Genomic DNA, 52,777 nt, shown 5'->3' on the forward strand with positions numbered 1-52,777 from the left:
GGGCGCCACAATCTGCTGATCCCGGAGGATTTCGGCGGCCGCTGGCAAGCGTGAAGCCAGCGCAATAACGACAATCGAGCGGAGTTTTTGCTGTCCAAGCCTCCCGTATGCGCGCAACCTTGAGTTGTTTGATTTGGCATCGGGAGGTTTTGATGCGGACGTTTTTAGCAACCTGCGCAATTGGTGCGGCAGCGATGGCGGCACCAGCGGCGGCACAGACGGTTTATGTCAATCAGGGCAGCGACTGGACACCCGGCCTGCGCCAGCAGTTCTATACCCAGGACCAGGGCGCACGGATCATGCCGATTTCCTGGATGCGGGCGCTGACCCTGCCGGATGGCGAGGCTTTCCTGCATGATGCGCTGGCCCGCTATGGCTATCTGCCGCTGGCAGGGCGGCAGGAGGCAGACCTGCCCGCAGGCTTCACCACCAACGGCAGCGGTGCGGATATGGCGGTGGGGATGACCTGTTCCGCCTGCCACACCCGCCAGATCGAGGTCAGCGGCACCGCCTATAGGATCGACGGCGGCCCCGGCATTGTCGATTTCCAAAGCTTCCTGAAGGATCTGGACGACGCGGTTCTGGCGGTTCTGGCGGATGAGGACGCCTTTGATGCCTTTGCGGACAAGGTGCTGGGCAGCAGCGCTTCGGTGTCTGAACGCAGCGCGCTTAAGACGGAGGTCGAGGTCTGGAGCAACCGCTTCCACACTCTGATCGACCGTTCGCTGCCGGACCCGGCATGGGGGCCAGCGCGGCTGGACGCGGTGTCGATGATCTTCAACCGCCTGTCGGGGCTGGATATCGGCGAAGCCTCCGATGATTACCTGATTCCGGAAAACATCGCCGTGGCCGATGCCCCCACCCGCTATCCGTTCCTGTGGAACGCGGCGCGGCAGGACTTCACCCAATGGCCGGGGTTCTCGGCCAATGGCAATGACCTGCTGGGCCTGTCGCGCAATCTGGGCGAGGTTTATGGCGTCTTTGCCGACTTCCGACCGCAGCCGCAGTCCGGGCTGCTGTTCAACCGCGACTACATCTCGCAGAATTCCGCGAATTGGAACGGGCTGAAGGAACTGGAGGAATGGATCTGGGACATTGGCGCGCCGCAATGGCCCTGGGCTCTGGATCACGATCTGGCGACGCAGGGTGAGGCGGTTTTCAACCGCACCGCGGCAGAGGGCGGCTGTGTGTCCTGCCACGGCAAGAAGAAGGGCAAATTCCGCTCGATCTTCCACACCACATGGGAAACACCGATCCTGGATGCGGGCACTGACACGCGGGAATGCGGGGTGCTGACCCGGATGGTGAAGACCGGCGTGCTGGACGGCGCGTCGATCCCGCTGACCGGCACTACTTTGGGTGCTGAGGCCAAGGCGTTCGACGTGCTGGCAGTGTCGGTCGTCGGCGCCATCGTGCAGCATTCGCTGGGCGCCTTTGGCGAGGATTTCGTCAAGACCGCCAGGGCCGCCGAGGCAACGCCGGGCAACGCCGACGACCGCCAGGCGCTGTCGCAGTTCGAGGACCTGCGCAAGGCCTTTCCGACGGGCGACAACGCAGGGATGCTGAAGTCCGCGGCGGAGCCGGGCTGCAAATACGAGGCGCGGGTGCTGGACGGGATCTGGGCCGCTGCGCCCTACCTGCACAACGGATCGGTGCCGACGCTGCGCGATCTGCTGACTGCGCCTGAAGACCGGCCTGCATCGTTCAAACCCGGCCCGAACTACGATATCGAGGCGGTGGGCATGGCAGCGGAGCAGACCGCCTTTGACCATGTGATCGAGACCACGGGCTGCGATCAGCTTGATTCGGGCAACAGCCGCTGCGGCCACGACTACGGCACCGGCCTGCCTGAGGCGGACAAAAAGGCGCTGCTGGAGTACCTGAAGTCGATCTAAGTCCGGAAAATGCTGCCGCAGCCCTGCCTGCAAGGGCTGCGGCGGCACGAAACCCCTTTCCAAACTGGCTGAACGGGTCTATAGGCACGGCTTCACGCGGGGTGACAGCCTTGGAGGCACCCCGGCAGACATATTGGAGAATTAAGATGGCAAAAGAGATTCCTGATCTCGTAGCCCAGGAACGTGCGGGGACGGGCAAGGGCGCCGCTCGCGCTGCGCGCCGCGCAGGCATGGTTCCGGGTGTGGTTTATGGCGGCGACGTGGATCCGGTTGCGATCCAGATCCCGTTCAACGAACTGCTGAAAAAGCTGAAAGCCGGCCAGTTCAAGTCCACCCTGTGGAACCTGAAAGTGGAAGGCCACGACGACGTGCGCGTGATCTGCCGCGACGTTCAGCGCGATGTGGTGAAGGACCTGCCGACCCACCTCGACCTGATGCGCCTGCGCCGCACTTCGAAGATCAACCTGTTCATCCCGGTTGAGTTCATCAACGAAGACCAGGCTCCCGGCATCAAGAAGGGCGGCATGCTGAACGTGACCCGTCCCGAGGTTGAGCTGGTTGTGACCGCCGGCGATATCCCCGAGAAGCTGGTTGTCGACATGGCTGGCCTGAACATCGGCGACGTTGTCACCATCTCGTCGATCGAGCTGCCGAACGGCACCAAGCCGACCATCGACCGTGACTTCGTGATTGCAAACATCGCGTCGCCCGGCGGCCTGTCCTCCTCCGATGACGAAGAAGGTGAAGGCGAAGAAGGCGAAGCAGTGGAAGCAGCTGCTGAAGAATAAGACCCGTGCCCCTTGGGCAACGGTTTCACGGGCTCCCAATCGGGGGCCCGTTTTCTTTTGCGCGGCAGGCCGTGTTCCGGTGATTGACTTTTGCCCGCGCCGCTGTCCCATTTCCGCCTGAGGATCGGGAGGAACGGGCATGGCGGATTACGATATTGCCGTCGCAGGCGCTGGGGCCGTGGGGATGAGCTGCGCACTGTGGGCACAGATGCGCGGCCACAGGGTGCTGCTGATCGACCCGGAGGATCCGGGATCGGGCACCAGTTACGGCAATGCCTGCACGCTGGCGACCTATGCCTGCCTGCCGGTGAATGACCCCTCGGTGCTGACTTCGCTGCCCGGCCTGATGTTCTCCAAGGACAGCCCGTTGTCGCTGTCCTATGCCCATGCGCTGCGCAATCCGGGCTGGATGCTGTCTTTTCTTGCTAACTGCCGCCCCGGCCCGTCAAAGCGGATTTCGGGCCATCTGGCGGATCTGCTGTCGCACGCCGATGCCGGGATCAATCCGCTGATCGAGGCCGCGGGCGCAGAAGATCTGGTGGTAGAGCGCGGCCAGCTTTCGGTCTGGTCAACGGAGAGTGCGGCCAAGGCCGCAAGCAACGGGCTGGAGCGCCGCCGCGCCTTGGGGGTTCCATGGCGGGAGGTGGGTCCGGAAGAAGCGCTGGAGATGGAGCCGGGGCTGCGTCTGCCGGTCAAGCGCGCAGTGCATTTCCATGCTGCCCGCAGCCTGCGTGACCCGCTGGAGTTCATCACCCGGATGCACCGGGCCTTCACAGAGCTGGGCGGCACCACCCTGCGCGCCGGGGCTGAAGCGGTCAGGGCTTCGGACACGGGTGTGGAAGTGCAGGCCGGCGGCCAGAGCCTCACCGCGGGCCATGCTGTGATAGCCAGCGGCGCGTTTTCCAAGCGGATCGCGGGGGCAGGCACGCGGAAGCTGCCCTTGGGCACAGAGCGCGGCTATCATGTGATGTTTGATGGCGAGGCGCATAGGGTGACTCGGCCCGTGGGCTGGGGCGAGGCCGGGTTTTATGCTGTTCCCCATGCACAAGGCCTGCGGCTGACCGGCACGGTGGAGATCGCGGCGCTGGATGCGCCCATGAACAAGCGCCGGCTGGCCTATATTGCCCGCAAGGGCGCGGAGATGCTGGGTCAGCTGCCCGCGCCCAGCAGCGAGTGGCTGGGATGCCGCCCGACAATGCCGGATTCGCTGCCGGTCATTGGCCGCAGCCCGCAGTCGGACCGGGTGCTGTACGCCTTTGGCCACCAGCACATCGGGCTGACCCTGGGCGGCATTACCGGGCGGTTGATCACCGATCTGGCGGAAGGCCGCCAGCCGAATGTCGATCTGGCGCCTTTTGCGGCAGACCGCAGGTTCGCCTGACGCCGCGCGGCTCTGGATTCCGCAGCCCAAATAGGGCATCACTCGGTTTCCTTGAAACGCAGATTGAGCTCCGCCCATGAAACTCTTTGTCGGCCTCGGCAATCCCGGCCCGAAATATGAGCGCAACCGCCATAATATCGGCTTTATGGCGCTGGACCAGATTGCCGGCGATCACGGGTTTTCGCCATGGAAATCCAAGTTCCAGGCGCTGATCTGCGAGGGCAATTTGGGCGGCGAAAAGGTGCTGCTTTTGAAGCCGCAGACCTTCATGAACCTCTCCGGCCAGTCGGTGGGGGAGGCGATGCGGTTTTACAAGCTGACGCCTGCAGATGTGGTGGTGCTGCATGATGAGCTGGATCTGGCGCCGGGCAAGGCACGGATGAAACAGGGCGGCGGCCATGCCGGCCACAACGGGTTGCGGTCGATCCATTCGCATATCGGCGCCGATTACGCGCGGGTGCGGCTGGGGATCGGCCATCCGGGCCACAAGGATGCGGTGGCGGGCTATGTTCTGCGCGATTTCCCCAAGGCGGATGAGGGCTGGCTGGATGATTTGATGCGCGGCATTTCGGATGGCGCGGCTGAACTGGCGCGCGGCGATGGCGGCAAGTTCATGAATGCCGTTGCCCTGCGCGTCGCACCGCCGCGCAGTTCCACCAGCAAGCCCAAGGCGGAGGCGAAGCAGCCCGCCAAGGAGGAGGTGGCGCCGGATACCCGCTCGCCGCTGGAAAAACTGATGGACAAGTTCAAGTAAGCCCAGGCTGAAAACAGAAAGAGACAGGCAGATGGTGAAACTGATTATCGACACCGATCCGGGCATCGACGATGCCATGGCGATCTTCTATGCCGCCGCGGCTCCGGACATCGACCTCTTGGGGGTGACCACGATCTTCGGCAATGTGACCACTGCGACCGCCACCCGGAACGCGCTGCGCCTGCTGGAAGCGGCAGAGCTGGACGTGCCGGTGGCGGCTGGTGCGGCCACTCCCCTGGTGCTGCCGCCGTTCAAGCCTTCGGCCTATGTGCATGGCGAGGAAGGGTTTGGCGACATCCCGGCGGCAGAGCCCAAGGGCAAACCGCTGGAGGAAGACGCCGCGGATTTCCTCTGCCGCATGGCGCGCGAGCACAAGGGCGAGCTGGTGGTCTGCCCGATCGGCCCGCTGACCAATATCGCGCTGGCGATGCAGCGGGATGCGGAGTTCATCAGGAACGTGAAGTCCATCGTGGTGATGGGCGGCTCGCTGGAAGAGGGCGGCAATATCACGCCCCACGCCGAGGCCAACATCTACCATGACCCGCATGCGGCGGACGTGGTTTGCCAGGGTGGCTCCAAGGTGGTGTTCGTGGGGCTGGATGTCACCCACCGCATCCTGTGCCTTGCGGAGGATTTCGAGGCGATTGCCGCCAAGTCGCCGGAGCTGGGCGGCATGCTGCAGGAGATGTCCTATTTCTACCTGAAGTTCTATCAGGAGGTCGCGGGCAAGAACGGCTGTTCGCTGCATGACCCGGCGGCGGTGATTGCCTGCACCAACCCGGAACTGTTCGGGATACGCGATGTGGCGCTGCAGGTGTCCTGCGAGGGCGAAACCTCCGGTGCAACGCTGGCTGCGCCGGACAGCGGGCGGGCGCCGGTCAAGGTCTGTATGACGGTGGAGGCTGAGGCGGTGAAATCGCTGTTCCTGAAACGGCTGGCGCTGCTGCCTTAACCCCGCGGCCCTGAAACTGCATGGCGGCCAGCAGGCCGTCAGGCATACCGCTTGGCCCCGGCGACGCAGAGCACCACAAAGGCCGTGGCGCCCAGCATGGCGGGGGCCACCGGCTCTGACAGCAGCCAGGCTGCCAGGATCAGGCCCAGGAACGGCTGCAAGAGCTGCAGCTGTCCCACGCCCGCGGTGCCGCCAAGCGCCAGGCCGCGGTACCAGAACACAAATCCGATCAGCATCGAGAACATCGAGACATAGCCCAGGCTGATCCAGACCGGCAGGCTGAGCCCCGCAAGTGTTTCGGGCCGGGCGGCCAGTGCAGTCAGCGCCATTACCGGCAGCGCCAGTGCCAGCGCCCAGGAAATCACCTGCCAGCCGCCCAGCCGCCGCGACAGCTGTGCCCCCTCGGCATAGCCCAGACCGCAAAAGGTAATGGCCGCCAGCATCAGCGCATCGCCTGTCAGCGACACCTCCGCATTCTGCGACAGCGCAAAACCCGCTACGGCCAGGCTGCCGAGGATGGAAAACAGCCAGAACAGCGGGCCGGGCCGCTCTCCGCCGCGCAGCACGCCGAAAATGGCGGTCGCCAGCGGCAGCAGGCCGATGAAGACGGTCGAATGCGCGGCTGTGATATGCTGCAGCGCCATCGCGGTCAGCAGCGGAAAGCCGATCACCACACCGCCCGCAACCACTGCCAGCGGCAGCAGGTCCTGACGGCGCGGCACCGGCTGGCGCAGCAGGAGGAGCAGCGCGGCCCCGGCCAGTGCGGCGATGACAGCCCGGGCTGACGTCAGGAACACCGGTTCCAGCATCCCCACCGCAACGCGGGTTGCAGGCAGCGATCCGCTGAAGATCACAACACCCAACAGCCCGCTGCCCCAGCCTGAAAATGATGCCTGCATTGTCTGTCTCCCTTGTTTCAGGTCTTTCTAAGACTGCAGGCGTGCCATAGACAGATACGGAGCCATACAGTTTTTTAAAACTGTACTGGTGCATGGAGCAATACAGTGAGGTATCCCATGGCACAGCCCTCCCGCCGTGCGCTGGTCATCAATGACATCCGGCGGCGCATCACATCGCGGGCGCTGGTCGCAGGCGACAAGCTGCCCTCGGTCCGGGGCTGTGCGGCCAAGCTGGGCGTGTCGCCTTCCACCGTGGCAGAGGCCTATGATGTGCTGGCCGCCGAGGGAGTGATCCGGGCCAGGCGCGGGGCTGGGTTTTATGTCGCCGCCAAGCCGCAGCCCTTTGCGGTGTCAGAAACCGGGCCGCAGCTGGCGCGCGAGGTGGATCCCCTGTGGGTGGCGCGGCAGTCGCTGGACGCCGGCACGGAAGCGCCCAAGCCCGGCTGCGGCTGGCTGCCGGAGGACTGGATGCCGGTGGCCTCCCTGCGCCGGGCGATGCGGGCACTGGCTGCGGCGCCGGAGGCGGTTCTGACCGACTACGGCAGTTCCAAGGGGGCGGCCGGGCTGCGGCGCCATATCAGCCGGCAGCTGTTCGACCAGGGGCTGGCCTGCCCGCCGGATCAGGTGCTGCTGACCGGTTCAGGCTCGCAGGCGCTGGATCTGGTCTGCCGGATGCTGCTGCGCCCGGGCGACACGGTGCTGGTCGATGATCCCTGCTACTTCAATTTCCAAGCGCTGCTGCGGGCGCATCAGATCCGCATCATCGGGGTGCCCTACACGCCGGACGGCCCGGATCTGGAACGTTTCGAGGCGGCGCTGGGGGAACATAACCCACGGCTCTACTTGACCAATTCAGCGCTGCACAATCCGACCGGGGCCACGATCACTGCGCCGGTGGCGCACCGGGTGCTGGCACTGGCCGCGCAGCATGATCTGATCATTGTCGAAGATGACATCTTTGCTGCCTTCGAACAGGAGATGTCCCCGCGGCTGGCCACGCTGGACGGGCTGGAGCGGGTGGTGCGGACCGGCAGTTTTTCAAAGACGCTCTCGGCCTCGCTGCGCTGCGGCTATATCGCGGCCCGCGGCAGCTGGATCGAGGTGCTGACCGACCTGCAGGTCGCGGTGAATTTCAGCGGCCCCAGCCCGATGGTGGCGGAACTGCTGCACACAGTGCTGACGGATGGCAGCTGCCGCAAGCATCTGGAGGCCCTGCGCCACCGGCTGAGCCGCTGCCGGGCAGAGGCGCAGGTGCGGTTGGCGGAGCTCGGGATCCGGCCCTGGGTGCAGCCGCGCGGCGGCTTCTACTTGTGGTGCGAGCTGCCGGGCGGGATGGACGCGGCGGTGCTTGCGCGCGCCGCGCTGCAGGAAGGGTTGGTTCTGGCACCGGGCAATGTGTTCAGCGTGTCGCAGGGCATGGCGCCGTTCATGCGCTTCAACGTGAGCCAGATGCTGGACGGCGCCTGCTGGCAGGCCCTGGCGCGGCTGCTGGAAACCGGGGCCGGTTCGGCGAGTGGTGGAGTGGGGGCCTGACCAAAGCCTTTTTTTATAAGCCTGGAGCTTGCTGGAAAGGTTTTCCGTCAGCCCTGGGTGAACAGCTGGTAACCCGGATGGGCAACGGCGCAGAGGCTGGTGATCGGTGCCTCGCCGATCCACGTGGTGCGTTCCATGACAAACAGTGCGTCGCCGGGCGTGCTCTGGAGGACTTCGCTGTCTATGGGAGTGCCAGGGCGGGCATAGAGGCGCAGGTCGCAGCGGCTGTAGGGGCGGTTGCGGACCAGCCATTCATTTGCGCTTTCGCGGGTCAGGTCGACTGATGTGATCTCCGGCACGGTTTCCAGGCAGATCCAGCGGTCCTCGAAAATGTAGGGGCGGCTGTCGGCCAGGTGCAGCGCCTCGACGCGCAGCATCGGCCGGGCCTCCGGCAGGGCGAAGTTGGCCATGATGGCCGGGCTGGAGGGCTGCACGGATTGCCGGATCAGCTGATAGCCGTAGGTGCTGCCCTTCTGTTCAACCTCAAGCCGGGTGATCGGAATGTTGAGCGTTGCCCGCGTCACCGGATCGCGCCGCACCATGGTGCCGCCCTTGCGGCGCCGTTCCACTAGCCCGCTTTGGGCGAGGTCGCGCATCGCCCGGTGCACGGTGGAGCGGGCGCAGCCGAAGCTGGCGGCAAACTCCTCGTCCCGCGGCAGCTTGTCCCCCGGCCCGTAGGTGGAGTTCAGGATCATCTCCCGGATGCTGTCCCGGATGCTCACCCAGGAATGCCGCTGCTTGTCCGTCATCGTCCTCCCCAGGCCAAACGGGAAAATGCGCTCCGCCGCTCCATATTGCATTCTGCGCGGAAAGGCGACGTGGAACCGCGCAACCGTGATTGACAATAATATGTAGCTACATATTAATGTAAAGCGCGTACAAAAAATCGAGTCTGCGCTGCCGCCACCGGCCTGCCGCAGATGCACCGACAGACGGAGGACTGGAGACATGGAAAGACGCGCGTTTTTGAAAGCCGGCGCAATGGGCGCGGCAGCGGCGACGCTGGCCAGCCCGGCCATTGCCCAGGGCAAGATGCAGTGGAAGATGGTCACGGCCTGGCCCAAGAACCTGCCCGGGCCGGGTGTGGCAGCGCAGATGCTGGCCGACCGGATCACCACCCTGTCGGGCGGCCGGATCGAGGTGAAGCTGTTTGCGGCAGGCGAGCTGGTGCCGGGCCGCGGCGTGTTCGACGCTGTGTCCGAAGGCACGGCTGAACTGTACCATGCGGTCCCGGCCTATTGGGGCTCCAAATCCAAGGGCATCCTGCTGTTCGGCTCGCAACCCTTTGGCCTGCGCGCGGATGAGCAGTTCGGCTGGCTGTTCCTCGGCGGCGGTCAGGCGCTGTATGACGAAATGTACGGCCGTTTCGGCATCAAACCGTTCCTGTGCGGAAACTCCGGCCCGCAGTGGGGCGGCTGGTTCAAGACCGAGATCAATTCCGCCGAAGACCTGAAGGGGCTGAAGTTCCGCACCACGGGCCTCGCGTCGGAGATGGCCTCGAAACTTGGAATGGCGGCAGAGGCCACCAGCGGCCCGGCGATGTTCCAGGGCCTGCAGACCGGTGCGCTGGACGCGGGTGAGTTCATCGGCCCCTGGACCGACAGCGCGCTTGGCTATTATCAGGTGGCCAAGAACTACTACTGGCCCGGCGTGGGCGAGCCGTCCTCGGCTGAGGAATGCGGCGTCAATGCCAATGTCTTTGCCGAACTGCCCGATGACCTGAAACAGGTCGTGTCGCTGGCTTGCGAGAGCCTCTACAACCCGGTCTGGACCGAATACACCACCAAGCACGCGCTGGCGCTGAAGAAGATGGTGGATGAGGATGGCGTGCAGGTGAAAATGTTCCCTGAGGACGTGATCGCCGCAATGGGCGCTGCCGCCAAGGAAGTGATTGCAGAGCTGCAGGAGGACGAGGATGAGCTGGTGCGCCGCATCACCGAAAGCTTCCTGGCCTACCGTGACAGCGTTGGCGGCTACATGAGCTATGCCGACAATGGCCAGATGAACGCCCGTGCCTCGGTGATGGGTTATTAAGACTGCAAGAACAGCCGGCGCCCGCAGCAGCGGGCGCCGGTTTTTTGATGGGGAGAGAGCAGGATGCAACGGGTTGCAGATGCGCTGGACGGTGTGAACCGGGGGCTGGCGCATGTGGTGCGCTGGCTGGCGCTGGTCATGGTGCTGGCGCAGTTCGCCATTGTGGTCGGGCGTTATGTGTTCGGGGTGAACTCGATCGCCGCACAGGAGAGTGTTCTCTATTTGCATGCCACCCTGTTCATGCTGGCTGCGGGGTATACGCTGCTGGTCGACAAGCACGTGCGGGTAGATGTGTTTTACGCGGGCCTAAGCCGCCGGGCGCAGCGCCGCATCGACATCTTTGGCCACCTGTTCCTGCTGCTGCCCTCGATGGCGGCGCTGCTCTACTGGTCCTGGCCGTCGGTACGAAATTCCTGGTCCATTCTTGAAGGTCCTTTGGCCGTTGGCGGCATCGAGGCTGTGTTCCTGCTGAAATCGCTGATCCCGGCTTTCTGCGTGCTGGTGATGCTGCAGTCCTTGGCGCTGCTGATCCGCCTGTTTTCCGAAAGGGGCGACGGATGACCGCCTATCTTGACCTGATCATGTTCGCCGCGCTGATGGCGGCGATCCTCATGGGGTTCCCGGTCGCCTTCTCCATTGCCGGTGTGGCGGTCCTGTTTGCCTACCTCGGCTGGATGCTGGGGGTGATGGACATCTCCCTGCTGGGGGCGCTGGGCCAGCGGGCCTTTGGCCTCCTGAGCAACGAGGTGCTGATCGCCATTCCGCTGTTCGTGCTGATGGGGGCAATCCTGGAGAAAAGCCGCATTGCGGAAGAGCTCTTGGACACCATGGGGCGGCTGTTCGGCCAGCTGAAGGGGGGCTTGGGCATTTCCGTTGTACTGGTGGGGGCGCTGCTGGCGGCCTCGACCGGGATTGTCGGTGCGACCGTTGTGGCGATGGGGATGATTGCCCTGCCTGCCATGCTGCGTGCGGGCTACGATCCGCGGGTGGCCTCGGGCATCGTGTGCACCGCAGGCACGCTGGGCCAGATCATTCCGCCCTCGACGCTTTTGATCATCCTGGCCGATGTGATGTCGAACGCCTACCAGCAGGCCCAGTATGAACAGGGCAAATTTTCGGTCGAGGCGCTGTCGGTGGGCCAGTTCTTTGCCGCGGCGCTGGTGCCCGGCCTGGTGCTGGTGGTGCTGTATCTTCTGTACATCCTGATCCGCGGCCTGTTGCGGCCGCAGGACATGCCGTCAGCGCCGGCCGGAGTGGCCCGCCCGACCGGCGGCGACGTTGTGCGCGCGGTGGTGCCGCCGGTGCTGCTGATCTTTGCCGTGCTCGGCGCCATTCTGGGGGGCGTTGCCACCCCGACAGAAGCGGCATCGGTGGGCGGCATCGGTGCCCTGCTGATGGCGGGCGCAAGGGCAGGCGGCCCGGCCCGGCTGATCCTGGTCGGCGCGGCGGCCCTGATCCTGCTGGGGATCCTGTCTGGTGTGCACCCGGTGCGGCTGCAGCGCAGCGACCTGGGCAGCAGCGATCTGGCGGCGGGCGTTTTTTATGCGCTGCTGGCGGGGGCAGGGGGTATTGCCATCCTGGCTGCCCTGCGCAGCGGGCTGCAGAAGCGCATCCTGCATGACGCCGTGACCTCAACCGCCACGATGACGGCGATGATTTTTGCGACCATCCTGGCGGCGGGCATGTTCTCGCTGGTGTTCATCGGCCTGGGCGGCGAGGAGAGGGTGGCGCATTTCCTGGGCAACATGCCCGGCGGTCCGACCGGCGCGCTGCTGTTCTGCATGCTGTTCATCTTTGTGCTGGGCTTCTTCCTCGACTTCGTCGAGATCTCGGTGATCGTGCTGCCTCTGGTGACGCCGGCCCTGATCCTGATGGGCCATGACCCGGTGTGGCTGGGCATTCTGATTGCGATCAACCTGCAGACCAGTTTCCTGACGCCGCCGTTCGGCTTTTCGCTGTTCTACCTGCGCGGTGCCGCGCCCAAGGAGGTCACCACCCGCCAGATTTACCAGGGGGTAGTGCCGTTCATCGGGCTGCAGGCGCTGGGCGTTCTGCTGGTCTGGCTGATCCCCGGCCTTGCCACCTGGCTGCCGACAGCAATTTTCTGACAGGCGAATCGGATTGAAGGCAGGGCGGCCGCGCGGAGACTAACCCGCGCGCCGCCCGCAGCATTCGCGCTGCGGCAGCATGCACTACTGCGGAGTCGCGGGGGAGGCCTGCCCTTGCTGGCCAAGGCAGGTTTCCATTTCCGCCTGCATGTTTTCGATGGCGCTGCACAGCTGTGCGGTGAACGCCTTGGAGGTCAGTGACTGCGTGGCGTAGCCCGGTGTCAGAATCGACACGCCGGTTCCGATTCGCGGGCGGAACCGGCGAAACACCAGATCCTCTGTGGTCTGGCGCTGCTGCAGGCAGCTGTAGGCGGTGATCATGTCGCAGATCATGTAGCAGATGCCTGCCGCAACAAATTGCAGGCCGGGTGCCCAGGTGCGCAGCTCCAGCCGCTTGCGGAACCGGCAGCCGCTCCGGTGAAACGCGGCCTCAGTCCGGACTGTCAGCGGGTGCTGATCGAACAGCACCGCTATCGGTTTGCCGTCCAGATCCTGCGGGGTGATTTCCTCGGCTGCCGCAAGCGGGTCGCTGGCGGGGACGACGCAGACGCATTCCAGATCGAAATCCATCTGCCGGACAGAGGGGCGCGGGGCAGGGGTCTCGGCAAAGCCGATGTCGAATTGCTGCGACGCGATCAGGTCCTCGATCACGTCCGAGGAGCGCATGATCAGTGCCGCCTCAAGCTCATCCTTGCCCTGCAGAAAATCCGTTAGAATCCGCGGCATGAACAGCCCGGCCGCCGCTGGATGGCAGGCGACGCGCAGCTTGCCCGCCTCATGGCTGCGGATCTTGCTCACCGTGCGCTCAACCCGCTCGATGCGCTCCAGCACAGTCTCGCATTCCTCCAGAAAGAACCGGGCTTCCGGCGTCGGGATCAGCTTGCCCTGCTCACGCACGAACAGGCTGAAGCCCAGCTCGCCCTCCAGCGTGGAGATCATCGTGCTGACGGCGGGCTGGGTGCGTCCGACGGTGCGCGCGGCCTGGGAGATGGAGCCGCTGCGCATGACCTCGCGGAAGGTGAAGATCTGGCGGATCGAGAAGTTCATGGCACGGGTATCAAGGTAGTTTATGGAGTCACAGATATTTTGAAATTGATCTTATGCCCTTTGTCCAGCCAAATCCGCCAAACCCGGTACGGGGACGCCGGAAGGAGGACAGATGGACACATTTGCAAAATACCTGCTGACAGGGCTGATCTGTCTGGTGGCGCTGGCGCAGTTCGTGCAGGTGGTCACCCGCTACCTGCTGCAGATCCCGGTGATGGGGCTGGAGGAGACCATGCTCTATCCCACCGTCTGGCTCTATTTGCTGGGGGCGGTGAATGCCTCGCGCGAGGACACCCACATCCGCGCCAACGTGCTGGAGATCGCCATCAAGACAGAGCGCGGACATACCGTGCTGGCGATCATCGGCGAAGTCATCAGCCTGACTGTCGGCCTGTGGCTGCTGAGCTGGGCTTGGGAGTACACCCAGTACGCCTGGCGGGTCTGGAAGGAGAGCCCGACGCTCTACCTGCCGACGTTCTACTCCGAAGTGGCGCTCGTGGCCGGGCTGGCCCTGATGATGCTCTACACCGCGGTGCACCTGCTGCGCCATATCAATGCCCTGCGCGCCGGAGCCGCAAAATGATTGAAATCGCACTCCTTGCCATTGCCGTTCTGGTTCTGACCCTGACCCTTGGCGTGCCACTGCCCTACTGTTTCGGCGCTGCCCTGATGATCATGTATTTCCTGGGCGACGTGACCATGAAGGGCATGATGCTGTGGGGGTCCCAGCAGTTGGGCAACCCGGTGCTGCTGGCCATTCCGCTGTTCGTTCTGGCGGGTACCATCATGTCGGCCAGCGGCATCGCCGCCTCGCTGCTGAACTTCGTCAATGCCTTCATCGGCCATATCCGCGGCGGCCTGGGCGTGGTGGCGGCGGTCAGCTGCGCCATCATCGGCGCGATCTCCGGCTCTGGTCTGACCGGCATCGCCGCCATCGGCCCGCTGCTGATCCCGGAGATGGAAAAGCGCGGCTACCCGCGGGAATACGCCACTGCGCTGATCGCCAATTCCTCCATTCTGGGCCTGCTGATCCCGCCGTCGGTCACCATGATCGTCTACGGCTGGGTCACCGACACCTCGATCCTCGCCTGTTTCCTGGCAACCCTGGGGCCGGGCCTGCTGATCATGTTCAATTTCTCGGCCATGAACCTGTGGATGAGCCGCAAGTTCGACCTGGTGCTGGATGACGCGCCCAGCTTCTCGGAGCTGGCAGGCGATGTGGCGAAGAAAGGCTTCAACGCAACCCCGGCGCTGCTGATGCCGGTGATCATCCTGGGCGGGATCTACGGCGGCATCATGACCCCGACTGAAGCCGCCGCGCTGTCGGTGATCTATGCGCTACCGGTCGGCTTCTTCATCTACAAGGGCCTCAAGTGGAACAGTTTCCTGGAGGCCGGCAAAGAGGCGGCAACCGCCGTCGGCGCGATCATGGTGATGATCCTGTTCTCGATGATCCTGAGCCAGATGTTCGTCTATGAAGCAATCCCGCAGAAGATGGTCAGCGCGATCTTCGAGATCACCGAGAACAAGGTGCTGCTGCTGATCTTCATCAACATCCTGCTGTTCCTGGTCGGCATGGTCGTGAACGATGTCACCGCCATCATCCTGATAGCGCCGCTCTTGCTGCCGCTTATGCAGGCGATCGGCGTCACCCCGGTGCAGTTTGCCGCGATCATGGGCGTCAATACCGCGATGGGCGGCGTCACCCCGCCCTATGCCTCGATCCTCTACCTCGGCGCGCGGATCGGCAACGTGAAGGTCACCAAGGTGATCCCGCCCGCGATGGTTCTGATCCTGACAGGCTATGTGCCGGTGGTCTTCCTGACCTCGCTGTGGCCCGACCTGTCGCTCTTTCTGCCGCGTTTCTTCGGCTACTGACCCCACCCCTGACAAACACCTGACACCCTACGGAGGAGACTTCCCATGAAACACTTTTTGACCGGCACCGCTGCTGCTGCCCTGATGTCGCTGGCGGGCCTGGCCTCGGCCGCCGACCTCAAGATGAGCCACGTGCGCCCGCAGGACACCACCATCGACAAGGAGCTGCGCGCCTTTGCAGCCCAGGTGGACGAGGCCACTGGCGGCGATGTTTCGATCAACATCTTCCCGGCCTCTGCGCTGGGCGATTACACCACCGTGCAGGAGCGCATCAGCGTTGGCGCCATCGACATGGCGACCCAGCCGGCCGCTGCTGCCGCTGACCGCCGGATGCAGATCAGCTCCTTTCCCTATCTGGCCAACAACTGGGATGAGGCACGCAAAATCTATGGCCCCGGCGGCGCGGTGCGCGACGTGATGGCAGAGCTTTATGCCAAGCAGGACATCACCATGCTGGCAGCCTACCCGGTCTATTTCGGCGGCATTGCGCTGAACACCGATGCGGTCAACCCGGGCGACCCGTCCCAGTCCAACGGCATCAAAGTGCGGGTGCCCGGCATCAAGAGCTTCCAGCTGACCGGCGAGGCGCTTGGCTACATCCCGTCGCCGATCCCGTTTTCCGAGGCGTTCACCGCGATCCAGACCGGCGTGGTTGACGGCGTGATCGGTTCCGGCGCCGAAGGCTATTACGCGTCCTTCCGCGATGTGACCAAGGCTTATGTGCCCGCCAACACCCACTTTGAGGTCTGGTACATGATCATCTCCAACGGCTCGCTGGCTGAGCTGGACGCCGAAGATCAGGAGGCACTGAAAGCCGCCGCCGCCGATTTCGAGGCGCAGCGCTGGACCGTTGCCGAAGAGGACCAGGGCAAGTGGGAACAGCGCCTGGCCGATGAGCTGGGGGCCAAGGTGGTCGATCTGAGCGGCGATGAACTGGCCGCAATGGCTGCCAAGGTGCGCGAGGACGTCTGGCCGGTGGTTCTGGAAGACGTTGGCGCCGACTGGGGCCAAGGCATTCTTGACCAGATCGGCAAGTAATCCCGTATCAAGGACAGGGGCGGCCGTGCGCCGCCCCGCAACCAACCTTTGGGAAACGGCAGTATGGAAGCAGAGTATGCAGTGATCGGCGGCGGCGTTGTCGGCCTGTCTGTAGCCTGGGGGCTGCTCAGGCGCGGCAAGCGCGTCACGGTGCTGGATGGCGATGACGGCTCGTTCCGGGCCAGCCGCGGCAACTTCGGCCTGGTCTGGGTGCAGTCCAAGGGCATGAAACAGCCGCGCTACGCCAGCTGGAGTCAGCAGTCCGCTGCAGCTTGGGCCGGATTTGCCGCCGAGCTGGAAGACGGTACCGGCCGCTCTGTCGGGCTGCGGCAGAACGGCGGCTATGACCTGCATTTCTCCGAGGAAACACTGTATGCCACCGTCGCGCAGTATGATGCGCTGAAGGACAAGCTGGGCGGCAACTACCCGTTCGAGGTTCTGGGCCGCAATGCGCTGAGCCGGGAGGAGCCGCAAATCGGCCCCAAGGTGGCAGGCGCGATCCTGCATCACCAGGACGGCCACGCAAACCCGCTGCGGCTGCTGGTCTCGCTGGCACAGGACGTGCGGCGGCTGGGCGGCACGGTTCTGAACGGCAAGACCGTCACCGGCGTTTCCAAACCGGAGGCCTTCAAGGTTCAGTGCAGCGACGGCACCGTGGTCACTGCCGGAAAGGTTGTGCTGTCCGCCGGCCTCGGCGCGATGGAGCTTGGCCCCAAGCTGGGCTTCAAGGCGCCGGTGCGGCCGCAGCGCGGCCAGGTGCTGATCACCGAGAAGCTGCCGAAGATGATCAACCGTCCCTCGCTGATTGCCCGCCAGGTGGATGAGGGCGGCATCCAGATCGGTGCGACCAACGAGGAGGTCGGGCTGGATGACGGAGTGACGCAGCCGGGGTTGTCCGGGCTCGCCGCCGAGGCCATCGCGGCCTATCCGGCGCTGGCCCGCGCGCAGCTGGTGCGCAGCTGGGGCGCGTTGCGCATCCTGTCACCCGACGGGCTGCCGATCTATCAGGAAAGCCCTGAACTGCCCGGCGCCTACCTCGTCACTTGCCACAGCGGCATCACCCTGGCCGCGGCCCACGCGCTGTTCTTGCCCGACTGGCTCGAAGGCACTGCGGCCGCCCCTGATCTGGAGGTGTTCAGTGAAGACCGTTTCCCCGTTTCTTGAGCTGGCGGACGACGCTCCCCGCGTGCGGGTCTGGTTCGACGGCCAGCCGCTGGACCTGCCCGCAGGCGCCAACCTGGCCGCCGCGCTGCTGGCCGCCGGTGTGCAGGTGTTTCGCCACACGCCGGTCTCCGGCGCGGCGCGGGCACCGTTCTGCATGATGGGCGCCTGCTTCGAATGCCTGGTGGAGACCGGCGGCCGGGTGCAGCAGGCCTGTATGCTGGAAGTGGAGGACGGCATGCGGATCGCCCGCCCGTATGATGCGGAGGCAAATGATGCAGCGCTGTGATCTGGCCATCATCGGCGCCGGCCCGGCGGGCATGGCCGCCGCTGCCGAGGCCGCGCAAAAGGGCCTGAGCGTCACCCTGCTGGACGAACAGAACCGCCCCGGCGGGCAGATCTACCGCGAGGTGGACCGCGCCGCCGGCCCGCGGGGTGCTATTCTTGGTCAGGAGTACCTTCATGGTATGACCCTGACAGAAAACCTTTGCCAGCCGGGGATCAACCACCTCTCCGGTGCCGTTGTATGGGCCATCGAGGACGGGTTCCGCATCTCCTTTACCCAAAAAGGCCGGGCAGGGCAGGTGGACGCGGAACGGATAATCCTGGCCACCGGCGCTCTGGAGCGTACGATGCCCGTTCCCGGCTGGACATTGCCCGGGGTGATGACTGCAGGTGCCGCGCAGATTCTGCTGAAGCAATCCGGCGTGCTGCCGCGCCGCGCCGTTCTGGCCGGGTGCGGGCCGCTGCTGTATCTGATCGCAGCACAGATGGTGCGCGCCGGTACGCCGCCGCTGGCATTGGTCGAAACCCAGACCGCGGCCAGCCCGCTGGCAGCAGCCCGCCACCTGCCTGGTGCACTGCGCGGCTGGCGCTATCTCGCCAAGGGCCTGAAGATGCTGGCGGAGATCAAGCGCGCCGGCGTGCCGCGCTATACCGGTGCCACCGGCATCGCGGTAGCGGGCAGCACCCATGCCGAGGCGGTGACCTTCCGCATCAAGGGACAGGAGCATCGCATCGCGTGCGATACTGTCCTGCTGCATCACGGGGTGGTGCCGAACACCCAGGCCGCGCGCTCAATCAATGTGCCGCATGTCTGGTCTGAAGCGCAGCAGTGTTTTGTGCCCGAAACCGGCGCCTGGGGCGAAACCGGCAAGGACGGTGTTTTGATCGCCGGGGACGGTGCCGGTATCAGCGGCGCCATGGCGGCTGAATTCGCCGGGCGGATCGCGGCGCTGAAAGCGGCAGAGGAACTGGGCCGGATCACCGCGCCGGAGCGCGACCGTCTGGCCGCACCTTTGTTCAGCCAGCACAGCCGGGAAACCGCTGTGCGGCCGTTTCTTGATGCGGCCTACCCGCCCTATGCAGATGCTCTGCAGCCCGCGGACAGCACCATCGTCTGCCGCTGCGAGGAGGTCACTGCGGGTGACATCCGCAGCTATGCCAGGCTTGGCTGCCTGGGGCCGAACCAGGCCAAGGCCTTCGGCCGGGCCGGCATGGGGCCGTGCCAGGGGCGTTATTGCGGGCTGACCGTAACCGCACTGCTGGCTGAGGCCAACGGACAGACGCCGGAGGAGACCGGCTACTACCGGATCCGGCCGCCGATCAAGCCCGTGACGCTGGGTGAACTGGCCGCGATGGAGGATCCCTCCGCCAATGCCGCTGAATAGGAGAACAAGATGATCGAACGGATCGACACCGGCACCCGCATGAGCAAGATCGTGAAGCACAACGGCGTGGCCTATTTGTGCGGCCAGGTCGGCGATGGCGCTGACGTGGCCGCGCAGACCCGCGACTGCCTGTCCCGCGTCGAGGCGCTGCTGGAGAAGGCCGGCTCCTCGCCGCAGCAGATCCTGCAGGCGATTGTATGGCTTGCCGACATTAAGGACTTTGCTGAGATGAACGCGGTCTGGGATGCCTGGGTGCCAGAAGGTCACGCCCCGGCCCGCGCTTGCGGCGAGGCAAGGCTGGCGCGGCCGGAGCTGAAGGTGGAAATCATCGTGACCGCGGCCTGCTGACAGGCACGCCGGAAGGTTTCAACCGGGAGGTCTAAAGGGACTGTGAGACCTGGCGGGCCAGCTCTGCCAGCGCCACTGCCAGGGCATCGGCAGTGGCGGACGGGCCGGTGCCGTTGACGGGCGTGGTGATATCGAACCGCTTCACGAATTCGCGCACAGTGCCCTCTGGCGAGGAAACCGCGAATTGGCCGGACAGCTCAAACTGGCCATCGGCGCGGGCATAAACCTGGTCCACACGCACATCCAGACGCGCATCCGGGCCGCTGTTCAGCGGCCAGGGTTCGATGGCTGCGGCAGCGCCGGTGCGCTCGTTCAATCCGCGGGCCAGGGCGGCGGTCATGCCGCGGGCCGGATCATCTGCCCATTGCGCGCCACCCAGCGCATAAAGCGCGCCGCCTTCGCCCTCCGCAACGATGTCCGACGCCGCAGCGTAGGACGGCAGCGAGACCAGCCGCACCTCAATCGAACGGGACCGCAGGTTGGCGACGGTTTCGCCGGGGGCAGAGGAAATCAGATAGCGGGGATCGTTGCCCCCGGCGCAGGCCGCCAGCAGGGTAATGGGAAGCAGAAATTTCAGGGCGTTTATCATCTTATCTTCCAAACAGCAGGGAATTCGGATCGCGTTCGATTTTGCGTGCCAGCTGGGACACCGCACGGGCGGCGGTCTTGATCTCGCGCAGCGCGTCCAGAGTTTCGGAGTTGAAGCTGGAGCGGGAGCCATAGGAGGCGATCAGCGCCTCGGACTGGGCCACCAGGCGCTCCAGCCGGGCTGACAGCGCGGGCAGCCCCTCGGCGGCAGCTGCCACCGCGTCGGCGGCACCGCGGGCAGAGGCCATGGTGGCATTGGCATTCTCCACCAGCCCGCCCTGGCGCATTTCCTCCAGCGTGGCCTGCATTTCCTCCAGCGCAGCGGTCAGGGCCGGGGGCAGGGCGCGGGCGCCTTCGGTGCCGATCACCGCATCGGCACTGTCCATCAGCTGGCTGGCGGAGCGGATCAGCTCTTCGGCCTCCAGCGAATTGGCCTTGGCGGCCAGCGCGCGGAAGTCGGCGACCAGCGCGGGCAATTCTTCGGAGGCTGCGGCAAGGCTGGCCGCGGCCTGGCTGCCCTGATCCAGCGCGGCCGACAGTTTGGTTGCTGCCTTGCTCTGCTGCAGCTCTGTCAGCATGGCCCGCAGGTCTGTGACCGCGGCGTGCAATTCACCCGGCAGGGCGCGGGTGCCGGGGTCCGTGACCAAGGCGCGGGCGTCCTCCAGCAGGGCGACGGCTGCTGCCGGGGTCTGGCGGGTGCTGTCGGCAGAGGCCAGATTTTCGATGCTGGCAAGGGTTGCGATGACCTGCGCCATCAGTTCTTCGACCGGCAGCGCGTTGATGCGCTCCAGCACGCCTTCGGCGGTTGCAGTGAAATCCGGCAGATCAGAGGGGGCGCTGGGCAATAGCGGAAACGGTTCTGCGGTACGGGCAAACACCGCGGGCTCCGCGTCCTCCAGCGTCGCCAGTTCGACAATCAGCYCCGAACTGAACAGGCTGGCAGAGGCCAGGCGCGCGCGCAGGCCGCCGGCCACCGCCTGTTCAAGGAAATCAAGCGCCTCTGCCTCGCCCGCACCGCGCGGCAGCCCCATCAGCGCAGGCTCCAGCAGCAGCTTGGCGATCAGCCGCACCTCTGCCTCTTCGCTGCCGCTTTCGATGGCTGCGCTCAGACTGCTGACCTCGCCCACCTTGACCCCGCGCAGCTGTACCTCTGCACCGCTGGCAAGGCCCGCCACAGACTCGTCAAAGGCGACGGCGACGGCAACCCCGCCTGACAGGGTGCGGGCAAAGGCTGTGCGGCGGGCCGCGGCCTCGTCGGTATGGATGTCAAAGACGGTGCCGGGGCCAACAGCCTGGCCGCCGTCAAAGACGGAGTCGAACTCGATACCGCCGGCCACCAGGGAGGCGATGCTGTCCACGTCCAGCGACAGACCGCTGGGGCCGATCGAGACCGAGAAACCGGAGCTGTCCCAGAACCGGGTGGCAGAATTGATGCGCCGGTCATGCGGCGCCTCGATAAAGGCATCGACGACGATGCTGTCGCCGCTGACTGTCAGGCGCGGGGTTTCCAGGCGCCCGACCTCGATACCGCGGAACAGCACCGGAGCGCCCTCTGAGATCATCCGCCCGTCATCGGTGCGCAGGGTGATCCGCCGGCCGCCGCGGCCGGGCTGTTCCAGCGGCGGGCCGTCAGCGCCTTGGAATGCGGTTTGCGCCGTGCCCAGTTCCTGATCCCAGCTGCCCTCGATGTAGACGCCGGACAGTACTGTGCTGAGCCCTGATATGCCGCGCGCTGACACCTCCGGCCGGACCACCCAGAAGGTGGCATCCGAATCCAGATAGGGGGCGATGTCCTTGTCGATGCGGGCCTGGACGGACACCTTGCTCAGATCATCGGCAAAGCCGACCTTCTCCACCCGGCCGATCACCACGTCGCGGTAGCGCACCGTTGTTTCATTGGCCGCAACGCCAGAGGCATTTTCAAAGGAAATGGTGATCAGCACGCCACGCTCGGAATAGGCCTTCCAGGCCACCCCGAGGGAAACAGCCAGCGCTGCCAGCGGCACCAGCCAGACCAATGACAGGTTGCGCCAGGGCGAAGGGCGCCGGGCCGTGATGTTCATCGGGGCGGGATCAGGCGTGGTCATTCAAATTCTCACTTTCCGCGTTCCAGATCAGGCGCGGATCAAAACTCTGGGCGGCCAGCATGGTGAAGGCAACCGATATTGCAAAACTGACCGCCGCCATGCCGGGGGCGATGGCAGCGGCGAAATCAAGCTGGACGAGGGCGGTCAGGATTGCCACCACAAAGACATCAATCATCGACCACCGCCCGATAAATTCGACGACCTCATAAAGCACCAGCCGGCCATGGCTGCCAAGGGCTGCCGGTCTGCGGACTGACACCGCCAGATAGGCGATGGCCAGGAACTTGGCCACCGGGATCACGATACTGGCGAAGAAAACGATCAAAGCAACGCCATAGGAGCCGTGGCTGAACAGTTCGGCAATGCCGCCGATCAGCGTGTTCTCAGAGCTGCGGCCAAAGGTGGTGGTGCGCAGCATCGGGTAGACATTGGCGGGCACATAGGCGATCAGCCCCGCCGCCAGCCAGGCCCAGACGCGCTGTAGGCTGGCGGGGCCGGCAGCCGCCAGCGGGCTGCCGCAGCAAGTGCAGGCCCGGGCATCGCCCGGGTTGGCGGTCCCGCAGGCGCGGCAGCCGGCCAGCCCGGCGGCGGCGGCGGTCAGGAAGCGCTGCGGCTTTTCAGGGTTTTCCATACGGTCAGCCTGCAAATTGCGTTATCGGTCAGAATGGTAACCACCAGGAGCGCGGCAAAAGCCCAGAAGGCCGGCCCCAGCCCGACCCGCGCCAGGCCGGAGACTTTGACCAGGGCCACCGCCACGCCGATGATGAAGATCTCGGCCATCGCCCAGGGTTTCAGCCGCTCTGCCCAGCGGTAGGCCGCGGCGGCATGCGGCGCCGGGCGCCAGCCCAGGGCCATCGGTGCCAGAGTGTAGATCAGCGCGCTATAACGTGCCGCGGGCAAGAGCACGATCAGCAGGCCGGTCGCCAGCGACAGGGGCGCCATCGGCCCGCGGGAAAAGGCCAGCACAGCGTCCAGCACCGACGCCTGATGCGACAGGCCCTGTGCCCGCAGCTCCAGAAACGGGAACCCGGCTGCGGCGGCCAGCAGAACCAGCGCGGTCAGCGACAGCATGGCGATCTGTGTCATGGCGCCCGACTTGGGCGCCGCCAGCACCGTGCCGCAGCGGGCGCAGCGGGCAACCGTATGGGGCTTCACGTCCTGGTCGCGGTTCAGCACGTCACAGGTCGGGCAGGCAATGAGCTGATCTGTATGCATGTCTCCGGTGTCCGTTCCCGCCGTCTGCCCAGATGCTGCATGTTCAAGCTGCAGCTGGTGCTCATGATCACGAAAATGAGGGCGATATCAATCCGGACATGACGCGTTTCGCGGCCGCGCCGGGCCCGAACTGCGGCGGCAGAGCGGCGGCCTTCCCCTTTGCGGCCACCCAGGCCCGCAGGTGCTGGTGTCAGGCTGCGAGAGATATTTTGCAAGGGAGTTGCAAGGTTTGCAACACCTTCAGCCATTGTTCGCCGCTACAATCAATTGCGCCCTAAGGAGAGCAGGTATGGAAATAGATTGGCTGGAGGATTTCCTGGCTCTTTCCTCAGCAGGAATCTTTGCTAAGGCCGCCAGCGCCAGAAACATCAGCCAGTCTGCATTTACACGCAGGATCAAAAACCTGGAGCATTGGGCGGGGGCGGTCCTGTTTGACAGAAGCGTGCACCCGGTGGTTCTGACGGCAGCCGGAGAGGCTTTCCGGCCTACAGCCTATGAGACCATGAATGCGCTTCGCCTGGCCCGGCAGGATCTGAAGCAGCTCGCGCGTCGCGAGGGGGATGTGATCAGCATTTCCGCGCTGCACACACTCGCGATTTCCTTTATCCCGGCGTGGCTGAAAACCATTTCCGCTGCCATTGGTCCGATCAACACCAAGTTTGCGGTTGAGAATTTCTCGGACTGTGTCGAGACGCTTATGGCCGGAACAACGGATTTCATGCTGTGTTATGATCATCCGTCCATTGCCACAATGTCCAAAGATGACCGCTACCCGTCAATCAGGATCGCGGATGACAGGCTTGTGGCCGTGTCCGGCGCTGACAACTCCGGCAAGGCGCTCTACCGCTTCGACCAGCAAGGAAAGCTGCCGTTCCTGGCCTATTCCCCGGAAAGCTTTCTGGGGCGGCTGAGCGAGATCTGCATCATGCGGGCAGGGCTGGCAGAAAAACTGGAGATCCGCAGCGAAAACTCGGTCGCTGAGGCGCAGAAAGCAGCCTGCGCGGAAGGATTGGGAGTGGCCTGGCTGCCCAGGATGACAATCCTGCCAATGCTTGATGAGGGCAAGCTTGTGCGCATCAGCGACGACGCTTCTGAGCGCCGCATGTCCATCAAGCTGTACCGCTCGATTGAAAGGAGCCGCCCGTCCGTGGAGCGGTTTTGGACTCTGGCGGAAAGCGCCGCCTCATCAGCGCGGTAAACTCTGTTGCGGTTTTCAGATGTTCTGGGCCAGCATCCAGAAGCGTTCCAGTTCAGCTCTGGAACGTTCGATTGACCGGTAAAGCTTTATGTCAATGACGAGTTCGAATTCCGGCCGGCTGATTTTGTGCAGTGTTCCGTCTTTCAGCTCCCGCTCCGCGGCCCCTTCGGGCAGGAAAGCAATTCCCAGCCCGGCGAGACAGGCGGATTTGAGCGCTTCAGCAACCGAATTCTCGTAGATGGGGTCCACCTTGCCGCTTAAATTTCCCCGTTCCAGGCAAACCTGGGACACCCGGCCCAGAAAGGTGTCGGGGGAATAGGATAAAAGCGGCACCGGGTCATCGCCCTCCAAGCTGTATTTGGCGCGCCCGTCAGCATCGGCACTGCTGACGGCTATGATCCGGTCTTTGGCAATCGTCGAGGACGGGTACCGGTTTTCATCAGAAATCGTGGGGACGGCAGGATGGTGGTAGCACAGCATGAAGTCTGCGCTTCCGCACAGTATTGCCTCCGCGCAGCCAGAGAAGTTTTCCGCAACCAGCCTGGACTTGATGGGACCAAGGTGGCTGGACATGCGCATGAGCCACGCCGGAAAGAAGGAAATGGCCAGGGTATGAAGCGCGACGAAGTCCAGCACTGATGCTTCCTGGCGGGACAGGCCGCGTATATCGCTTTTGGATTGCTTCAGCGCCGCAACTGTGTCGATGGCGGTTTGCTTGAAAGCCCTGCCTGCCGCGGTGAGCTCAACAGGGTGCACGCTCCTGTCAAACAACGGAGTCCCTGTCCAGTTTTCCAGGTTTTTGATCCGTCGCGTAAAGGCTGACTGGCTTATGTTCCGCGCGTCCGCGGCGCGGGCAAACACACCCGCAGCTGAAAGGGCCAAAAAGTCTTCCAGCCAGTCGATCTCCACCTGTCTTCTCCATCTGAAAGGGATCCCCGAACGGTAGGATCGGGTTGCAAAGTTTGCAACATCCTTGCGCGGGTTGTCATGGGTGCATGGGGTGGGCAGCAGTAAGTTCCGGCCTGCACGATAACGGTCTCCCGGCTTCGCGTTTTCTGATGCCGGCTGCGAGACCGCAGAAAAAGGTCACAGATGATGAGCAACTACCGAACAGAGTCAGACAGTCTTGGCCCGATGAAGATCCCGCTGGCCGCCGCGTGGGGCAGTCAGACCCAGCGGGCGCTGGACAACTTCCCGATTACAGGGGTGCCAATCAGCCATTATCCGGAATTGATCGTTGGCCTGGCTTCCGTCAAAAAGGCTTGTGCGCTGGCGAACCGGGATCTTGGTGCATTGCCTGCCGGGAAGGCGGCAGCCATTGTCGGCATCTGCGATGAGATCATCGGCGGCCGCCATCACGAGCAGTTTGTTGTTGATGTCATGCAAGGCGGAGCTGGCACATCGACCAATATGAATGCCAACGAGGTGATTGCAAATCTCGGGCTGAAAAAGCTCGGTACGGATTTTGGCGCCTACGGCCGGCTTCACCCGAATGATGACGTGAACCGCTCGCAATCCACAAACGATGTTTATCCCACCGCAATCCGGCTGGCTGTCCTCTCGCGGATCACCCCCCTTATTGAGGCAATGCATGGGCTGACCAATTCATTCGGCAACAAGGCATCCGAGTTTCAGCATATTATGAAAGTCGGGCGCACGCAGCTTCAGGATGCCGTGCCGATGCCGCTTGGTGCCGAGTTCCGGGGGTATGCCACGACAATCAACGAGGATGCAGACCGGCTCTGCGACCTTTCCCGTCTTCTGACAGAAGTGAACCTTGGCGGCACAGCAATTGGCACCGGCATCAATGCACCTGCGCACTTCGGCGAAGCAGCTGTTTCGCACCTGCGCGAAATAACGGGGGAGCCGCTTCAACTGGCCCCGGATCTGGTCGAGGCCTCCTCTGATCTGGGTGCCTTTGTGATGTTTTCCAGCACGCTCAAGCGGGTTGCCATCAAACTGTCCAAGATTTGCAACGATTTGCGCCTCATGTCCTCGGGGCCGCGGGCAGGGATTGGCGAAATCATTTTGCCTGCAGTCCAGGCGGGGTCGTCGATTATGCCTGGTAAGGTGAACCCGGTCATTCCAGAAGTGGTCAATCAAGTTTGCTACCAGGCGATCGGCAATGATCTGACGGTCACGATGGCCGCCGAGGCAGGCCAGTTTCAGCTCAACGCGATGGAACCTGTCATTATCCATAAGGTGCTGGAAACAATGGGATCTCTGACCAGCGCAATGAACGTGCTGCGGACCCGGTGCGTGGATGGTATCGTCGCAGATGAGGAGAGATGCCAGTTTTTGCTGAGCAATAGTCTTGTGCAAGTAACTGCGCTCGCCCCCGTAATCGGCTATGAAGCGGCGACCAAACTTGCAAAATATGCGCAGGCAAACGGTCTGAGTCTGCAATCCGCTGCACTGCCGGCATTGCCGGAAGAATTGGCCGAGACAGCCCTGAAACATCTTCAGGGCAGTATACCGGAGAACGCCTGATGAACAGAAACCAGTCTCTCCGCCTGGGAATTGTCGGAGGCCTGGGCGCCCTCGCCGGGGCCGACCTGCTGAACAGAATTGTGCAGATGACTCCGGTCAGGTCGGAGGAAGATCACCGGGAGCTGATATTCCATCAGAAACCCTTGCGCGAACCTGTCTCCCCTCAGGAGCCGGCCTACATCCCCACACACCGGAAGCTCTACGTTTTTGATACGCTGTCACGCATGGAGCGGGATGGATGCGACGCGGCTCTGCTTCCTTGTTTTGTCACGCATAGTTTCCTGCATGAGCTGGAAGATGAGCTGGAGCTGAAGCTGATCAGCTTGACCGGCGCAATCACAGCTGCCGTTGCGAAGCTGAAGCCCCAACCTGAGAAAATTGGCGTCATAGCAACGCCTTTTGTCAGGGAAAACGGCCTGTTCGAGAACCTGTTCGGCGAGGATGTGCAGGTTGTCTATCCTGCCGCGGACTTAGAAAGCGCCGTGATGGAGGCTGTCTATGGCGGCAACGGCTTCAAAACAGGCAACCGCAGGGAGGAGGTGCTGCAACCAATCAACGCAGCCCTTGCCAGCCTTTCGGAGCAGGGGGCGTCGGTTTTTGTGCCCGGGCTGTCCGAGTTGCCCCTGCTGCTTGATCAGCTTGACCTGCCAGACGGGATGACAGCCATCGACACGGCGGCCGTTTATGCGGAACATGCGCTGAAGGAGACGCAACCAGGCCGCCGGCGCCGGTTCAAGGTCGGCGTGGTTGGCGGTGTCGGACCTGCCGCGACGGTGGATTTCCTTTCTAAACTGGTCAAGGGCACAGAGGCCGCCTGCGATCAGGACCACATCAAGGTGCTGGTCGAACAAAACCCGCAAATCCCTGACCGGACTGAAAACCTGGTGGGATCAGGAACCGATCCGACAGTCGCCCTCTATTCCACCTGCAAGAAGCTGGAACGCGGCGGGGCCGATATTCTGGTCATCCCCTGCAATACCGCCCACGCCTATGTCGACCGTATTCAGCGCCATCTCGGCATACCGATCATTAGCATTCTGTCAGCAGCCACTGACTACATCAGGGAAAGCTCTCCCGGGACGCGCACGGTCGGGATTCTCGGCACCGATGGAACAATCCGAAGCGGCCTGTATCAGCAGGCGCTTGAGGAGGCTGGTCTTTGCCATATCGTTCCCGATGAGCAGCATCAAGACTTGGTCATGGAGTGCATATACGGCCCGGCCGGCGTCAAGGCTGGGCATACCGAAGGTCTCTGCAAGGAGCAGGTAACCCGGGCGTTTTCCCACCTGGTCGCGCGCGGCGCCGAAGCGGTCATTCTCGGCTGCACGGAACTCCCTATCCTTGTGACGGCAGGCGCCGGCGATCTGGGGGCGCTGGCCGTTGATCCAACCGATGTGCTGGCCCGTAAATGCGTTCAGCTGGCAAAGGACTAGCGTCCTGACCCTGGCTGACAGCGATTTCTTCCCGGAAGCTGAAAGGGCGTTGCAATCTTTGCAACGCCCTTTCCATGTTTGCGCGACGCTGCCCGCCACCGAACTGGTACCATGCTGCGACTGCCGGCAGCCCGATCCGGTTGGCTGCCTTGGAAAGGGAGGTCCTTATGGCGAATACCAGTCAAAAAACAGGGTTTTTGGCACCTTGGAGAAACATGCTTTTGTGGAAGCAAATCGTGATCGCACTTGTCCTTGGGGTGATTACAGGCGTTCTGCTGAACGCAACCGGCAACCAGGCAATTGCCGGCATGATCAAGAACATCGGGACCTTGTTCCTGTCGCTTATCAAAATGCTGATTGTCCCGCTGATTTTCGTGTCGCTCGTATGCGGCATGACATCCGTCAGCGACATGGCGCGCATGGGGCGAATTGGCCTGAAGTCGATCGTTTTCTATCTGGGCAGCACCGCATTTGCGATCACGATCGGCCTGGCTTTGGGATTGCTGATGCAACCAGGCGCGGGCATCGACCTGAGCGCCGCCGCCGCAATGGAGCCCAAGACGTCGCCGCCCTTCATTCAGCAGCTCATCGGGATCGTTCCGAAGAACCCGGTTGCTGCCGCCGCAGACGGAAACGTTCTGCAGATCATCTTTTTCGCAATCATGTTCGGCCTGGCCATCAACCTGGTTGGCGAGGCAGGCAAGCCGGTGCGGGAGTTCTTTGAGGCCCTGAATTCAGTTGTTCTCAAGCTGACGGAGATTGTGATCAGTTTCGCGCCCTACGGCGTGTTTGCGCTGATGGCCTGGGTCGCCGGAACCTACGGGCTTGATCTTCTGCTGCCGCTGGGAACCGTCATTGCCGCACTCTATATCGGCTGCGTCCTGCATGCGCTGATCGTTTATGGCGGTCTTGTTTCGGTTTTCGCCCGCCTGAACCCGGTCCGCTTCTTCCAGGGCATCATCGAGCCGCAGATCGTGGCCTTCACGAGCACGTCTTCTTCGGGGACACTTCCTGTCACCATGACTGCTGTGCAGCAGAACCTTGGTGTGAACCGGTCAGTTGCAAGCTTCACGCTGCCGCTTGGCGCGACGATCAACATGGATGGAACCGCAATGTACCAGGGTGTTGCTGCTCTTTTTGTGGCGCAGGCCTTTGGAATGGAACTGGGCATGGCGGAATACGCCACAATCATTCTGACATCGACGCTTGCCTCCATCGGCACCGCCGGTGTTCCCGGGGCCGGGCTGGTCATGCTGTCGCTGGTCCTGACCTCCGTCGGTCTGCCTCTGGAAGGTGTTGCCATCATTGCAGGCATTGATCGCATTCTCGACATGGCCCGCACCGCGCTCAATGTCACGGGCGACGCAGCCTGCACGGTGCTTATTGCGAAGTCCGAAGATCAAATTGATCTGGAGGCGTATGACACTCCCCATGTGCTGAAAACGCCCGGCGTTTCGCGGGCGTAACATTGCAAGCACATCACTGCGGCCGCACCGGAAGGTGCGGCCGGTATGCGGGCAGGCTAAAGCCCCTTAAACCCTTCCTCGCTGCGCCCGCCTGTTCGGACTTAGACGGAAACCGGAACGAGTTCAGCAGCAAGCTCCCGTACAAGGCCGCTGACCGCCTCTCGCGCTTGGTCCTGAGATTTCTTCCCGCGCAGTTTGCGGGCAAGCGCTGAGCCACGGGTTGAGGTTTCCTGCGCCAGCAGCAGAACGGCAATTTCCCGCAGCTGATGCATGGCGAAGTCAGCCTCGTCCTGCCCCAGCAGCATTGCAAGCTCATCCGGTGCCGTGCAGCCCGCCAGCAGGCGCTTCAGCGCAGGTCCACTCTTTGATGCCTCGGCCCAGGCAATGCAGATGTCGGTCATGCCTGCCATCTCTGAGAGAAAAACCTCAACAGGCATGCATGCTGTCTGTCTGGAATAACCGGCCTGCCGCTCGACATGGAGCTCCCGCTGCTCCGGGTCATAGGACATCTCAAGCCCATCGAGCGACACGTTCGATGCAATGGGATTTCCGAAGCGCTTGCGCAGGCTGAGCGCTTCCGCAAAGAGTACCAGCTGCAAAAGGCCGGCCTGCGGCAGATCGCAGGAAATACGCTGGATGCCGCTGCGGCCGGCGTGCTTGTAGTTCAGCGCAAGCCGGGCACCGCCGTCCTCCCTTGCCTCCATTGAAAATATCTTTGCAGCCATGGCGCGGGTTATATGGAAGACTGCCGGACCTTCAAGCAGCGGCTGGTGAGGTCCCGCGAGGTTAGGCGGTCATGCGCCTAGGCTGAGGCAATTTTCGCAAGGGGCGTATCTGCAATGTGAGCACCCCTGGCCACTCCGGATTCTTTCAGGCTGCGCGGATACGCGATGTCCGGTGAGGGGAGGCTCGATGCAAAAGATGACTCGGAAGAAGAAGGCAGCCGGCGTTCACGTCGAACCTCTCTAATGGGTTTGCCGTGATCCCGAATAACCCATTGAAAAGACATGGAAAATCTTTTTCGTGGCGGAGACGATGGGATTCGAACCCACGAGACGGTTTCCCGCCTACTCCCTTAGCAGGGGAGCGCCTTCGACCACTCGGCCACGTCTCCGCTGACCCGTATATGTGCCGCAACCCAGAGAAACAAGGCGTTTTTTCAATTTTCTTCCAGCCCCTGCAAAACATGGAATTTCGGCCTGCTTCCCGGAGCTTTTGCAGAACTGCACCCGGCCCTATTGAGATTTGGCCGCCCGTCCGGCAGGCGGCCGCGGGCGCATCCTGGAACCATCTCTCCGCTCTGCGTCGGACACCCGGGAACTCCCCCTCTCTGCTGGCTGCCGGCCGCTTGACCCTTTGGCGGAAATCCTGAGTGTCCGGCACAACTTTTAAGGTTTTTTTGGCGTTGTTGCACAAATCGTTTGAGGGATTCACTGTATGAATCCAGCATGATAGCTGGGTGGTATGAGCAGTTGGGCGTCCACGAAGTACAAGACCACGAACTGGTCGGCTTACAATGAATCATTGCGGCAGCGTGGATCGCTGACGATCTGGTTTGATCCAGGCATGGAGTGGAAGCCTCCGCTAACCGGGAAGCGTGGGAGGCATCCGAGTTTCAGCGATGCAGCGATCCAGACGTGCCTGACAATGAAGGTGCTGTTCGGAATGCCGTTGAGGCAGACCACGGGGTTCATGCAGAGCCTGCTGCAGCTGGTCGGGCTTGATTGGACAATGCCGGACTTCAGCACGCTCTGTCGTCGCCAGCGAACATTGAACGTAGCCATCCCCTATCGTGGCGGCGCGGGCCCGTTGAACCTGCTGATCGACAGCACCGGCATCAAGTCCGAGGGGGAAGGCGAATGGAATGCCCGCAAGCATGGTGGCCCCAAACGCCGCATCTGGCGTAAGATACATATCGGGATCGACGAGGAAACATTGGAGGTTCGAGCGGTCGAGGTCACCGGCAGCAACATCGGTGATGCTCCCATCCTGCCAGATCTCCTGTAACAGATCTCTGCGGACGAAGTGATCGGTTCAGTGACAGCTGATGGCGCTTACGACACCCGAAACTGTCACGAGGCAATCGCTGCCCGCGGCGCTGCCGCAGTCATCCCGCCCCGAAAGAACGCCAAGCCGTGGAAGCCAACGAGCCCCGGCGCCGCAGCCCGCAACGAAGCTTTGCGCGCCTCGAAATACTTGGGTCGCGTCCTCTGGAGGCGATGGAGCGGATACCACCGCCGAAGCCGCGTCGAGGCAAAAATGAACTGTATCAAGCTGCTTGGCCAATCCCTCATGGCGCGCGATTTCGAGCGTCAGGTTGCGGAACTGCAGGTCCGTATTGCCGTGCTCAACGGTTACACCGCACTAGGCACCCCTATCACAGTGACCGCAGAATAAGTCCGTCCGGGGAAAGGGGAACTCCGCTCAGACACAGATTTACGCAACAACGCCCTTCCGTTAAGAACTTCCTGGGACTGGATACAGATGACGACATTCCACTTCCCGGCTGGGATCATGAGTATCCTCGCGATGGATGGATCGGAATAGATGATCTGTTTTCTGAACCCGCCGTGGAAGACTTGCCGGACTGGAATCATTGAGGCGAAGATCAAGTGCGGCCTGTTTCTGTTTGTGATCCAAGAGTTGCAGAACTTTGACGCTATCTCATCACGCTTGAAAGTTCTGTCCTGTGTTGCAATCAAATGGGCGTTGTGTGCTCTCAACGACCGGCGCCCCACTGGTCGCCCGTTCAAAACGGGAGTCTTCGTGTCTGTGCGCTGCTGCCCAGCCTTGGACCACCGGAAGCAGGATTTTTCCGGCTTTGTCACGATGACGGGCTGGTGACGCCATCGGCATATTGCATCGGGCAGGGGGCAGCGCGAAAGCCCACCTGCCCGAGCTTGCTTGAGAAGGCGGGCAGCCCCACAAGTAGAAAACGCTGAAGACAGCTATTGAAAGACGCAAACAACGCCCCGAAATGAACCAGGTGAATGCATAGATGCAAAAAAAACCCGGCATCACAGCCGGGTTTTCTGACCTTCTGTGATACCGGCGCTTATGCCGCCAGCCCTTTGGAACCGATATCCAGGAATTTCTGACGCCGGTCCTTGACCAGCGCGGCGGCGTCCATGTCCTTCAGCTCGTCCAGCATTTCCTGGATGGCGCCGCTGACGGATTTGATCGCCGCTTTCGGATCGCGGTGGGCGCCGCCCAGCGGTTCCGGGATGATGCGGTCGTTGACGCCCAGCTTGTTCAGGTCCTGTGCGGTCAGGCGCAGCGCCTCAGCGGCTTCGCGCATCTTCTCGGCGTCTTTCCACAGGATCGAGGCACAGCCCTCCGGGGAAATCACCGAATAAATCGAATGCTCCAGCATCGCCACGCGGTTGGCGGATGCAAAGGCCACAGCGCCGCCGGAGCCGCCTTCGCCGATGATGACTGAGATCAGCGGCACGCCGATCTTCAGGCACATCTCGGTCGAGCGCGCAATCGCCTCGGACTGGCCGCGTTCCTCGGCACCTTTGCCGGGGTAGGCGCCGGCAGTGTCCACCAGGGTGATCACCGGCAGTTTGAAACGGCTGGCCATTTCCATCAGCCGGATCGCCTTGCGGTAGCCCTCGGGGCGCGCCATGCCGAAGTTGCGCTCGATGCGCGATTTGGTGTCGCTGCCCTTCTCGTGGCCGATCACCACCACCGGCTGGTCGTTGAAGCGCGCGAGGCCCCCCATCACCGCCAGATCATCGGCAAAGTTCCGGTCGCCGGCCAGCGGCGTGTACTCGGTGAACAGCGCCTCGATGTAATCCTTGCAATGCGGCCGCTCGGGGTGGCGCGCCACCTGGCATTTGCGCCAGGGCGTCAGGTTTTTGTAGAGGTCCTGCAGCAGCTGTGCGGCCTTGGCGTCCAGCGCCTTGGCCTCATCCGCCACATCCATTTCCTCATTCGCGCGCGCCAGCGCCCGCAGCTCTTCCGCCTTGCCTTCGATTTCGGCCAGCGGTTTTTCGAATTCCAGATACTGGGTCATGTTGCCTCTGCTCTGCAGGTTTGCAGCTATATGGCCTTAGCAGCGCCAAGATGCAACTCAGCAAGATTTGTGATCTAGGCTTATGCCATCACCTGAGGGCAGAGAAACGCTAAAGGAGACACCGCCAATGGCCGCCAGCTACGAAGACCGGATCCTGCGGGTTCTGGCCTATATCCACGGCAATACTGACGGCGACCTGTCGCTGGACCGGCTCGCGGATGTGGCAGCGATGTCGCGGTTCCACTGGCACCGGGTGTTCCGGGCTCTGACCGGCGAGACCTGTGCCCAGGCGGTGCGCCGGATCCGGCTGCACCGCGCGGCGGTCTGGCTGGTGATGGACAAGATGCCGATCGCACAGGTGGCCGCCCGCGCAGGTTATCCGAACCAGAACAGCTTCTCCCGCGCGTTCTCTGAATCTTACGGCAGCAGCCCGGCGGCCTTCCGCCGCGACGGCCAGGTGCGGCTGCCGAACCCAACCCTCAGAACAGGAAGCTATCCCATGTATGACGTGATCACCCGAACCGACCCCGCCCGCCGCCTTGCCGGCCTGCCGCACAAGGGCGCCTACCACGAGATCGGCAAGAGCTTTGAGGCATTCGGCGCCATCTGTGAAAGCCGCAAGCTGTGGCCGCAGCTGGGCGCAGTGCTCGGGGTTTATTTCGACAGCCCGGATGAAGTGGCAGAGACCGAGCTGCGCAGCTTCGCAGGCGCGGAGATGAGCGGTGATGCGCTGCCGGACGGCATGGAGGAAGTGAGCCTGCCCGGCGGCCGCGTTGCGGTGCTCACCTACAAGGGGCCGTATTCCGGCATCCACGCCGCCTATCACAGCCTGTTCGGCAACTGGCTGCCCGAGTCGGGGGAGGAGCCGGCCGACCAGCCCTGTTACGAGGTCTACCTGAACAATCCCCGCGACACCGCGCCAGAGGATCTTCTGACAGAGATCTGCCTGCCGCTGAAATAACGCCCCGCCCTGCATCAGGCCGGGCAGCGCCCGCCCTCTGGCGCGGGGCGGGCGCTCCCCCCTTCGGGCCAGGAGTGCCGTTTGCGTTATTGCGGCCAGATCACCGGATAGAGCGAGGCCACCAGCAGCACCGCCATGGTCCAGTTGAAGATCACCAGCCGGCGCGGGCTGGTCAGGAACCGTGCCATCTGCTGGCCCAGCACCGTCCAGGACCCGACCGAGGGTAGGTTGATCGCGCCGAACACAACCCCCACCAGCAGGATCGCCGCCAGCGTCTGATCCGGCGTATAGGCGCTGATTGCGGTCAGGGCCATTGCCCAGGCTTTGGGGTTCACCCACTGAAACGCCGCCGCCTGCAGAAACGTCATCGGACGGCCCTCCGCCCCCTTGGCCTGCACAGGTGCCGCATTGGCGATTTTCCACGCCAGCCACAGCAGATACACAACCGACACCGCCTTCAGCACCGTGTAGCTGACGGGAAAGGCATCAAACACCTGCACTAGCCCGGCGCCGACCAGCAGCACCATGAACACAAACCCCAAGGCTACCCCCAGCATATGCGGGATGGTGCGGCGGAAGCCGAAATTGGCGCCCGAGGCCATCAGCATCAGGTTGTTCGGCCCCGGCGTGATCGAGGAGACGAAGGCGAAGAGCGCAAGCGCGGTGAGGAGTTCATAAGTCATGCGCAAAATCATTGCGCCAAACCGGCCAAATGAAATTGCGTTTTGCCGTGCCTTGCGCGTATTTTCGCAACCAATGGCGAAAAATGACAAGATAAATCAGCATATATTGCAGGAACTCACCCGCGACGGCCGCATCAGCAATCTGGAACTGGCAGAGCGTGTGGGCCTGTCCCCCTCTGCCTGCCTTCGCCGGGTGCAGGAGCTGGAGCGCGCGGGCGTCATCACCGGCTACCGCGCGGTTCTGGACCGGCAGAAGCTGGGGGTCGGCTTTGCCACCTACATCGGCGTCGGCCTGGGTGAGCACACCAAGGAGGCGCAGGAAGCCTTTGAACGCGCCATGCAGGCGGCGCCGGAGGTGGTCGAATGCCACAACATCACCGGCACCATTGAATATCTGCTGCGTGTCGAATGCGCCGATCTGCCCAGCTACAAGAGGTTCCACACCGACATCCTCGGCACCTCGCCCTATGTCACTGCGATCACCACCTATGTGGTGATGGGTTCGCCCAAGGATTTGCGGGCCTGATCCTTCGGCCCCGGTTGAATTTTGCGTATTCGAGCGAAGAAGAAGCACAGGTTCCGTCCCTTCTTCTTTGTTCAAATACTCATTGTGCCAGAGCAGCCTCAGGCGCGGCTGCAGGTGTTGCGCACCCTGCGTACGCTGCTCTCACCGGATCTTAAGCCGCCTTTGGCAGTCTTACCCCCGGTCGCGATCACCCGCCGGGGCTTGGCTCCCCGGCACATTTGGAACCTGACCCCTGCCTGGCAGCGGGGCCGTGCAGAGACAACGTTTAGCACGCGGGCGGATACGCCCGTCCATCTCCGCCATTCTGGCGGCGCCGCCAGTCCATAATGCCTTCGCTGAACCGGAACATGGAAACAGGCAGAAACGGACCAGACACATCGGCAGGGCAGGGGCCTTGGCCGGGAGGAACGCGTGCTGTGCCGCTTGCGGCACGGGCAGCGCCTCCCCAAGGTCAGGCGCGCCCCATATGTTCCGCGAGCAAGGCCCGCACCGCAATCTCCGGCGAGGCCAGGACCGGCACCCTTGTCTGCTCCCGCAGCAGTTCAGCCGCCCCGGCCATCGAGGCCTGCGCCAGCACCACGCAGGCAAAATCCATCGCCGCCAGCGCCTCGGCCGCATCCCCTGCAATGGCAGCTGCAAATCCCGTGCTGTCCCCAGCCTCAAACAGCGGCCAGTGCTGGCCCAGCTCCAGGCAGGTCATCTCCGGGTCGTGCGCTCCGAAGGCGCGGCGCAGCAGCGCTTCCGAGGGCGCGGCGGTGCTCTCAAGGCAATAGGCCATCAGAACCGGCCCGCCGGTGCGCGCCGCTTCCTGCATCATCGGCCAGTCGATGCGGATCGCACCCGCTTCCTCCGCCACCGGGCCAAGGGTGGTGCAGGTGCACAGGACCGGCCCGTCCGCGGCCTCAACGGTCTCGGCAATCTCGGCCTTAAGCGCGGCATCAATCCCGCCTTGCGCCCGCTCCAGCCAATCGGCGCGTACCTGCTGGTCCAGATCCGCCTCCGGCGCCAGCGCGCGAAAGGTTTCGACATGCACCTCAGCCGTATGCAGCAAGGTCAAATCCGGCATCTCTTCCTCCAATCAAAAAGGGCGCCCCGTGGGGACGCCCTTGGAACCTCTCGTCGCGGACCGGCGTCAGCTGCCCGCGATCAGTTCGGCCTGCGCCACAATCACTTCCGCCTGCTTGATCGAGGCGATGTCCACAAGACGGCCCTTGTACACAGTTGCGCCGGCGCCGGAGGCCTTGGCCTCCTCCATCGCCGCCAGGATCTCGCGGGCTTCTGCCACGGCCTCATCCGACGGGGTGAAGACCTGGTTGGCCAGCGCGATCTGGCTGGGGTGGATCGCCCATTTGCCGACCATGCCCAGCGTCGCAGAGCGTTTCGCCTGCGCGATATAGCCGTCCTCGTCGGAGAAATCGCCGAAGGGCCCGTCCACCGGCAGGATGCCATGGGTGCGGCAGGCCGCGACAATTGCCGCTTGCGCCCAGTGCCAGGGGTCGGACCAATGCTTCTGGCCCTCGCGGATCATGTAGTAGTTCTCCTGGGTGCCGCCGATGCCGGTGGTCTGCATCCCCATCGAGGCGGCGAAATCCGCAGCCCCGAGGCTCATCGCCTGCAGGCGGGGGGAGGATTTGGCAATGTCTTCAGCATGGGCAATGCCAGCTGCCGACTCGATGATCACCTCAAAGGATACCGGTTTGGTGCGGCCCTTGGCGCGCTCGATGGCGGTGACCAGCGCATCCACCGCATAGACATCCTCGGCGCAGCCCACCTTGGGGATCATGATCTGGTCGAGCCGGTCGCCGGCCTGCTCCAGAATGTCCACCACATCGCGGTACCAGTACGGCGTGTCGAGCCCGTTGATCCGCACCGACAGGTATTTTTTGCCCCAGTCAACGCTGTTGATCGCCTCGATCACATTGGCGCGGGCCTGATCCTTGTCATCCGGTGCCACCGAATCCTCCAGGTCGAGGTTGATGACATCCGCCGCCGAGGCCGCCATCTTCTCGAACAGCTTCACTTTGGAGCCGGGGCCGAACAGCTGGCAGCGGTTGGGGCGCGCCGGGGCGGCGGGCTGGATGCGGAAGCTCATGGGGCAATCCTCCGGGTAATGACGTTTCAATTCTGCTGGGTTGAAGTGTTAGAAAGTTGCGCGGGTATGTGCAAGGAGATTTTGCACATGCAGAAATTGCCGCTGCGATGCGGCGCCGGAAACTTTGCCGCAAACAGGCGCGCAAGCCCGCGGCGCCCGTGCGAGCAACCGGGCATGAAACGTGCATTTATTGAAAACTGGGCCCTGTTTCTGGGCATGCTGATGCTGATGGTGGCCAACGGGCTTCTGGTCACCTTGCTGACAATCCGGGGTGCGGGGCTTGGCTTCTCCGACCTTACCATTTCGATCATGCAGGCGGCTTATCCGGCCGGCGCCCTGCTAGGCACCGTGATGGCGCCGGGAATGGTGGCCAAGGTCGGTCATATCCGGGCGTTTTCGGCGCTGGCCTCTTTGGTGTCGATCTCGGCGATCCTGCACCTGCTGACCTCGGACCCCTATTCCTGGTCGGCGATGCGGTTCCTGGCCGGGGTCTGTTATCCCGGCATGTATGTGATCACCGAAAGCTGGCTGCAGGCGAAGTCGGAAAACACAAACCGGGCGCAGATCCTGTCGATCTACTTCATGATCTGGATGGCAGGCCCGGCCATCGGCACCGCGCTGGTGGCCTTGCCCGATCCTAGCGGTAATCTGCTGTTCGGGGCGGTGTCGATCCTGATCTCGCTGTCGATCGTGCCGCTCTTGCTGTCCGGCAACAAGGCGCCTGAGTATGAGGTGCCGGACCGGATGCCCGTGCGCAAGCTCTACCGGGTGTCACCGATGGCGGTGCTGGGCAACCTGGTGAGTGCGACCGCGGTGGCCGGCTGGTTCATCGCGCTGCCGCTGTATGCGCTGTCGCGCGGCATGAGCCCGGCAGAGGCCTCCGGCGCGCTGGTGGTGGCGATGGTTGTCGGCGCTGTGGTGCAATACCCGGTCGGCTGGATCAGCGACAAGACCGACCGGCGGCTGGTGCTGATGGGGCTGGGCGTGATCGGCGCGGCGGCCTGCCTGTGGATGCTGGCGACCCCCACGCCGCAGGCGCTGGTGATCGGTTTTGCGGTGCTCGCGGGCGCCAGCCTGCCGATGTATGCGGTCTGCTCCGCCCACGCCAACGACCAGCTGAAACCCTCCCAGATCGTGCCTGCCAGCGGGGCGATGGTGTTCCTGTTGAACGTCGGTCAGTTCGGCGGCACGCTGGCGGCCCCAAATATGGTCAGCATTGCTGACGGAAATGGGTTGCTGATCCTGCTTGCAGCCCTGTGTTTTATGGTCGCGGGGGTTGCTGCGCTGCGGCGGACGCAGGCCGATGCACCGGAGGAAACCGGCTCCCAGCAGGCCATTGCGGTGCTTGGCGCGCCTCAAACCGGGGTGCTCCAGGCCGAATCCTGGCTGGAGGAGGAAAATAATGTCAGTAATGGTGACATATCGCGGGAATCTTCGGCAAATTGACAAATGTGACGGATAATCTTGCGCCTCAGGCGCGCTGCGCAGCGGATTAGGCATGAACTTGTGCGGGAATCTCCGCAAACTCACCGGCAAGAGTGAAGAGGAAACCCGCCATGATCGAAACCCCTTATCTGCTGTTCCTGGGCGATGCGCCCGACATGCTGGCTGCCAAAGTTGCCATCGGCATCCGTGACTGGCGCCCCGAGCACGCGGTCGGCCAGATCCGCCTGCCGGGCTGCGGCGCCGACCTGGGCCTGAAGGACCTGACCCTGGCCGAGGCCAAGGAAGCCGGCGCCAAGACCCTGGTGATCGGCGTTGCCAACCGCGGCGGCGTGATTTCCCAAGCCTGGAAGGAAGTGCTGATCGAAGCGCTGGAAATGGGTTATGATCTGGCCTCCGGCCTGCACAACCTGCTGCGCGACGAAGGCGATCTGGTGGCCGCGGCCCAGACCCATGGCGGCACCCTGCATGACGTGCGCGTGCCCACCGTCGGCTACCCGATTGCCAACGGCAAGCCCCGCACCGGCAAGCGCTGCCTTGCGGTTGGCACCGACTGCTCGGTCGGCAAGATGTACACCGCCATGGCGATGGACGCCGAGATGCAGAAGCGCGGCATGAAGTCGACCTTCCGCGCCACCGGCCAGACCGGCATCCTGATCACCGGCCACGGCGTGCCGCTGGACGCGGTCATCGCCGACTTCATGGCGGGCTCGATCGAGTATCTGACCCCGGACAACGACGACGACCACTGGGACCTGATCGAAGGTCAGGGCTCGCTGTTCCACGTCTCCTACTCCGGTGTCACCATGGCGCTGGTGCACGGCGGCCAGCCGGATGCGCTGATCCTGTGCCACGAGCCGACCCGCACCCATATGCGCGGCCTGCCGGAATATGACGTGCCGAGCCTGGAAGAGCTGCGTGATGTCGCTCTGCCGCTGGCACAGCGCGCCAACCCGGCCTGCCAGATCGTGGGCATCTCGGTGAACACCCAGCACCTGAGCGAAGACGAAGCGGTCAAGTATCTGGCCGAAGTCGAAGAGCGCATGGGCCTGCCTGCCGTTGACCCCTACCGCCACGGCGCCGGACGCCTGGTGGACGCGCTGGCCGCGGTCTGATCTAACAGCCCCGCCGGAGGTGCTCAGGCGCAGCTTGGGATGCCTCCGGCGGGAGTATTTTTAGCAAGATGAAAGAGCAGGTGCCCCGGATGAAGGGCATCGTGCCAAGGCCCGCCGCGGCGCGCGCAGGGCCGCAGGAAAGGGCAGTTTCATGAACATCACCGTCACCCCGGACGTCTTCAAACTGGCGCAGGTCTTCACCATCTCTCGCGGCTCGCGCACCGAGGCCAAGGTGCTGACCGTGCGTGTGGAGAAGGACGGTGTCACCGGCTGGGGCGAATGCGTGCCCTATGCCCGCTATAACGAGACGCTGGAGAGCGTGACTGCAGAGATCGAAGGCCTGCCTGCCGATTTCACCCGCGAAGAACTGCAATCGCTGCTGCCTGCCGGTGCTGCCCGCAACGCGGTTGACTGCGCGCTGTGGGACCTGGAGGCGAAACAGGCCGGCAAGCGGGTTTGGGAGCTGGCGGGCCTGCCGGCGCCGGGGCCAGAGATAACTGCATATACACTGTCGCTGGACACGCCTGAAAAGATGCAAGCGCAGGCCGCCGAGAATGCCCACCGCCCGCTCTTGAAGATCAAGCTCGGCACACCTGACGACATGCCCCGCCTGGAAGCGGTTCGGGCAGGCGCGCCCGATGCCAAGATCATCATCGACGCCAATGAGGGCTGGTCGGCAGAGGTGTACGCCGAGTTGGCGCCGCATCTGGTGCGTCTGGGTGTGGAACTGGTGGAGCAGCCCTTGCCCGCGGGCGAGGATGAGGCGCTGATCGGAATGGAGCGCCCGGTTCCGGTCTGTGCGGATGAAAGCTGCCATGACCGCGAGAGCCTGCCGAAGCTCAAGGGCAAATATGACGTGGTCAACATCAAGCTGGACAAGACCGGCGGCCTGACCGAGGCGCTGAAGCTGCGTGAACAGGCCTTGGCCGAGGGATACCAGGTGATGGTCGGCTGCATGGTCGGCTCGTCCCTGGCGATGGCGCCGGCGACGCTTGTGGCGCAGGGTGCGGCGGTTACGGATCTTGACGGGCCGCTGCTTCTGGCCGAAGACCGCGAGGAACCTTTGACATTTGATGCCGAGGGCGTGCACCCGCCCAAAGCTGCCCTGTGGGGTTGAGGAGACAACAATGACCCGTACTGTTTATGTGAATGGCGAATACCTGCCCGAGGGCGACGCCAAGGTTTCGATCTTTGACCGCGGCTTCCTGTTTGCCGATGCGGTTTACGAGGTGACTTCGGTCCTCGACGGCAAGCTGATCGATTTTGAAGGCCACGCCGTGCGCCTGGACCGCTCGCTGAAGGAGCTGGACATGGCGTCGCCCTGCTCCAAGGAGGAGCTCTTGGAGATCCACCGCAAGCTGGTGGAGCTGAATGGCATCGAAGAGGGTCTGGTCTATCTGCAGGTCTCCCGCGGCTCTGATGGCGACCGCGACTTTGTGTTCCCGTCCGAAGACACCCCGCCGTCGCTGGTGCTGTTCACCCAGAACAAGCCCGGCCTGGCGGACAGCCCGGCCGCTGCCAAAGGCGCTAAGATCATCTCGATCGAGGACATCCGCTGGGGCCGCCGCGACATCAAGACGGTGCAGCTGCTGTATCCGTCGATGGGCAAGATGATGGCCAAGAAGGCCGGCTGCGACGATGCCTGGCTGATCGAGGACGGCTATGTGACCGAGGGAACCTCCAACAACGCCTATTACGTCAAGAACGGCAAGATCGTGACCCGGCCGCTGTCCAATGACATCCTGCACGGCATCACCCGCGCCGCGGTGCTGCGGCTGGCGGCAGAAGCGCAGATGGAGATCGAGGAGCGCCTGTTCACCATCGAGGAAGCCAAGGAAGCGGATGAGGCCTTCACCACTTCCGCCAGCGCCTTTGTGATGCCGGTGGTAGAGATCGACGGCGTGCAACTGGGCGACGGCACCCCGGGTCCCATCGCCAAACGCCTGCGCGAGATCTACCTGGAAGAAAGCCGCAAGAAAGCCGTCTGAGGCTGCTTGCCGGACTGAATAGCAAGGCCGCCCCATGAGGGCGGCCTTTTTCGATTGATAGAGAATCGATTCCGTAGTTTCAGGCCCGCCGAAAGGGGAGTGGCAGCCCGGTTGCAAGGGCGCCGAAAAGGCGCATTCTCCCGGCCCTGGAAACAATGCGCGGTGCGGCTGCCGGAGTGTTCTGCAAAACCCCTGTTTCGGCTCTGGATTTTAACTAATTTTACACAAAATGCACCCTTAGGCGGCGGCTTGCGGTATTCTGGTTTCAGGCGATGGAAACCGGCCAGGGGGGCCGCCAGCCAGAGCCGCAAACCGTGGAGGTGCCAGTATGCAACAGTGTTATCAGCCGGAGATGGGGGAAGCCATGAACAGCCAGGCAACAGAGCCGAGCGACGTGGAGATCCTGGCTGCTGTGCGTCAGGTACTGACCGCGGACGAGGTCGTGCATCCCGACTATGCCAAGGCGCCTGCCAGCCAGGGGTGGCTGGCTGGCAAGCTCCTGGCGCGGGAGCGTCCGGCCTCTGGCGCGCTGGCAGCGCGTCTGCTGGGCCGCTTGCGCGGTTAGGGCGCGCCTTCGGGGGTGCGCGCCCTGCCGCGGACTTGCTGTCCGGGGATTTTCCAAAAAAGACATTTTGCAGCGGCCGCCCAGAACGGGCGGCCTTTTTCTTGGCCACTGCGGCGCTGGCGGTGTGTGCTAGGGTAGTGCGCGTGCCGGACTGAGGAGGGGCAGATGCTGGAACAGGGCCTGATGCTGCTGGCCGCGGCGTTGCTGGCTGTGCCGGCAGTCGCGGCGGCGCAGGACGCGCAGTGCGGCGGGGAAGTGCCGTGCCGGATTGACGGCGGCGCATACCACCTGGCCCTGCCGGACGGATGGCAAGGCGGGCCGGCGGTGATGTTCCTGCATGGCTACGGCAGCAGCGGTGCCAAGGTGGTTGCCAATACCGGGCTGGTGGCGGCTTCACAGAGCGCGGCTATGCGGTGGTTGCCCCCAGCGGCTTGCCCTGGGCGGACGGCAAACCCGCAGACTGGTCGGTGCGAGACGGCTGGAACACCTATCCCCGCAACGACAGGGAATTCCTGCGCGCGGTGCTGGCGGATGCCGCGGAACGGGCCGGTGTGGATCCGGATGGGCTGCTGCTGAGCGGCTTTTCCCGCGGCGGATCGATGGTCTGGGATGTGGCCTGTCAGGCACCGGAATTCGCGGCCGGGTATGCAGCGGTCTCCGGTGGTTTCTGGCTGCCGATGACGCGGAGCTGCAAGGGGCCGGTGCGGCTGCTGCACATCCATGGGTTTGCAGATGCCGTCGTGCCGCTGGAAGGCCGGGCCATCCCCGGCGCCAGTGTGGTGCAGGCCGACATCTGGGAGGGGTTGCAGCTGTGGCGGCGCGAAAACGGCTGCCCCAGCAATGCCGCGGAGCATGAGGCCGCGGGCAGTTTCTGGCGCAAGCGCTGGGATTGTGAGGCCGGAGGGCTGGAGCTGATCCTGCACAAGGGCGGCCATGGCCTGCCCAAGGGATGGAGCACTATGGCGCTGGACTGGTTTGAGAGGCCGGAGAACTGAGGCGGCGGGCAAGGCCGCCCCGCCGCCCCTGTGATCAGCCGCCCGCTGTCAGCCGCTGCCTGAAGAAGCTCAGGATTTCATCCCGCGCTGCAAGTGTCGGGCTGCCTGCCTCATCCACCAGATGCGCGGTGACCACGCTGTGCGGGGTGGGCACATGTCTGGCAAAGAACGGCGGCACCTCGGCGGCGGCGGCGCTGTCCGGCAGGGTGCGGGCGTCAAAGCGCTCTCCCAAGGCTTCGGCATAAGCCGCAAAGCGCTGCGCCTGGCAGAAGGCGTCACCCTGAAACCTGTAGGCCAGCACCGTGAGGTCCTCGCGCTCCAGCCGCTCACGCACTGCGGCCAGTTCCTGCGGCGGGCTTTCGACACCCGCCGGGTTGTCCAGCGGCAGCGAGGGCTGGGCCAGAACCGGAGCAAGCATGGAAGGCTCCAGCATCATCGACAGCGCAAAGTTGCCGGTGAAGCACATGCCGATGGCACCGGTGCCGGGACCGCCGCACTCCTCATGCGCCAGCCGTGCCAGCGCCCGCAGCCATTGGGTGACCGGACTGGAACCGCCGCCTGCAAAGGCGCGGAATTCGGCGCTGACGCAGGCGCGGCGGAACACCTCTGCACCGTCCTCTGCCGTGGCCACGGCGCCGTCGCGGCCGAACAGCGAGGGCATGTAGACGGTAAACCCCGCATCCCGCACCCAGCGGGCAAAGCGTGCCACATGCGGGCTGATCCCCGGCATTTCCGCCAGCACGATCACCGCCGGGCCCTGGCCGGAGACATGCACGGTTTTCTCCGCATCGTTGAGGGTGATCCGTCGCGGCTCGAAATCTTCGAGCGTGTCATCCTGGTCCATCGGGCGATTGGCCATCGGGGCTGTCCTTCCTTTTGCGAATCTGAGTCTCAATTTTGAACTCAGATAGAAATCCCCTATCTGGGTCCGTATGTCAAACCCAGCTTCTGATTCCCGTGAAACCCTGCCCGCCGTCCGCCGCCGCGCCCTGGTGCCCAAGGAGCAGTGCCCGATGGCGCTGGCTGCCGAAATCCTTGGCGACCGCTGGACGCTCTTGATCCTGCGGGAGGCTTTCTATGGCGTTTGCCGCTATGACGACATGCGCGAAGACCTGAAGGCGCCGCGCTCGACGCTGACGGACCGGCTGAACAGCCTTGTGGCGCGCGGGGTGCTGGAGAAGCAGCCCTATCAGGAGGCGGGCGACCGGGTGCGCCAGGCCTATGTGCTGACCGAAGCCGGACGCGGATTGGCACTGACCTTTCTGGCGCTGGCGCAATGGGGGGAGGCGCATGTCACCGGCGGCGCGGCACCGGTCGGGGTGGTGGACCGGGAGAGCGGTGCGCCGCTGCGGGTGGGGCTGATGGATGCGGATGGCGCGCCGGTTGATCCAGCGCGCGCGGCCCTGCGGCTGAGGGGCTGAGGCTGCGGCCGACCCGGTTCTTTCACCTTTGGGCAAATACTCCGGGGTGAATTGGCCGCAAGGCCAAGAGGGGCAGCGCCCCTGTGTCCCGGTTCAGCGGAGCAGCTGCTTACTGCTTGTCGGTCACGTTTTCCTTGAAGGCGACTTCGAAGGCCGCCTGTTTCTCGGCACTGGCCTCGGTCTGGTAGTTGGCCTTCCACTCATCCATGGTCATGCCGTAATAAATTTCGCGTGCTTCGGTCTTGTCCATCTCGATACCGCGCTCATTGGCGGCCTCCTGGTACCAGCGGGCCAGGCAGTTGCGGCAGAAGCCGGCCATGTTCATCAGGTCGATATTCTGCACATCGGTGCGGTCTTCCATCAGGTGCTTTTGCAGGCGGCGGAAGGCGGCGGCCTGGATTTCGATCTCGGTTTGCTTGTCCATGGCGGTGGCTCCGGAATTGTCTTGCGTCCCCGCAGGCCTAGCAGCCGGGACAGGGGCGGGCAATGGGCGCGGGCGGCTGATCAGATCAGCTGCAGCGCCAGCCACGGCCCCAGTGCGGTGGCAAAGATCACGATCTTGTAGGTGCCGAGCCAGCGGTAGACCGTCAGGCTGACATCCGCGGGCGCCAGCCCGAACATGCGGGCATGCAGCCCTGCCACCCAGTCCCGCATCAGCATCAGAAGCACGGCAGAGAGGGTGAACAGGCCGATATGCAAAACGGTCAGCCAGCCGAAAAAGGCAGAGAGGGTTTCCTGGGTCATGACTGCTCCTTTCCCCGAAAATCCCGCGTTTCCGTTACAGATATGGGTGCGCGCGGCCAGTTCTGCAACGAAAACGCCGTTTTCCGCGCCGGATGCCGGGTTAGAGACCGGAGGCGTCCAGTGCCTTGGGCAGGATGCGGGCCAGGCGTTCGGCCCAGATATGCTGGCCCTTGTGCTCGGCAATCAGGTCGTTTCGCAGCTCGATCAGCGTGTTGGGGCGGCCCGGTTTGGTGGCGTGGGTTTCGATCGCGTCGCCGGGCAGGTAGCCGGTGTAGGGCTCATTGACACCCACGCACAACCCGTCCTCGCGGTTCAGCTCGTCAATGACGAAAGGCGAGAACCGTTCGCCCTCGGGGAACAGGATGCCGATCTCCCAGGGGCGCGGAGGGCGGCCGCGCAGCTGGCGGGTGAAGCTGTGGACCGAGACAATGACGGTGCGGGGCCGTTCCGCCAGCCGCGCCAGCGCCCGGTGGTAGGGGCGGTAGCAGCCTTCCAGCCGCTCCTTCAGCTCAGCCTCGCCCGCGTGGCGGTTGGCGGGGATGATGGTACCGTCATACAGCTTCATCAGCAGGGTGGGGTCGTCCTCGCCGCGGTTGGGGTCGATCACCAGGCGGGAGAAATTCGAGGCCACCACCGGTGCATCCAGCATCTCGCCCAAGAGCTTGGACACCTCATAGGCGCCGACGTCATAGGCGATGTGGCGCTCCATATCCTCGCGCGGGAGGCCGAGGTCGCCGCCGCCGGTAAACTCCGGCACATGGTTGGTTGCGTGGTCGCAGGTGATCAGCCAGCGGGCGGGGCGGTCTGCGCCGTGAACAAAAAAGGGAGTGTATGTCATGAGCCTGATATGTTTTGCCGCATTCTCTTTACGGGAGTTGCGCGGAAATGGGAATTGGGGGATAAGCACCCCGAGCTGTTTGCGGTAACATTATTCAGGTCCGGAGGAGAAGACCCCTATGAAACGATCGCGCAATGTGAAGATTGTCGCCACCTTGGGGCCGGCCTCTGAGACCTATGACACCATCCGCGCGCTGCATGAGGCGGGTGCGGATGTGTTCCGACTGAACATGTCGCACGGCAGCCACCCGGAGATTGCCGAGAAGCACAAGATCATCCGCCAGGTGGAGCAGGATCTGGACAGCCCGATCGCGATCCTGGCCGACCTGCAGGGGCCGAAGCTGCGCGTCGGGGTCTTTGCCAATGGGGCTGAGGAGCTGGAAGAGGGCGCGAAGTTCCGCCTTGACCTTGATAAGGCGGAGGGCGATGTGAGCCGGGTTTGCCTGCCGCATCCGGAGATCTTCCAGGCGCTGGAGCCGGGGGCGCACCTGCTGGTGAACGACGGCAAGATCCGCCTGGTGGTGGATGACTGCGGTCCGGATTTTGCAGACTGCACGGTGGAGACCGGCGGCACGATTTCGAACCGCAAGGGGGTGAACGTGCCCGACGTGGTGCTGCCGCTGGCCGCCTTGTCGGAGAAGGACCGGGCGGATCTGGAATTTGTCTGCGCACTGGGGGTGGACTGGCTGGCGCTGTCGTTCGTGCAGCGGGCCAAGGATGTCTATGAGGCGCGCACGCTGGCCGATGGCCGCGCCGCGGTACTGTCCAAGATCGAGAAGCCGCAGGCGGTGGAGGATTTCGAGGCTATCCTGGACGCTTCCGACGGCATCATGGTGGCGCGCGGCGATCTGGGTGTTGAACTGCCGGTGGCAGCGGTGCCGCCGATCCAGAAGCGGCTGGTGCGCAAGTGCCGGGCCGCCGCCAAGCCGGTGATCGTGGCAACCCAGATGCTGGAAAGCATGATCGAAAGCCCGATGCCGACCCGCGCCGAGGTCTCCGATGTGGCCACCGCCATCTATGAGGGCGCCGATGCGGTGATGCTGAGCGCCGAAAGCGCGGCCGGCCAGTATCCGGTGCAAGCGGTGCGGACGATGGACAAGGTGGCGATCGAGGTGGAGGCGGACCCGACCTATACCCAGATCATCGCCGCCTCGCGTTCGGCCAAGGGCACCACGGTGGCCGATGGCATCGTCGCCGCAGCGCGGGAGATTGCAGAGAAGACCGAGATCAAGGCGATCTGCTGCTTCACCCAGTCCGGCACCACCGCACTGCTGACGGCGCGGGAGCGTCCCGGCGTGCCGATCATCGCGATGACGCCGGTCAGCACCACCGCGCGGCGGCTGTGCCTCAGCTGGGGCTGCACCTGCGTGATGACGCCGGAACTGGACCGCTTCAAGGGCGCAGTGGTCAATGCGGCGCGGGCAGCGCGGGCAGGCGGCTATGCCGCTGAGGGCGATCAGATCGTGGTGACTGCGGGCGTGCCCTTCAACGTGCCGGGCACCACCAACATCCTGCGCATCGCGCCCTGCGACGAGCGGCTGATCTACAGCACCGACCCGGAGTAAATGCAGGCCGGTCTGCCGCGGGGCAGGGGCGTGATTGAAATGCCGCTGCCTGCCCCTACCATCATCCCGTGTTGCTGTGCTGATGGGGGTGGGTCATGCAGACGGATCTGGCGCTGGTACTTGGGCTTGTGATAGGGGCCTTCACGGTGCCGGGGATCCTGGCCGCGCTCAGCGAGCGCCGCGCGCCGCGCGCGTCGGTTCTGACCATCCTGATTGCCATCGGGCTGGTGACCTATGCAGTGATGGTGAACCCGGGCGGCTACAGCGTCGAAGAGATCCCGGACGTGTTTTCCCGGGTTGCAGCGCAGCTTTTCTAGAGAATCCGCTTGCCCATCCGGCCTTCATTGCTTAAAGGGCAGCTCTGTTCCGCGCGGCCGGCCGTCGAGGCATGCCGAGTCGCGCGTCTAGCGAACCCGCATTGAAGGAGACGGAAATGCCCAAGATGAAGACAAAGTCGAGCGCCAAGAAGCGCTTCAAGATTACCGCCACCGGCAAGGTGAAAGCAGGTCAGGCCGGCAAGCGCCACGGCATGATCAAGCGGACCACCAAGTTCATCCGCGACGCCCGCGGCACCACCACCCTGTCCGCACCGGACGCAAAGATCGTCAAGGGCTTCATGCCCTACGACCGCTAAGAGGAGATCTGAGATATGTCCCGCGTTAAAGGTGGTACCACAACTCACGCCCGTCACAAGAAGGTCATCAAGGCAGCCAAAGGTTACTACGGCCGCCGCAAGAACACCTTCAAAGTTGCCCGTCAGGCCGTCGACAAGGCGAACCAGTACGCAACCCGCGACCGTAAGAACCGCAAGCGCAACTTCCGCGCGCTGTGGATCCAGCGTATCAACGCTGCTGTGCGTTCGCACGACGAAGCGCTGACCTACTCCCGCTTCATCAACGGCCTGACCCTGGCCGGCATCGAAGTGGACCGCAAGGTTCTGGCCGACCTGGCCGTGCACGAGCCCGAAGCCTTCGGTGCAATCGTCCGTCAGGCACAGGACGCGCTGGCAGCCTAAGGCGCCGGAGAGTTCGAATTCAGAGAAGGCCGCCCAACGGGGCGGCCTTTTTGCTGTTGGGGGTAGGGGCAGGGCGCACTGGGTTGGCCGCAAGCAGCGCCCGGTGTTCATACTTGAATGTCGGGGGAGTGCAGCTTGCCGCCTGTTAGGCCAGCGCTAGTTAGCCTGTTCAGCACGGCAGGAGGTTGAACATGCCATACTCTCAAACCCAGCTGGACGATCTTGCGCAAGGCTATACGGCGGCTTGGAACTCAAAAGTGCCAGAGCAGGTCGCGGCTTTCCATGCTCCAAGCAGCAGTATCGTGATCAACCGCGGAGAGCCGTCGAGTGGTCACAGCGGCCTCACCGAGATGGCCGCTGGATTTCATGCGGATGTGCCGGACTTGCATCTCGTCTGCGACGGTGTCCGCGGGGCCGGTGCCCATGTATTGTACATGTGGACATTTACAGGCCACCACGCGGATACCGGTAACCCGCTCAAGGTAAGCGGCTGGGAGGAGTGGGAGCTGGACAGCAGCATGAAGATCACTTCCTCACTGGGGTGGTTCGACGCAGAGGACTACGAGCGTCAGGCCGCAGGATAAGGATGGGCCGTAGCAGCAAAGCAGCCTGTCTGCCTGTCCGGCAACTGCGGCGCCATTCACCCCTGGCGCGGCATCCGCAGTGAAAACACGGTCTGCGCTTCATCCGAGACGGCCGTGAGCCGGCCGCCATGCGCCGCAGCGATCTGCTGGGCGATGTAGAGGCCGAGGCCCAGGCCGTTCTGCGACTCGCGGGTGCCGGAGCGGGTGAAGGGTTCAAACAGCAAGGCCATGGTATCCGCCGGGATCGGGTCGCCATGGTTGGCGACTGACAAGACGAAATCGCTGCCGTCATCGCCAGCGGCCACAGTGACAGGTTTTCCCGTCGTGCCGTGCGTGACCGCGTTGGACAGGAGGTTGGAGACCAGCTGCGCGATGCGGTCCGTGTCACAGTACAGCGGATCGGTGAAGCTGTAGCTTTCGGTGATCGGAGTGTCCGGATTTGCCAGCCGGATTTCCTCAACCGTTTGCGACAGAACCGGCCGCAGCTCCGTGCTTTCCGAACGTGCAACTTCGATGCCTTCGCCAAGGCGGGACCGGGCGAAATCGAGAATGTCGTTGATCAGCGCCGACATGCGGGTGACGGATTGGCGGCCCAGGGCCAGGATCTCCAGCGCCTTGGCCGATTGCGGCTCATTCTCCAGCAGCCGCAGCGCGGCGCCGATGGCCGACAGCGGGTTGCGCAGGTCGTGGCCCAGCACCGCGATGAACTGCTCGCGGAAATGGGCCTCCTGCTCGCGCGAGGCCAAAGAGGCGGCGTTTTCTTTGGACTTGGTGACATCCCGCGCACTGCAATAGAAGCGGTCGCCCTCCGGCACCGCGTTCCAGGACAGCCAGCGGTAGCTGCCGTCCTTGTGCCGGTAACGGTTTTCGAATTGCAGCACCGGCTTGCCCTGCTTGATCCGCTCAAAGGCGGCTTCGGTCCTGGACAGGTCCTCGGGGTGGATGAAATCGAAGAACTGGCGGCTTTCGATTTCACCCGGCAGCAGGCCCAGGGTGTCGAACCAGGCCGGGTTGGTGTCCATGAAAACGCCAGAAGAGTCGATCACGCCCAGCAGATCGGGGGTGACCTTCCAGGTCCGGCTGGTGCGGTCCATCTGTGTCGGCACGACTGATTATCCATGTGAGGGCAGCAGTTATGCACTTTGCACATCACGCGCAGGAGTTGGCAAGATCCAAGTTGCCGCAGCGCAGCCACGGTGAAGTCTTAATTTATGCACTGCCGCATCTTGCGGCCTGGCACCGGGCCGCGCCGCCGGTTGCCTCACCACATCCGGGACTTTGCATAGTCCGCATAGCCGGCGTCATAGGCTTCGGCTTCGAAGCCCGCTTCCTGTTCCTTCAGGAACTGGCCTGCGGTGGGCACTGCGGGGCGGTCAGCCTCTGCATCCCACAGGCGGGAGCGCATCAGCGCCTTGGCGCATTGGAAATAGATTTCCTCAATGGTGATCACCGCGACGGTGGCGGGGAGCAGCGTCTTGCGCGCGAAATGGCTGCGCAGGTCCTCGTCCGCGGTCAGCACTGCGGTGCCGTTCACCCGTACGACGTTGTTGCAGCCTGGCACCATGAACATCAGGCTGACGCGCGGGTCGCGGACGATGTTGCGCAAGCTGTCGATCCGGTTGTTGCCGCGCCAGTCGGGCAGCCAGAGGGTGCGGCTGTCCGCCATATGCAGCACCGGGCCGTCATCACCGCGCGGGCTGGCGTCGGTGCCCTCAGGGCCGATGGTGGACAGGATCATGAACTTCGAGGCGCCGATCCAGTCGCGGTACAGCGGCGTCAGGCTGGGGGCGACTTTGCTTAGCGACTGCGGCACCGGGGCACCGTAGATCTCTTCAAGCTCATCTATGCTGGTGAGGGTTTGCATGGCTCCGGCCTCCTTTTGGTTGCGTTTTAGCTTGCCCTTTCGCGGCTGTGGGGCCAGTTTTCGCGCAAATGGGCCAAAATCCGGACATCTCCGCGCGGGGCTGGTCCTCCGCCGATGCCGTGCAGGAATTACCGCACGGGGTGGTCACCTATGCGCGCAGCTATCCGGACGGCTATATCTCCGCCTGGCATGACCACCCTCGCCATCAGCTGGTCTATGCCGTGGCCGGGCTGATCGCGGCGCTGTGCGGCATGAACAATCCCTGGCCGCTGCCGCCGCGGGCGCACCATCTGAGCCGGCTGATCCTGATTGAGCTGGGGGCGGCGCCGAAATCGCCGCTGTCGCTGCCCTATCCGGGTGACGCCCGGCTGCGGCGGGTCTGCGATGCACTGATGGAC

Annotated in this window: 56 protein-coding genes, 1 tRNA gene and 2 pseudogenes (1 of these 59 running past the window's edge); 38 read left to right on the plus strand and 21 right to left on the minus strand. The window is 63.7% G+C overall.

Annotated elements, in window-relative coordinates:
- From A9D60_RS22165 to A9D60_RS22190, 6 genes are all read left to right on the plus strand, one after another.
- A protein-coding gene (locus A9D60_RS22165) for an alpha-hydroxy acid oxidase (RefSeq protein ID WP_065269600.1) crosses the window boundary here: on the plus strand, positions 1–54 show its 3' end. It extends 1,113 nt beyond the left edge of the window; only the last 54 of its 1,167 coding nucleotides appear in the window; its start codon lies beyond the left edge, outside the window; it ends in the stop codon at positions 52–54.
- A 98-nt stretch (positions 55–152) separates the two neighbouring features.
- Positions 153–1,895, plus strand: coding sequence for a di-heme-cytochrome C peroxidase (locus tag A9D60_RS22170; protein ID WP_065269601.1), 1,743 nt, complete (start codon positions 153–155; stop codon positions 1,893–1,895).
- A gap of 146 nt (positions 1,896–2,041) precedes the next feature.
- Positions 2,042–2,683, plus strand: coding sequence for a 50S ribosomal protein L25/general stress protein Ctc (locus A9D60_RS22175; protein WP_065269602.1), 642 nt, complete (start codon positions 2,042–2,044; stop codon positions 2,681–2,683).
- A gap of 139 nt (positions 2,684–2,822) precedes the next feature.
- Positions 2,823–4,064, plus strand: coding sequence for an NAD(P)/FAD-dependent oxidoreductase (locus A9D60_RS22180; protein ID WP_065269603.1), 1,242 nt, complete (start codon positions 2,823–2,825; stop codon positions 4,062–4,064).
- 76 nt (positions 4,065–4,140) lie between these two features.
- Complete coding sequence (gene pth, locus A9D60_RS22185) at positions 4,141–4,818, plus strand: aminoacyl-tRNA hydrolase (RefSeq protein ID WP_065269604.1); 678 nt, start codon at positions 4,141–4,143, stop codon at positions 4,816–4,818.
- Positions 4,819–4,849: 31 nt separating this feature from the next.
- The gene (locus A9D60_RS22190) at positions 4,850–5,770 is read left to right on the plus strand and encodes a nucleoside hydrolase (RefSeq protein ID WP_065269605.1); all 921 of its coding nucleotides are present in this window, start codon (positions 4,850–4,852) and stop codon (positions 5,768–5,770) included.
- 38 nt (positions 5,771–5,808) lie between these two features.
- Here A9D60_RS22190 and A9D60_RS22195 read toward each other — a convergent pair whose 3' ends face one another.
- Positions 5,809–6,669 carry a DMT family transporter gene (locus tag A9D60_RS22195; RefSeq protein WP_065269606.1) on the minus strand — a complete coding sequence of 287 codons (861 nt, stop codon included), beginning with the start codon at positions 6,667–6,669 and terminating at the stop codon, positions 5,809–5,811.
- 117 nt (positions 6,670–6,786) lie between these two features.
- On the opposite strand from A9D60_RS22195, the gene A9D60_RS22200 reads away from it, so the two are divergent.
- Positions 6,787–8,202, plus strand: coding sequence for an aminotransferase-like domain-containing protein (locus A9D60_RS22200; RefSeq protein WP_065269607.1), 1,416 nt, complete (start codon positions 6,787–6,789; stop codon positions 8,200–8,202).
- A gap of 47 nt (positions 8,203–8,249) precedes the next feature.
- Here A9D60_RS22200 and A9D60_RS22205 read toward each other — a convergent pair whose 3' ends face one another.
- Complete coding sequence (locus tag A9D60_RS22205) at positions 8,250–8,951, minus strand: GntR family transcriptional regulator (RefSeq protein WP_065269608.1); 702 nt, start codon at positions 8,949–8,951, stop codon at positions 8,250–8,252.
- A 199-nt stretch (positions 8,952–9,150) separates the two neighbouring features.
- Here A9D60_RS22205 and A9D60_RS22210 point away from each other — a divergent pair, with 199 nt between their 5' ends.
- The 3 genes from A9D60_RS22210 to A9D60_RS22220 all read left to right on the plus strand — a co-directional run bounded on the left by A9D60_RS22210 (position 9,151) and on the right by A9D60_RS22220 (position 12,344).
- A complete protein-coding gene (locus A9D60_RS22210; protein ID WP_065269609.1) occupies positions 9,151–10,236 on the plus strand; it encodes a TRAP transporter substrate-binding protein in 1,086 nt (361 codons plus the stop codon).
- Between the two features lie 63 nt (positions 10,237–10,299).
- The gene (locus A9D60_RS22215; protein WP_065269610.1) at positions 10,300–10,797 is read left to right on the plus strand and encodes a TRAP transporter small permease subunit; all 498 of its coding nucleotides are present in this window, start codon (positions 10,300–10,302) and stop codon (positions 10,795–10,797) included.
- Positions 10,794–12,344, plus strand: coding sequence for a TRAP transporter large permease (locus tag A9D60_RS22220; RefSeq protein WP_065269611.1), 1,551 nt, complete (start codon positions 10,794–10,796; stop codon positions 12,342–12,344). Before A9D60_RS22215 ends, A9D60_RS22220 begins: the two co-directional genes overlap by 4 nt.
- 84 nt (positions 12,345–12,428) lie before the next feature.
- Here the strand turns inward: A9D60_RS22220 and A9D60_RS22225 are convergent, their stop codons facing one another.
- A complete protein-coding gene (locus tag A9D60_RS22225) occupies positions 12,429–13,391 on the minus strand; it encodes a LysR family transcriptional regulator (RefSeq protein WP_065269612.1) in 963 nt (320 codons plus the stop codon).
- Positions 13,392–13,503: 112 nt separating this feature from the next.
- Between A9D60_RS22225 and A9D60_RS22230 the strand changes: the two genes are divergently transcribed.
- From A9D60_RS22230 to A9D60_RS22260, 7 genes are all read left to right on the plus strand, one after another.
- Positions 13,504–13,974, plus strand: coding sequence for a TRAP transporter small permease (locus A9D60_RS22230; protein ID WP_065269613.1), 471 nt, complete (start codon positions 13,504–13,506; stop codon positions 13,972–13,974).
- Positions 13,971–15,269 carry a TRAP transporter large permease gene (locus tag A9D60_RS22235; RefSeq protein WP_065269614.1) on the plus strand — a complete coding sequence of 433 codons (1,299 nt, stop codon included), beginning with the start codon at positions 13,971–13,973 and terminating at the stop codon, positions 15,267–15,269. The genes A9D60_RS22230 and A9D60_RS22235 overlap by 4 nt, the downstream gene beginning before the upstream one ends.
- 45 nt (positions 15,270–15,314) lie before the next feature.
- Entirely contained in the window at positions 15,315–16,307 is a 993-nt protein-coding gene (gene dctP, locus A9D60_RS22240) for a TRAP transporter substrate-binding protein DctP (protein ID WP_065269615.1), read from the plus strand.
- Positions 16,308–16,370: 63 nt separating this feature from the next.
- Positions 16,371–17,471, plus strand: coding sequence for an NAD(P)/FAD-dependent oxidoreductase (locus A9D60_RS22245; protein WP_065269616.1), 1,101 nt, complete (start codon positions 16,371–16,373; stop codon positions 17,469–17,471).
- Positions 17,446–17,757 carry a (2Fe-2S)-binding protein gene (locus A9D60_RS22250; RefSeq protein ID WP_065269617.1) on the plus strand — a complete coding sequence of 104 codons (312 nt, stop codon included), beginning with the start codon at positions 17,446–17,448 and terminating at the stop codon, positions 17,755–17,757. Before A9D60_RS22245 ends, A9D60_RS22250 begins: the two co-directional genes overlap by 26 nt.
- Positions 17,744–19,138 carry an FAD/NAD(P)-dependent oxidoreductase gene (locus A9D60_RS22255; protein ID WP_065269618.1) on the plus strand — a complete coding sequence of 465 codons (1,395 nt, stop codon included), beginning with the start codon at positions 17,744–17,746 and terminating at the stop codon, positions 19,136–19,138. The genes A9D60_RS22250 and A9D60_RS22255 overlap by 14 nt, the downstream gene beginning before the upstream one ends.
- Positions 19,139–19,147: 9 nt before the next feature.
- Entirely contained in the window at positions 19,148–19,486 is a 339-nt protein-coding gene (locus A9D60_RS22260) for a RidA family protein (protein WP_065269619.1), read from the plus strand.
- Positions 19,487–19,517: 31 nt separating this feature from the next.
- On the opposite strand, the gene A9D60_RS22265 is transcribed toward A9D60_RS22260, so the two are convergent.
- Genes A9D60_RS22265 through A9D60_RS22280 form a run of 4 tightly spaced genes read right to left on the minus strand, consistent with a single transcriptional unit; the run spans position 19,518 to position 23,376 of the window.
- Positions 19,518–20,075, minus strand: a complete 558-nt coding sequence (locus A9D60_RS22265; protein ID WP_065269620.1) for a PqiC family protein — start codon at positions 20,073–20,075, stop codon at positions 19,518–19,520.
- Between the two features lies 1 nt (position 20,076).
- Positions 20,077–22,161: an MlaD family protein gene (locus tag A9D60_RS22270; RefSeq protein WP_065269621.1), complete on the minus strand. Its 2,085-nt coding sequence runs from the start codon at positions 22,159–22,161 to the stop codon at positions 20,077–20,079.
- A complete protein-coding gene (locus A9D60_RS22275) occupies positions 22,148–22,792 on the minus strand; it encodes a paraquat-inducible protein A (protein WP_175393016.1) in 645 nt (214 codons plus the stop codon). Before A9D60_RS22275 ends, A9D60_RS22270 begins: the two co-directional genes overlap by 14 nt.
- Positions 22,759–23,376: a paraquat-inducible protein A gene (locus A9D60_RS22280; RefSeq protein WP_065269622.1), complete on the minus strand. Its 618-nt coding sequence runs from the start codon at positions 23,374–23,376 to the stop codon at positions 22,759–22,761. Before A9D60_RS22280 ends, A9D60_RS22275 begins: the two co-directional genes overlap by 34 nt.
- A 289-nt stretch (positions 23,377–23,665) precedes the next feature.
- Between A9D60_RS22280 and A9D60_RS22285 the strand changes: the two genes are divergently transcribed.
- Entirely contained in the window at positions 23,666–24,574 is a 909-nt protein-coding gene (locus tag A9D60_RS22285) for a LysR substrate-binding domain-containing protein (RefSeq protein ID WP_065269623.1), read from the plus strand.
- 15 nt (positions 24,575–24,589) lie between these two features.
- On the opposite strand, the gene A9D60_RS22290 is transcribed toward A9D60_RS22285, so the two are convergent.
- Positions 24,590–25,483, minus strand: a complete 894-nt coding sequence (locus tag A9D60_RS22290) for a LysR family transcriptional regulator (RefSeq protein ID WP_065269624.1) — start codon at positions 25,481–25,483, stop codon at positions 24,590–24,592.
- Between the two features lie 186 nt (positions 25,484–25,669).
- On the opposite strand from A9D60_RS22290, the gene A9D60_RS22295 reads away from it, so the two are divergent.
- The 3 genes from A9D60_RS22295 to A9D60_RS22305 all read left to right on the plus strand — a co-directional run bounded on the left by A9D60_RS22295 (position 25,670) and on the right by A9D60_RS22305 (position 29,963).
- A complete protein-coding gene (locus tag A9D60_RS22295; RefSeq protein ID WP_217492084.1) occupies positions 25,670–27,064 on the plus strand; it encodes an aspartate ammonia-lyase in 1,395 nt (464 codons plus the stop codon).
- Positions 27,064–28,497, plus strand: coding sequence for an amino acid racemase (locus A9D60_RS22300; protein ID WP_065269626.1), 1,434 nt, complete (start codon positions 27,064–27,066; stop codon positions 28,495–28,497). The genes A9D60_RS22295 and A9D60_RS22300 overlap by 1 nt, the downstream gene beginning before the upstream one ends.
- Before the next feature lie 215 nt (positions 28,498–28,712).
- Positions 28,713–29,963, plus strand: coding sequence for a dicarboxylate/amino acid:cation symporter (locus A9D60_RS22305; RefSeq protein WP_302621861.1), 1,251 nt, complete (start codon positions 28,713–28,715; stop codon positions 29,961–29,963).
- A gap of 101 nt (positions 29,964–30,064) precedes the next feature.
- On the opposite strand, the gene A9D60_RS22310 is transcribed toward A9D60_RS22305, so the two are convergent.
- Together A9D60_RS22310 and A9D60_RS22315 are read right to left on the minus strand one after the other, a co-directional pair.
- Positions 30,065–30,688, minus strand: coding sequence for a hypothetical protein (locus A9D60_RS22310; protein WP_065269628.1), 624 nt, complete (start codon positions 30,686–30,688; stop codon positions 30,065–30,067).
- Positions 30,689–30,987: 299 nt separating this feature from the next.
- A tRNA-Ser gene (locus A9D60_RS22315) sits at positions 30,988–31,077 on the minus strand.
- Positions 31,078–31,427: 350 nt separating this feature from the next.
- Between A9D60_RS22315 and A9D60_RS22320 the strand changes: the two are divergent.
- Together A9D60_RS22320 and A9D60_RS22325 are read left to right on the plus strand one after the other, a co-directional pair.
- Positions 31,428–32,360: pseudogene (locus tag A9D60_RS22320) on the plus strand (IS5 family transposase).
- Positions 32,361–32,510: 150 nt separating this feature from the next.
- Positions 32,511–32,807, plus strand: coding sequence for a hypothetical protein (locus tag A9D60_RS22325; protein WP_065269629.1), 297 nt, complete (start codon positions 32,511–32,513; stop codon positions 32,805–32,807).
- Between the two features lie 211 nt (positions 32,808–33,018).
- On the opposite strand, the gene A9D60_RS22330 is transcribed toward A9D60_RS22325, so the two are convergent.
- On the minus strand, positions 33,019–33,981 hold the full coding sequence (locus A9D60_RS22330) for an acetyl-CoA carboxylase carboxyltransferase subunit alpha (RefSeq protein WP_065269630.1): 963 nt from the start codon (positions 33,979–33,981) through the stop codon (positions 33,019–33,021).
- A gap of 127 nt (positions 33,982–34,108) precedes the next feature.
- On the opposite strand from A9D60_RS22330, the gene A9D60_RS22335 reads away from it, so the two are divergent.
- Positions 34,109–34,942, plus strand: coding sequence for an AraC family transcriptional regulator (locus A9D60_RS22335; protein WP_065269631.1), 834 nt, complete (start codon positions 34,109–34,111; stop codon positions 34,940–34,942).
- 86 nt (positions 34,943–35,028) lie between these two features.
- Here A9D60_RS22335 and A9D60_RS22340 read toward each other — a convergent pair whose 3' ends face one another.
- A complete protein-coding gene (locus A9D60_RS22340) occupies positions 35,029–35,625 on the minus strand; it encodes a LysE family translocator (protein ID WP_065269711.1) in 597 nt (198 codons plus the stop codon).
- Positions 35,626–35,698: 73 nt separating this feature from the next.
- Here A9D60_RS22340 and A9D60_RS22345 point away from each other — a divergent pair, with 73 nt between their 5' ends.
- Complete coding sequence (locus A9D60_RS22345; protein WP_065269632.1) at positions 35,699–36,151, plus strand: Lrp/AsnC family transcriptional regulator; 453 nt, start codon at positions 35,699–35,701, stop codon at positions 36,149–36,151.
- Positions 36,152–36,602: 451 nt separating this feature from the next.
- On the opposite strand, the gene A9D60_RS22350 is transcribed toward A9D60_RS22345, so the two are convergent.
- Positions 36,603–37,217, minus strand: a complete 615-nt coding sequence (locus tag A9D60_RS22350; RefSeq protein ID WP_065269633.1) for a hypothetical protein — start codon at positions 37,215–37,217, stop codon at positions 36,603–36,605.
- 66 nt (positions 37,218–37,283) lie between these two features.
- The gene (locus A9D60_RS22355; protein ID WP_039151556.1) at positions 37,284–38,243 is read right to left on the minus strand and encodes an L-malyl-CoA/beta-methylmalyl-CoA lyase; all 960 of its coding nucleotides are present in this window, start codon (positions 38,241–38,243) and stop codon (positions 37,284–37,286) included.
- Between the two features lie 174 nt (positions 38,244–38,417).
- Between A9D60_RS22355 and A9D60_RS22360 the strand changes: the two genes are divergently transcribed.
- The 5 genes from A9D60_RS22360 to A9D60_RS22380 all read left to right on the plus strand — a co-directional run bounded on the left by A9D60_RS22360 (position 38,418) and on the right by A9D60_RS22380 (position 43,354).
- A complete protein-coding gene (locus A9D60_RS22360) occupies positions 38,418–39,689 on the plus strand; it encodes an MFS transporter (RefSeq protein WP_065269712.1) in 1,272 nt (423 codons plus the stop codon).
- A gap of 110 nt (positions 39,690–39,799) precedes the next feature.
- Entirely contained in the window at positions 39,800–40,801 is a 1,002-nt protein-coding gene (dgcN, locus tag A9D60_RS22365; RefSeq protein WP_065269634.1) for an N-acetyltransferase DgcN, read from the plus strand.
- A gap of 151 nt (positions 40,802–40,952) precedes the next feature.
- Complete coding sequence (dgcA, locus tag A9D60_RS22370) at positions 40,953–41,918, plus strand: N-acetyl-D-Glu racemase DgcA (RefSeq protein WP_065269635.1); 966 nt, start codon at positions 40,953–40,955, stop codon at positions 41,916–41,918.
- A 10-nt stretch (positions 41,919–41,928) separates the two neighbouring features.
- A complete protein-coding gene (locus A9D60_RS22375) occupies positions 41,929–42,789 on the plus strand; it encodes a D-amino-acid transaminase (RefSeq protein WP_065269636.1) in 861 nt (286 codons plus the stop codon).
- A 328-nt stretch (positions 42,790–43,117) separates the two neighbouring features.
- On the plus strand, positions 43,118–43,354 hold the full coding sequence (locus tag A9D60_RS22380) for a hypothetical protein (RefSeq protein ID WP_065269637.1): 237 nt from the start codon (positions 43,118–43,120) through the stop codon (positions 43,352–43,354).
- Between the two features lie 129 nt (positions 43,355–43,483).
- On the opposite strand, the gene A9D60_RS27125 is transcribed toward A9D60_RS22380, so the two are convergent.
- Positions 43,484–43,693: a hypothetical protein gene (locus A9D60_RS27125; RefSeq protein WP_254656772.1), complete on the minus strand. Its 210-nt coding sequence runs from the start codon at positions 43,691–43,693 to the stop codon at positions 43,484–43,486.
- Between the two features lie 74 nt (positions 43,694–43,767).
- Between A9D60_RS27125 and A9D60_RS22385 the strand changes: the two genes are divergently transcribed.
- Positions 43,768–44,349: an alpha/beta hydrolase family esterase gene (locus A9D60_RS22385; protein ID WP_254656773.1), complete on the plus strand. Its 582-nt coding sequence runs from the start codon at positions 43,768–43,770 to the stop codon at positions 44,347–44,349.
- A 34-nt stretch (positions 44,350–44,383) separates the two neighbouring features.
- Here the strand turns inward: A9D60_RS22385 and A9D60_RS22390 are convergent, their stop codons facing one another.
- On the minus strand, positions 44,384–45,208 hold the full coding sequence (locus A9D60_RS22390) for a dienelactone hydrolase family protein (RefSeq protein WP_065269638.1): 825 nt from the start codon (positions 45,206–45,208) through the stop codon (positions 44,384–44,386).
- A 73-nt stretch (positions 45,209–45,281) separates the two neighbouring features.
- On the opposite strand from A9D60_RS22390, the gene A9D60_RS22395 reads away from it, so the two are divergent.
- A complete protein-coding gene (locus A9D60_RS22395; RefSeq protein WP_237754612.1) occupies positions 45,282–45,770 on the plus strand; it encodes a winged helix-turn-helix transcriptional regulator in 489 nt (162 codons plus the stop codon).
- A gap of 109 nt (positions 45,771–45,879) precedes the next feature.
- Here the strand turns inward: A9D60_RS22395 and A9D60_RS22400 are convergent, their stop codons facing one another.
- The 3 genes from A9D60_RS22400 to A9D60_RS22410 form a co-directional block, all read right to left on the minus strand.
- On the minus strand, positions 45,880–46,194 hold the full coding sequence (locus A9D60_RS22400; RefSeq protein WP_065269639.1) for a DUF1244 domain-containing protein: 315 nt from the start codon (positions 46,192–46,194) through the stop codon (positions 45,880–45,882).
- Between the two features lie 80 nt (positions 46,195–46,274).
- The gene (locus tag A9D60_RS22405) at positions 46,275–46,514 is read right to left on the minus strand and encodes a DUF6868 family protein (protein WP_039170461.1); all 240 of its coding nucleotides are present in this window, start codon (positions 46,512–46,514) and stop codon (positions 46,275–46,277) included.
- Between the two features lie 100 nt (positions 46,515–46,614).
- The gene (locus A9D60_RS22410; protein ID WP_065269640.1) at positions 46,615–47,352 is read right to left on the minus strand and encodes an N-formylglutamate amidohydrolase; all 738 of its coding nucleotides are present in this window, start codon (positions 47,350–47,352) and stop codon (positions 46,615–46,617) included.
- Between the two features lie 118 nt (positions 47,353–47,470).
- Here A9D60_RS22410 and pyk point away from each other — a divergent pair, with 118 nt between their 5' ends.
- The 5 genes from pyk to A9D60_RS22435 all read left to right on the plus strand — a co-directional run bounded on the left by pyk (position 47,471) and on the right by A9D60_RS22435 (position 50,515).
- Positions 47,471–48,916 carry a pyruvate kinase gene (gene pyk / locus A9D60_RS22415; RefSeq protein ID WP_065269641.1) on the plus strand — a complete coding sequence of 482 codons (1,446 nt, stop codon included), beginning with the start codon at positions 47,471–47,473 and terminating at the stop codon, positions 48,914–48,916.
- Positions 48,917–49,011: 95 nt separating this feature from the next.
- On the plus strand, positions 49,012–49,233 hold the full coding sequence (locus tag A9D60_RS22420; RefSeq protein ID WP_065269642.1) for a hypothetical protein: 222 nt from the start codon (positions 49,012–49,014) through the stop codon (positions 49,231–49,233).
- 116 nt (positions 49,234–49,349) lie between these two features.
- Positions 49,350–49,550 carry a 50S ribosomal protein L35 gene (gene rpmI, locus A9D60_RS22425; RefSeq protein ID WP_019298273.1) on the plus strand — a complete coding sequence of 67 codons (201 nt, stop codon included), beginning with the start codon at positions 49,350–49,352 and terminating at the stop codon, positions 49,548–49,550.
- Positions 49,551–49,565: 15 nt separating this feature from the next.
- Positions 49,566–49,931: a 50S ribosomal protein L20 gene (gene rplT / locus A9D60_RS22430; protein WP_008557989.1), complete on the plus strand. Its 366-nt coding sequence runs from the start codon at positions 49,566–49,568 to the stop codon at positions 49,929–49,931.
- A 191-nt stretch (positions 49,932–50,122) separates the two neighbouring features.
- Positions 50,123–50,515 carry a nuclear transport factor 2 family protein gene (locus tag A9D60_RS22435; protein WP_065269643.1) on the plus strand — a complete coding sequence of 131 codons (393 nt, stop codon included), beginning with the start codon at positions 50,123–50,125 and terminating at the stop codon, positions 50,513–50,515.
- Positions 50,516–50,571: 56 nt separating this feature from the next.
- Here the strand turns inward: A9D60_RS22435 and A9D60_RS22440 are convergent, their stop codons facing one another.
- The gene (locus A9D60_RS22440; RefSeq protein ID WP_254656774.1) at positions 50,572–51,621 is read right to left on the minus strand and encodes a PAS domain-containing sensor histidine kinase; all 1,050 of its coding nucleotides are present in this window, start codon (positions 51,619–51,621) and stop codon (positions 50,572–50,574) included.
- A 155-nt stretch (positions 51,622–51,776) separates the two neighbouring features.
- The gene (locus A9D60_RS22445; protein WP_065269645.1) at positions 51,777–52,379 is read right to left on the minus strand and encodes a pyridoxamine 5'-phosphate oxidase family protein; all 603 of its coding nucleotides are present in this window, start codon (positions 52,377–52,379) and stop codon (positions 51,777–51,779) included.
- 68 nt (positions 52,380–52,447) lie between these two features.
- Between A9D60_RS22445 and A9D60_RS22450 the strand changes: the two are divergent.
- A pseudogene (locus tag A9D60_RS22450) lies at positions 52,448–52,777 on the plus strand (AraC family transcriptional regulator); the annotation flags it as partial.

The organism is Leisingera sp. JC1 (assembly GCF_001679925.1).
GTDB lineage: Bacteria > Pseudomonadota > Alphaproteobacteria > Rhodobacterales > Rhodobacteraceae > Leisingera.

Coding starts and splice junctions, on each gene's coding strand:
- A9D60_RS22170 (WP_065269601.1), top strand. CDS start 153: ATGCGGACGTTTTTAGCAACCTGCGCAATTGGTGCGGCAGCGATGGCG.
- A9D60_RS22175 (WP_065269602.1), top strand. CDS start 2,042: ATGGCAAAAGAGATTCCTGATCTCGTAGCCCAGGAACGTGCGGGGACG.
- A9D60_RS22180 (WP_065269603.1), top strand. CDS start 2,823: ATGGCGGATTACGATATTGCCGTCGCAGGCGCTGGGGCCGTGGGGATG.
- pth (WP_065269604.1), top strand. CDS start 4,141: ATGAAACTCTTTGTCGGCCTCGGCAATCCCGGCCCGAAATATGAGCGC.
- A9D60_RS22190 (WP_065269605.1), top strand. CDS start 4,850: ATGGTGAAACTGATTATCGACACCGATCCGGGCATCGACGATGCCATG.
- A9D60_RS22195 (WP_065269606.1), bottom strand. CDS start 6,669: ATGCAGGCATCATTTTCAGGCTGGGGCAGCGGGCTGTTGGGTGTTGTG.
- A9D60_RS22200 (WP_065269607.1), top strand. CDS start 6,787: ATGGCACAGCCCTCCCGCCGTGCGCTGGTCATCAATGACATCCGGCGG.
- A9D60_RS22205 (WP_065269608.1), bottom strand. CDS start 8,951: ATGACGGACAAGCAGCGGCATTCCTGGGTGAGCATCCGGGACAGCATC.
- A9D60_RS22210 (WP_065269609.1), top strand. CDS start 9,151: ATGGAAAGACGCGCGTTTTTGAAAGCCGGCGCAATGGGCGCGGCAGCG.
- A9D60_RS22215 (WP_065269610.1), top strand. CDS start 10,300: ATGCAACGGGTTGCAGATGCGCTGGACGGTGTGAACCGGGGGCTGGCG.
- A9D60_RS22220 (WP_065269611.1), top strand. CDS start 10,794: ATGACCGCCTATCTTGACCTGATCATGTTCGCCGCGCTGATGGCGGCG.
- A9D60_RS22225 (WP_065269612.1), bottom strand. CDS start 13,391: ATGAACTTCTCGATCCGCCAGATCTTCACCTTCCGCGAGGTCATGCGC.
- A9D60_RS22230 (WP_065269613.1), top strand. CDS start 13,504: ATGGACACATTTGCAAAATACCTGCTGACAGGGCTGATCTGTCTGGTG.
- A9D60_RS22235 (WP_065269614.1), top strand. CDS start 13,971: ATGATTGAAATCGCACTCCTTGCCATTGCCGTTCTGGTTCTGACCCTG.
- dctP (WP_065269615.1), top strand. CDS start 15,315: ATGAAACACTTTTTGACCGGCACCGCTGCTGCTGCCCTGATGTCGCTG.
- A9D60_RS22245 (WP_065269616.1), top strand. CDS start 16,371: ATGGAAGCAGAGTATGCAGTGATCGGCGGCGGCGTTGTCGGCCTGTCT.
- A9D60_RS22255 (WP_065269618.1), top strand. CDS start 17,744: ATGCAGCGCTGTGATCTGGCCATCATCGGCGCCGGCCCGGCGGGCATG.
- A9D60_RS22260 (WP_065269619.1), top strand. CDS start 19,148: ATGATCGAACGGATCGACACCGGCACCCGCATGAGCAAGATCGTGAAG.
- A9D60_RS22265 (WP_065269620.1), bottom strand. CDS start 20,075: ATGATAAACGCCCTGAAATTTCTGCTTCCCATTACCCTGCTGGCGGCC.
- A9D60_RS22275 (WP_175393016.1), bottom strand. CDS start 22,792: ATGGAAAACCCTGAAAAGCCGCAGCGCTTCCTGACCGCCGCCGCCGCC.
- A9D60_RS22280 (WP_065269622.1), bottom strand. CDS start 23,376: ATGCATACAGATCAGCTCATTGCCTGCCCGACCTGTGACGTGCTGAAC.
- A9D60_RS22285 (WP_065269623.1), top strand. CDS start 23,666: ATGGAAATAGATTGGCTGGAGGATTTCCTGGCTCTTTCCTCAGCAGGA.
- A9D60_RS22295 (WP_217492084.1), top strand. CDS start 25,670: ATGAGCAACTACCGAACAGAGTCAGACAGTCTTGGCCCGATGAAGATC.
- A9D60_RS22300 (WP_065269626.1), top strand. CDS start 27,064: ATGAACAGAAACCAGTCTCTCCGCCTGGGAATTGTCGGAGGCCTGGGC.
- A9D60_RS22305 (WP_302621861.1), top strand. CDS start 28,713: ATGCTTTTGTGGAAGCAAATCGTGATCGCACTTGTCCTTGGGGTGATT.
- A9D60_RS22310 (WP_065269628.1), bottom strand. CDS start 30,688: ATGGCTGCAAAGATATTTTCAATGGAGGCAAGGGAGGACGGCGGTGCC.
- A9D60_RS22325 (WP_065269629.1), top strand. CDS start 32,511: ATGATCTGTTTTCTGAACCCGCCGTGGAAGACTTGCCGGACTGGAATC.
- A9D60_RS22330 (WP_065269630.1), bottom strand. CDS start 33,981: ATGACCCAGTATCTGGAATTCGAAAAACCGCTGGCCGAAATCGAAGGC.
- A9D60_RS22335 (WP_065269631.1), top strand. CDS start 34,109: ATGGCCGCCAGCTACGAAGACCGGATCCTGCGGGTTCTGGCCTATATC.
- A9D60_RS22340 (WP_065269711.1), bottom strand. CDS start 35,625: ATGACTTATGAACTCCTCACCGCGCTTGCGCTCTTCGCCTTCGTCTCC.
- A9D60_RS22345 (WP_065269632.1), top strand. CDS start 35,699: ATGGCGAAAAATGACAAGATAAATCAGCATATATTGCAGGAACTCACC.
- A9D60_RS22350 (WP_065269633.1), bottom strand. CDS start 37,217: ATGCCGGATTTGACCTTGCTGCATACGGCTGAGGTGCATGTCGAAACC.
- A9D60_RS22355 (WP_039151556.1), bottom strand. CDS start 38,243: ATGAGCTTCCGCATCCAGCCCGCCGCCCCGGCGCGCCCCAACCGCTGC.
- A9D60_RS22360 (WP_065269712.1), top strand. CDS start 38,418: ATGAAACGTGCATTTATTGAAAACTGGGCCCTGTTTCTGGGCATGCTG.
- dgcN (WP_065269634.1), top strand. CDS start 39,800: ATGATCGAAACCCCTTATCTGCTGTTCCTGGGCGATGCGCCCGACATG.
- dgcA (WP_065269635.1), top strand. CDS start 40,953: ATGAACATCACCGTCACCCCGGACGTCTTCAAACTGGCGCAGGTCTTC.
- A9D60_RS22375 (WP_065269636.1), top strand. CDS start 41,929: ATGACCCGTACTGTTTATGTGAATGGCGAATACCTGCCCGAGGGCGAC.
- A9D60_RS22380 (WP_065269637.1), top strand. CDS start 43,118: ATGCAACAGTGTTATCAGCCGGAGATGGGGGAAGCCATGAACAGCCAG.
- A9D60_RS27125 (WP_254656772.1), bottom strand. CDS start 43,693: ATGCAGGAACATCACCGCCGGCCCGCCTTGCCATCCGTCCGGCAGGGC.
- A9D60_RS22390 (WP_065269638.1), bottom strand. CDS start 45,208: ATGGCCAATCGCCCGATGGACCAGGATGACACGCTCGAAGATTTCGAG.
- A9D60_RS22395 (WP_237754612.1), top strand. CDS start 45,282: ATGTCAAACCCAGCTTCTGATTCCCGTGAAACCCTGCCCGCCGTCCGC.
- A9D60_RS22400 (WP_065269639.1), bottom strand. CDS start 46,194: ATGGACAAGCAAACCGAGATCGAAATCCAGGCCGCCGCCTTCCGCCGC.
- A9D60_RS22405 (WP_039170461.1), bottom strand. CDS start 46,514: ATGACCCAGGAAACCCTCTCTGCCTTTTTCGGCTGGCTGACCGTTTTG.
- A9D60_RS22410 (WP_065269640.1), bottom strand. CDS start 47,352: ATGACATACACTCCCTTTTTTGTTCACGGCGCAGACCGCCCCGCCCGC.
- pyk (WP_065269641.1), top strand. CDS start 47,471: ATGAAACGATCGCGCAATGTGAAGATTGTCGCCACCTTGGGGCCGGCC.
- A9D60_RS22420 (WP_065269642.1), top strand. CDS start 49,012: ATGCAGACGGATCTGGCGCTGGTACTTGGGCTTGTGATAGGGGCCTTC.
- rpmI (WP_019298273.1), top strand. CDS start 49,350: ATGCCCAAGATGAAGACAAAGTCGAGCGCCAAGAAGCGCTTCAAGATT.
- rplT (WP_008557989.1), top strand. CDS start 49,566: ATGTCCCGCGTTAAAGGTGGTACCACAACTCACGCCCGTCACAAGAAG.
- A9D60_RS22435 (WP_065269643.1), top strand. CDS start 50,123: ATGCCATACTCTCAAACCCAGCTGGACGATCTTGCGCAAGGCTATACG.
- A9D60_RS22445 (WP_065269645.1), bottom strand. CDS start 52,379: ATGCAAACCCTCACCAGCATAGATGAGCTTGAAGAGATCTACGGTGCC.